The organism is Cohnella cellulosilytica (assembly GCF_042431195.1).
GTDB classification, from domain to species: Bacteria; Bacillota; Bacilli; order Paenibacillales; family Paenibacillaceae; genus Cohnella; species Cohnella cellulosilytica.
Window position 1 is genome coordinate 115,344 of sequence record NZ_JBHMDN010000021.1, and the last position, 57,671, is coordinate 173,014.

A 57,671-nucleotide genomic window follows, 5' to 3' on the forward strand; every position below is an offset into this window, starting at 1 on the left:
TCGACCAGGTAAGCGACGGCGGACAGGTCCCAGATGACGCGCGAATAGCCGAAGTGATCGGAGCTGCAGCCTTCGTAGCGCTCGGCCAGGAAATCTCCGATATCGCCTTTGCCCTTGACGTAACGCTCGATTTCCGGAAGCGTCGTGATCAGATGGGAAGCGACTCCGAGACAAGGAATCAGGGCGAGCGGCACGCCGCTGTCGAACATTACCCGCGAGGCGTGCACATCCTGCTCGAGATTGAATTCCCTCGTGTCTCTGTTCGCGAGATGATGCCCTCCCAGCCACACGACGACGATGTTGCGGATAATGTCGGGGTTGAGCAGAATCGCGGAAGCGACGTTCGTGATCGCTCCGATCGCCACGACATACAGTGGGTCGTCCTCGGACGAAGCCAGCGCCTTGGCGACCAAATCCCTCGCCGCCGGGCTGTCCACCGGGACGTCCGCGGCAGGCAAATAGCGGTCCGAGCCGGGGAAAACAAAGCCGTCCGAAGGGCGGCCGAGCCGGTCGAGAATCCGCAAAATTTCTTCATAGCTTTTCTCCATGCCGTCTTTCGGGCCGTCGGAAAGCGAGTTCCAGAAGGGAGCGGCATAGACGGCCTCCAGCCGGACCTTGTCCGGCGACAGGATGGCGTAGGAGAGCGCGAACTGGTCGTCGATCTCGTTATACGTATCGGTGTCGAGCACCATCCGCACGGGGCCGGAGGGCCGGCGCAGCCGTTTGAGCCGGGTTTCTTCGTCAAGATGAGGGTATGCCATGCGCGTTCGCTCCAATCGGAAGAGAGTAGAATTCCTCTTCATTATAAGAACGAATCCGGGACAAATCGACGGCGATTCGGTTGCGTTCTTATCGAATTCGGCTAAGCTTGCGAAAGTCGCGCGGGGCCGTTCCCGTCAGGCGCGCGAACAGCATGCTGAACTGCGGGGCGCTGCCGAAGCCGCACTCCGAGGCGATATCCGTCATCGGCCGGTCGGTATCGACGAGCAGCCGCTTGGCCTTGTCCACCCTTCTGCGCAGCAGGAATTGTGTCGGGGAATAGCCCGTCTCCCGCTTGAAAAAATGCCGGAAATGGTCGTAGCTGTACCCGAGATTTTGCGCGATTGCCTGGAGGTCGATATTTTCGGCCAAGTATTGGTTCATGTAGTTGACAGCGTATTTCACCTTTTCGCTGCGCCCCGTTTTCTCCGCGGTCCCGGTTGAGCGGGCCACCTCCGCGACGGCTTGGTACAGCAAGCCGTGCAGCGCGATATCGTAATGCCGCCGCTTGCCGGCCAGCTCCTCGGACATGGCGCGCAGCAGCGCCTCCAGCCGGCGGTTCCTATCGGCGTAAAGCCCGTGAGCGAATTCTCCGATCCCCAAGTCCCCGCTAAAGCTGAAAAAGAGAACCTCGGTATCCTCCAGTCGATACTCGTTGTGCTTCATATTCGGAAGGATGACGGCAAAGCTGCCGGGATAATAGTCGAACGACGCGTCGCCGATCTGCGTCGTGCCGGCGCCCTGCGCATAGTAGACGACTTCGAGATTCGGATGCGCATGGAAATCGATATGGGTGCCGGCGCCTCGGAAGGAGTGCGTAAAAAAGTCCAGCGAGCCGTGAAGCGTGCCGCGCCCGGCGGCATGATATCCTCTTTCCATCTGAGCGAATCCCCTTTGTCGAAATAAGTTCAACCCGCTGCGGGAGCCTGTCTTCACGTCTCGAGGATACAACGGAATCGCTGCGACTGCAATGCCGGGATGACAGGGTGTCGGGATACCGGAATGCCGGAATCGCCAGATTGTTAGCGTGCCGGTGTGTGCGAGATCGTCAGATTACGGAAAGCCGAGTGTCGGTGTGCCGGATTTCCGGGCCGTCGCGAATCCGGGATTGACAAAAAGCCCTGGAGTAACTAGAATGGTTACAACACTGGTTGTAACTGAATTGGTTATAACGAGCGAACCGAAAAAAACGGAGGAATGAACGATGAAAATGCTGGTTACCGGAGCGACGGGCAAGCTGGGGGCCAAGGTTGTCGAGATATTGCTGAAAACGGTGCCTACCGATCAATTGGCGGTTAGCGTGCGCAATCCCGAGAAGGCGGGTCATCTTCGCGACCGTGGTGTCGATGTCCGCCAAGGCGACTTCGATCTTCCGGAATCTTTGGACGCGGCATTCGCGGGCGTCGAGCGGATTTTAATCATTTCCGCGGACGGAGACACGGAGACGAGAATCCGCCAGCACACGAACGCGGTCGAAGCCGCCGCGCGCGCCCAAGCGGGCTTCATCGCTTATACGAGCCTGGCGAACGCGGCCGATAGCAAGCTGTTTCTTGCCCCTCCGCACCAAGCGACGGAGCAGGCGATTTTGAAGACGGGCATTCCGTATTCGTTCCTGCGCAATAACTGGTATCTGGAGAATGAAATCTCGGGCATTCAAGGCGCGCAAGCGGGAGCGCCTTGGGTGACATCGGCCGGAGCGGGCAAGGTAGGCTGGGCGCTGCAGCAGGAGTATGCGGAAGCGGCGGCGGCCGTTCTGTCCGGCAGCGGTCACGAGAACACGGTATACGAGCTGTCCGGCCCGCTGCTGACCCAGGAGCAATTCGCTGCCGAGCTGAGCGCCGTCCTTGGCAAGGATATCCCCGTCCGTCAGGTCGACGACGGCGCGTATGCCGACATCATGAAGAGCGCGGGCGTGCCGGAGTTTCTTCTTCCGTTCCTGCTGGGCATCCAGACCGGCATCCGGGAAGGCCAACTGGAGGTCGACAGCAGCGACTTTGAGAAGCTGCTCGGCCGTCCGCTGACTCCGATTCGCGACGCTTTGCGCCAGCTCGTTCAAGGACTTTCTTAATTCTAACGCCTTGCAGGCGATCTGAGTCTAGTGGATACTAAACCCCAAAAAAAGCGCATCTGTCCGGGCGGACGGATGCGTTTTTTGTTGCCATCGCAGTTATTCAGGGACCGCCGCGAGAGGCCTCACAGCATATTCCGTTTCGCTTTCCGCGGCCTCCTGTTTCTATTTCAATCGTTCAAATCCCCCGATTAAGTTCCGCGAGGCTCATCTCGGCGCACATCAGGATAAACGCGCCTGCGCCGTGCAGATCGTTCGCGCTCGTTGGGCGAGCGACGTAGTGAGCGTAGTCGCCGATACCGGTGCCGACGCAAATGCCGCCGATGACGACACGGCCGTTCTCGTCGAACGTCAGTGTGTCGATGACGCCGCGGTACCCCTTCCAGGCGTTCTCCATGTATTTCGCGTCCAGATAACCGAAGCGCACGGCTTTGGCAATGGCTTGGACGTACAGGCAGGAGCAGGAGGTTTCCAGCCAGTTGTCCGCCCGGTCGCCCTTGTCGACGACCTGATACCACAAGCCGGTCGCTTCGTCCTGGTAGCGGACAAGCGCAATCAGCAGCTCGCGGAGGATGACGACGAGCTCGGGCGCATCCTTATGGTCCTGCGGCATATGTTCCAGCATCTCGAGCAGGGCGACCGGGTACCAGCCGATGGCGCGGCCCCAGAATTCCGGCGCGAGGCCCGTCTCGGGATCGGCCCAGGACGCTTCCCTCGACTCGTCCCATCCGTGGTACATAAGACCGGTAACCGGGTCTTTCGTTCGCTTGGCCATCAGTATCGCCTGATAGGCCATCAAGTCGAAGTAGTCCCGCTCGCCGAACGTCTTGCCGAATTGGACGGCGATCGGTCCGCCCATGTACATGCTGTCGAGCCACATCTGATTCGGGTAATGCTCTTTGTGCCAGAATCCGCCGGACGGATTGGTTTTCCACTTTTTCAGCAGCGGGACGAGGTTGTACAGCGCCTGCCGATAGCGATCGTCTCCCGTCCGCTCGTACAAGCCGAACAGCAGCACCCCCGGCTGGATGTCGTCCAGCTCATCGGGATGGAAGCTGCGGATGGCGCCGTCCGGCTGCATATGGCTGTCCACCCAGCGTTTGATATAGGCGAAGTAAGCATCTTTGTTCGTCAGCCGCCACGTTTTCTCCATACCGGACAAGAACACACCTTGGTGATAATGGAACCGGTCCGGCGGCAGCGCCTCCGGCTCGAACCGGGCCATCAGCGCTTCGCACGCCCGTTCCGCCCAATCGAGCGGAGCCGCGGCCTTTTGAACCTGTTGTTGGGTCATCATCAATGCCCTCCCTCCTCTTTGGGCCCTATTGTAGCATCGTAAAACGTACATTAATTGCGGAAAATCCGAAATACTTCTTATATCTTGCGAAAACGGGAGCGGCGCCGCTAAAATGAAAAGAAAAGCGGGAGTCGCGAAAAGGCGGAGTGAGGATGGGGGAGCTGAATTACGGGAACTTCGAGGGGACATTCCAGGTCTCTCACCGACAGGCGCAAAGCCATCACATGCCGGCCAGTCATTTTCACAGTACATATGAGGTTTATTTCTTGATATCCGGCGAGCGGACGTTCTTCATCGAGGATCGGACAATCGTTATGCGGGAGGGCGATGTCGTCATTGTCGCGCCCGACATTTTGCATCGGACGACGAATGCGGCCAAGCCCGAGCACGAGCGGCTGATCGTCAACATTCATCCGGACTTGCTGGACAGCGGGGATAGGGTCGGCCGGGATGCGCTGCAGCCGCTGTATGAGACCGCGTACGTTGTCGTGCGGACTCCTCTGCATGAACGGGCGGCGATCGATGCGCTGGCGGACGGCATTCGGCAGGAAGTGCGGGAGCGCAGGCCGGGATTCGAGCTGTACGCCCGAACGCTGGCGCAACAGCTGATCGTTCGCTGCTGTCGGCGCATCGGAGAGCAGAGCGCGGAGCCGATGGCGGCCCCGAGTCCGATGCATGAGCGGATCTCGGAGGTCGTTCGTTATCTCAATGCCCACTACATGCAGGAATTGTCGCTGCAGCGGGTGGCGGAGCGATTCTATGTCAGCCCGTATTATTTGAGCCGATTCTTCAAGGAAGCGACGGGATTTACGTTTGTGGAGTATGTGAACAGCGTGCGGGTGAAGGAAGCGAAAAAGCTGCTGGAGCAGTCCGCGCTCAAGGCCGGGACGATTGCGAGGAAGGTCGGATTCGGCAGCGTGACGCATTTCGGACGCGTGTTCAAGGCCGTCACCGGCCATGCGCCGCTGCATTACCGGAAAGGAAAATAACCGGAAGCCTCCAAGGCCTGATGGAATCGGCCAAGATGCCCGAATTGGCGTGCGTAACGGTCTCCCGGACCGTTAAAGGCAGCCGGTCGCCCGAATTGGCGTGCGTAACGGTCAACCGGACCGTTAAAGGCAGCCGGCCACCCGAATTGGCGCGTGTAGCGGTCTCCCGGACCGTTAAAGACAGCCGACCACCCGAATTGGCGTGCGTAACGGTCTCCCGGACCGTTAAAGGCAGCCGGCCGCCCGAATTGGCAGGTGTAGCGGTCTCCCGGACCGTTAAAGACAGCCGGCCACCCGAATTGGCGCGTGTAGCGGTCTCCCAGACCGTTAAAGACAGCCGGCCGCCCGAATTGGCGTGCGTAAGGTCAGCCGGACCGTTAAAGGCAGCCGGCCGCCCGAATGGCGCATGTAGCGGTCAGCGAGACCGTTAAAGGCAGCCGACCGCCCGAATTGGCGTGCGTAACGGTCTCCCGGACCGTTAAAGGCGGCCGACCTCCCGAACTGGCGCATGTAGCGGTCTCCCGGACCGTTAAAGACAGCCGACCACCCGAATTGGCAGGTGTAGCGGTCAGCCAGACCGTTAAAGGCAGCCGACCACCCGAATTGGCGCGTGTAGCGGTCTCCCAGACCGTTAAAGACAGCCGACCGCCCGAATTGGCGCGTGTAGTGGTCTCCCGGACCGTTAAAGACAGCCGGCCGCCCGAACTGGCGTGTGAAGCGCCCTCCCGGACGGTCAGTCCGCACCCTCCTTCGCGACCGTGAACGACACCTTCGTTCCCTGACCGGCGCGGCTCTCGATGCGCAGGCCGCTGCTTCCAAATTGCTTTAATCTGCGATCCGTGTTGATCAGGCTGCTCCCGGCAACGCCGTCGGGATTTCTGACCAGCAGCCCCGGCAATCGATCTTCGCCGATTCCGACGCCGTCGTCGGACACTTCGATCTCGACGGAGCCTCCGAGGTCGGCGACCCGGATTCGGACCTCTCCGCCCGCGGTCCGTTTCAGAACTCCGTGCGTCACCGCGTTTTCCACAAGCGGCTGGATCGTCAGGGGCGGGATGTCGATCCGGACGTTGTCGTCTGCTTCCCAGACGATCCGGAGCCTGTCCTCGAAACGTTTTTTCTGGATCGCCAGATAGGAGCGGACCAGATTAAGCTCGCGCTCGAGCGGCATCGCCTGGTCGGAGTTGACCAGGTCGATCCCGAGCCGGTAATAATGGGTCAACTCTCCGATCAATTCGTCCATCTGGTCGATATCGATCTTGCTCAGTGCCGATACCGAGTTAAACGTATTGATCATGAAATGCGGCTTGATCCGAGCCTGAAGCAGGGCGGCTTCCATCCTCAAGCGGTCGTTCACCGCCCTTTTCAGATTGGTCAGCGATTGCACCCGCATGCGCAGCTCCGTGGCGTTCACCGGCTTGGCGACATAGTCGTTCGCGCCGGCCAGGAAGCCGGCTTCCTTGTCCTCATGCCGATCTCGCGCCGTCAGCAGGAGCACGGGAAGCTCCGCGACGGAGAAACGCTCCCGAATCCGCGCGGTCAGCTCGTAGCCGGACATAAGGGGCATCGTCACGTCCGACAGGACGAGGTCCCAGCTGCCGGTGTCGATTAGCCGAAGCGCTTCCTGGCCGTCGTTCGCGGTGACCACTTCGCAGCGCTCGTCCGAGAGGATCGTCTTGAGCACGTTCAGGTTCACGGGATCGTCGTCGACGGCCAACAGCCGGAACCGCTCCGGCGATCTGCGGGGCTCCGCCGGCTCCGAATAAGGATACGGCATACGGGGGTCGTCCGCCGGACCGTCCTTGGCAGCGGGAGCGGTTGTCGCAGCGACGGAGGACGGCCTCCGGACCGGATTTGCGGCGGGCGGGGTTTCCGGCTCCGCTAACGGCTCGGCGGCCGACTCCGCAAAGGGCCGCTCAACCGCCTCCGCAACCGTTCCGCGAGCGGAAAGCTGCAGAGTAAATGAAAACCTGGAGCCCTCGTTCGGTTTCGAACGAACCGACAGCTGGCTGCCGTGCAGCTCGACGAGCCTTCTGCTGATGCCGAGCCCGAGTCCGAAGCCGCCTCTGGAGTCCGCCGCATTTTCCAGCGCTTGCACATAGGGCTCGAAAATCCGGCCCAAATGTTCGGCCTTGATCCCGACGCCGTCGTCCGCGACGGTGAAGATCGCGCGGTTTTCCAGAAGCTTCGCTTCGACCGACACCTCGCCGGCATCGGAATATTTTATGGCGTTGTGCAGAAGATTAAACAGAATTTGGTTGAGCCGATTTTCGTCGGCCCGTACGAGCGGGAAATCGGCCGGAATCCGGTTGATCAACCGGATCGGTTTGCCCTCCGTCATGAAGCGCAGCGCATCGATGACGCTGGAGGCGGCCCCGTGGGCGGACACGTCCGCGAGGACCAGCCGAATCCGGTTTTCCTTCAAGCGCGCCATATCCAGCAGATCGTTCAAAATATAGGACATTCTGCGCCCGACCTTCGACAGAAGTCCGAGGTCCTCCGCGCTGACCCGCGAGATGCGCCCGCGTTCTCTCATCGCGATCGATTCCGATAGGTTGATCATGCCATGAAGCGGGTTGCGCAGCTCGTGCGCGACGGTGGCCAGAAAATCGTCCTTCTGCTTGTTCGCCGCTCTCAGCGAAGCGGAGAGACGATGGGCCGCCTCCGACAGCCGGAAAAACCGTTTGAACCAGAAGGCGGAGAAACAGATCATCGCGACGATCAGATCGAAGGGGTACGAGACCATCTCGATTCCGGCGGCGGTAAGGAAGATCAGCCACACGAGACTCGTAATCGACGCAATGGCCGCCAGCAGCAAAAATACGTTGTTGGTATCGATTCTGGCCGTCGACCGGTACAGGACAAACGGCAAAGTCAGGCACGGATAAAGCATCAGGACGAGATACAGAGGCTCCAGCGACATGACCACGGGCAGCGGCAGCAGCAGGACAAAAACGAGCGAGAAGCCGCAAGCCAGCAAATAGATGCGCGATACAAGGCCCAGCAGCCATCGCGGAAGCCTTGCGGAGAACAGCTGGTACAGGGAAAAGCCGCCGGCCAGCATCACTACGTAGACGAATTTATAGACAAATACCGGCGGCAAATCCACCCAAGTGAGCAGCAGTCTCTCCCCGTCCATCAGCGTGGCGATGATGATGCATAGAATCATCAAAGAGAAGTAGAGAAGCTTCTTGTCCCGCCCCCCGACCAGATACAGGATAAAGCCGTACAGAACGTGAATGGCGTAAGCGACGCAGGCCACCCAAGCCATGTCCCTGAAGAAGCCCAGATCGTGTCTCAGCACGCTCTCCTGGCCGAACTGGATCGACCTTGCGATCCCGCCTATGCGAAAATGATCGAAATTGGCGGCTTGAACGACAAGCTCGATCTCGCCGTTGTCCGACGCGGCGAAGAAAGCGGTATAGGGCGTGTCGCGGGGCTCGTATTCCGCTTTGTTCGCGGCAGGCTGGCCGGATTGGCCGAGAAGCTGCCCGTCGAGATAAACGGCGGATGAACTGTGGACGCTGGAAATCCGAACCCCGTAAGCGCGGCCCGGGTCGGCAGGAACCAGAATTTTTAACCGGTAGGTGCCGTAGCCGAATCGAAGATTGCCGAATGGCCGATCCTCGAACGTCCAATTCCCGGGAACCCGAATCGTTCGGGCGGAGGGGAGCGCATCCGACGAGGAGCGCCCGTCCCCGTACAGGAACGCGCCGGGATAGAACTCCCATTCTCCGTTCAGCGGCAGGGAATGGTCGCGGAGCTCCTGCCAATCGCGCAGGTCCAACACGCCCTTCGTCGCGACGGGAGGGGAATCGATCGAGTTAAAGTGCAGCCACAGGAGCCGGAACCCCGTGAGCACGGATAGGAATAGCAGGATCAGGATCAAAATTCGACTCTTTTTCATCATATTCATTTATTTCGACACAATTTGCAGTAATCCTGTCAGGCCGGAAGAATGTTACAATAGAGAGAATTTGTGGCGGGCAAGACGGCCATGACCATAAAAAGGAGGGCGAGAGATGAACGTACGAATCGACAAAAAAGGAAGCTCTGAGGTGGCGGTCGTAGAGAGCGGGGAGGTGCTGGTCGCAGAGGTTCAGGATGCTCTGGATCTGATGGCGACCGTGCAGTATCAAACCGGCTGCTTCAAAATATTGCTCCGCAAGGCGAACGTCTCCGAGACGTTCTTCGACTTGAGCACGCGGCTGGCCGGAGAGATTCTCCAGAAGTACGCCAACTACGGGGTTAAGCTGGCGATCGCGGGAGATTTCTCCGGCTATGCGAGCAAGAGTCTGCGCGATTTTATTTATGAGAGCAATCGCGGCAAGCAGTTTTTCTTCCTGCCGGACGAGGCCGGCGCGCTCGAAGCGCTGCACGGCATGAAGTAGCGGGCGAACGGCTTAAGATGAAAGAATGGTATAAGAAATCTCTTCGGCCTTCATGGCCGCTCAAGCCGGGCAGCAGCGCCAGCGTCGCCGCAAGCAGAGCGGCCGTTGGTTTTTTATCCTAATGGCGCAATCTTCTCTTGTTAACAACGACTACGCCATTAGACGTCCGCACATGTCGATAGGTTGCGGCTAGCCCAGCTGCACGGTAAACGAGGTTGTTTCTCCGGGAACGCTTCTGACGGCGATTTTCGCCCGATGCTGCTCCACGATCGACTTCGCGATGGCGAGGCCGAGCCCGTAACCTCCTTGCTTGCGCGAACGGGACGCGTCCGTGCGATAGAAGCGATCGAATATTTTGTTCAGATGCTCGGCCGGGATGCCCGGGCCGGTATTCGTTACCGTAAGCTGGATATGGCCGTGGTGCCGCCGCAGAGTTAAGCCGATCGTTCCGTCGGCGCGATTGTATTTGATCGCGTTGTCCAGCAGAATCATGACGACCTGCTTGATCTGCTCGGCGCTGCCCGTCGCGGTCAGACCGGGCTCGACCTCGTAGTCGAGTGCCAGCGAACGCTCGAAGATGACGGCCTCCATCGCGAGAACGACGCTCTCGACCGCTTCGCTGACGTTAAACGGCACGTGAAGCGTCTCGGCCCGCGAATCGTCCATCTGTGTCAAATACAGCAGGTCGTTCGTCAGCGTCTTCATGCGCTCGGTCTCCGACTTGATCCGGTGCAGCCACTTGGCTTGCTCGCCGATCGTCTCCGTCTCGTTCGCCAGCAGAACGTCCGCGTTCGTCTGGATGACGGCCAGAGGCGTCTTGAGCTCATGGGAGGCGTCGGCGATGAACCGCTTCTGCTTGTCGAACGCTTCCCGAACCGGAGCGATGGACCGGTTGGCGAAATAGCGGCTGGTCGCGTAGATAACGGCCAGCATGACGAGGGCGACGGCGGCGAACGTGTAGATCAGGTTGGTCAAAATTTTCTGCTGCGCGGTCACGTCCATATAGACGATCAGGTAGCCGTCCGATTCGGGCTGCGCGCTGTAGGCCCACCGGGTTCCGTCCAGCGTAAAGCGCCCGCCGCGCGGCGTCTTGGAGACGGCTTTGTCCGCGGCCGACTCGTAGAACTCGTCCTCCATCCCGAAGCGGGAATCCACGCCGAGCAGCCTCCCCTGCGCGTCCGTTCTAAGCGCGAAGGAGACGGAACGTTCGGGAGGGGAGAACTCCTGCGCGCCTCCTTCGAACATCGGCGGCACGCCTCCGGCCTCGTCCTGGAGCGGCTGATCCGGTGCCCCCTTCCAATCTCCGCCTCGTCCGGGTCCTTCGTTCGCCTTGCGGTAAAACTCCGAAACGCGGTGCAGCTCCATCTCGATGTCGCGTTTGACGTTCTGATAGGTAATGACATAGATCGAAGCGAAGGCCACAAACATGATGACGGTAATAATGACCAGATTCATCAGCAGAAACCGGTTGCGCAGTCTCGTAAACATCAGTCCGCCGCCTCCAATACGTAGCCGACGCCCCGAATCGTAGAGATGCGCACGGAAGCGTTCAGGAATGCCAGTTTTTTTCTCAGGAACGACACATAGACCTCGACGTTATTATGCTCCGCCTCCGAGTCGAAGCCCCACAGCTTCTCGATGATCTGCTCCTTGGACGTCACCGCCTGCTTCCTCGCAATCAGCAGCTCCAGCAGCTCGCTTTCCTTCAAAATCAGCTTCAGCTCCTTGCCCTTGCAGACCAGCTTCAGGGTGGAGGTGTTCAGCTCGATGTCCGCAAACCGCAGCGCGTCCTCCGGAACGACCTCGCCCTTGCGTCTGAGCGCCGCGCGGATGCGGGCGAGCAGCTCGCCCGTCGCGAACGGCTTGGCGATATAATCGTCCGCTCCGTAGTCCAGCCCCGCGATTTTATCGTCCGTCTCGCCCTTGGCGGTCAGCATGATGACCGGCGTGGCTACGCCCTGCGCGCGAATCGTCTTCAGCAGCGTAATCCCGTCCAGCTCCGGCAGCATGATGTCGAGCAGCAGCAGATCGTATATGCCGCTCAGCGCGTTGTCCAGCCCGGATTGGCCGTCGTGGACGGCGTCTACCGAATAGTTCATCTTCTTCAGGATTTGCGTCAGCGCCTCGGCCAGGTTCACTTCGTCTTCCACGATCAATATTCTCACGGGCGCCCCGCCCCTTTCCTTCGCGTGTTGCTTTTATTGTAGGAAGAAAACCTTTAACCAACCTTAATCCTAACATTCCCGAACGTCCCGGAGAAAAGATTTTACACCGCGTTAACAATTTAAGTTTCGCTAAAGGTTCCCGTTCTAAGCTACAGACAGGGCAGGACCGAACAAGAGACGACGAAGAAGGGAGAGCCGCATATGGCGATCGAAGTGTTCAACCGTTATGAAAACAAGTATCTCATGGATACGAAGGCCTTCTACGGCATCTACAATCGTCTGATGGAATATATGGAGCTCGACGCTTACAACCGCAACGATAGGTTCTACTCCATCAGCAATCTCTACTATGACACCGACCGTCACACGCTGATCCGCGACAGCCTCTCCAAGCCCAAGTATCGGGAAAAGCTGCGCATCCGGGCCTACGGCGTGCCGGAATCGGACGCCAAGGTGTACGTGGAGCTGAAGAAAAAGGTGTTCGGGCTCGTCAACAAGCGGCGGTCGGCGATGAGGTTGGACGAGGCGTACGGGTTCATCCGGACGGGCAGGCCGCCGGCCTGTCGCGAAGGCATGAACAAGCAGGTCGTGGCCGAGATCGAATATTTCCTGTCGCGGTACGAGCTGCGTCCGATGACGTATCTGGCTTACGACCGGATCGCCATGTTCTGCAAGGGCAATCGCGATTTGCGCATCACGTTCGACACGAATATCCGCTCCAGGCGTCGCGATCTGAAGCTGGAGTCCGGAGATTACGGCGAGCAGCTTCTGGACAAGGGTCAGTGGCTGATGGAGGTCAAGGCCGAGAAGACGGTGCCGGTGTGGCTCGCCAAGCTGCTGTCGGAGCTGGGCATGTACCGCACGAGCTTCAGCAAATACGGCAACGAATACAAGAAATCGATCCGGTACGCCGAACGGACGGAACCGGCAAGGGAGAGAATCGTGCTATGATCGAAAATTGGTTTGGTTCGCTGGCGTCCGACACGACGCTGACCCTGCCGCAAGCGCTGCTTACGTTCGGCATCGCGATCGTGCTGGGCGGGATCATCAGTTGGACCTACAGGAAGACGCAGACGGGCTATTCGCCCAGCTTCACGCTGACGATGATGGTGCTGCCGACGATCGTCGCGATCATCATTCTGTTGATCGGCAGCAACATCGCCCGGGCGTTCAGCCTGGCGGGAGCGTTCTCGATTATCCGGTTCCGCAGCGCGCCGGGAGACTCCAAGGATATTTCGTACGTTCTGTTCTCCATGGCGGCGGGGCTGGCTTGCGGAGTCGGCGCGTTCGGATATGCCGCTCTGTTCACGATCGGGCTGTGCGGGCTGATGTTCGTGCTGAAGGGGCTGCAATTCGGCGCCGTCAAGTCCCCGGTCAAGACGCTGAAGATCACGATTCCGGAAAATCTGGGGTACGAGGAAGCGTTCGATGAAGTATTCAGAAGGTTCAAGGTCGCTTACGAGTTGAAAAGGGTGCGCACGACCGAGCTGGGCAGTCTGTACGAGGTCATGTACGCGGTCCAGCTCCCGCCGGACGCCGACCAGAAGGCGCTGCTGGACGCGGTGCGCACGCGCAACGGCAATCTCGACATTACGCTGACGATGAGTCCCGTGACGCAGGAATATTGAATTCGCATCGCCATTATAACGAATAGAAAAGAGGGATTCGCATGAACCATCGCAATAAAACCAAGCTCATCGCCGTTGTTCTCCTGTCCGCGATGCTGGCGGCGGGCTGCAGCTCCGCTTCGGAAGGAGCGCCGGCATCCGCTTCTTCCTCCGCCGCCGCGGGGGCAAGCGCGGCGGCGACGTCAACCGCAGGCGTTCAGGCCGCCGGAGAGGGGGCGGTCGCTTCGGCGAAGTACGACGAGGACGATACGCGGACGGAGTGGAGCGCGGACAGCGCGACGACGATTGCGCTGAACGGTTCGTCGGCGACCGTAACCGGGTCGGGAGCCGAGGCCGCGGACGGGGTCGTAACGATCTCGGCCGCCGGAGATTACGTGCTGAGCGGCAAGCTGGAGGATGGCCGGATTGTCGTGAACGCTCCGGACAAGGTCGTGCATCTGGTGCTGAACGGAGCGGACGTGACGAGCAAGTCCGGCACGGCGATCCATCTGGTCGAGGCGGGCAAAGTCGTCGTGACCTTGCAGGAGGGCACGGAGAACGGCCTGACTGACGCGGCCGTCTATGCGGATACGTCCGACGACGCGCCTACGGCCGCTTTGTTCAGCAAAGCCGATCTGACGATCAACGGCACGGGCAAGCTGAGCGTGAACGGCAATTTCAATGACGGCATCACCTCCAAGGACGATCTGAAAATCGTGAGCGGCACCTTGATCGTGACGGCCGCGGACGACGGGCTGGTCGGCAAGGATCTGGTCGCGGTGAAGGACGGCGACCTCTCGATCGAAGCGGGCGGGGACGGCATCAAGTCGACGAACGACACCGACGAGGGCAAGGGAGAGATCGTCGTGGAGGGCGGCAGGTTCGATATTCGATCGGCGAACGATGCGCTGCAATCCGCGGCTTCGCTCTATATCGCCGACGGGACGTTCGGCCTTGTCGCCGGAGGCGGGCATGCCGCTTCGACGAAGACGCATGCCGAGGAGATGCCGGGCGGCGGCTTCGGCGGTCGGGGCCAATGGTCCGGCGAAGGGCAGGGCTTCGGCCAGCCTCCCGAAGGCATGGAGAGACCGGAGGGCGGCACCCCGCCGGACGGCGAAGCGGCAAGCGCCCGTACGCGGAACGCTCCGGCGTCGGATATTGCGGCGACGGAAAATCCGGAGGCCGCGAATACGGCGGGCACCGAGGAGACGGAATCGACCAGCGCCAAAGGGCTTAAGGCGGCCGGCCCTCTCGTCGTTGCGGGCGGGACGTTCGAGATCGACGCGGCCGACGACGCCGTCCACAGCAATACGAGCGTGCGGATTACGGGAGGTCGGCTAAGCTTGGCGACCGGAGACGATGCGATCCACGCCGACGCCGCTCTGGCCATCGAAGGCGGAACGATCGACATTACGAGCAGCTACGAAGGACTGGAGAGCGCGAGCATTGCCGTCTCCGGCGGCGAAATCCGCGTAATTGCCAGCGACGACGGCGTGAACGTATCGGACGGAAGCGGCGGCGAGCCGGGCGGCTTCGGAGGCGGAGGCCAGGCGGCGAACAACGGGCTCCTCCTGGATATTTCCGGCGGCTACTTGACGGTGGACGCGGGCGGCGACGGACTCGACTCCAATGGCTCGATCCGGATGAGCGGGGGCACAGTGCTCGTTAACGGACCTACGAACAGCGGCAACGGGGCGCTGGATTACGACGGGACGTTCGAGCATGTCGGAGGAACGCTGATCGCGGCGGGCAGCGCGGGTATGGCGCAGGCGCCGTCCGAGGACGGCTCGACGCAGCGCTCGATCATGATGACCTTCCCGCAGACGCAGGAAGCGGGCACGCTGGTGACGCTTAGAGACGCGAGCGGTCAGACGGTGGCGGCGTTCGCTCCGACGAAGACATTCCAGACTCTGCTGATCTCGACTCCGGCGCTGCAATCGGGAGAGAACTATACGTTGTCCGCGGGCGGAACGAACGACGGGAACGGCGTCGACGGCTTCTACGAGAGCGGGACGACGGCAGGCGGCACCGAGGTTGTCGGATTTACGCTCGGAGACGGCGCGGTGACCTATCTGAACGAATCCGGCGTTACGACCGGCAGCACGGGCATGGGCATGGGAGGCGGCCGGGGCGGCATGAGACCCGGATCGGGAACCGGCGGGGGAAGCCGCGGCGAGAGGACGCCTTGAGGGGGCGCATGAGAGCTTAATGGCTTCGGCGAGCGGGGCCGCGGAAGCCCCCGGCGCAGCCCGTCCGCCGTTCTAACCGCACGGCGTTAGCGGCAAATCATGAAGAAGGACCGGGAGCTTGTCCGGTCCTTCTTCTTATGGCCGGCGGTCGATGCTGAACGATACCGTGGTGCCGTGTCCGGGCTTGCTGCGGATTTCCAGGCTTCTCCCGTAGTTCTGCCTGAGCCGCAGGTTGGTGTTCCTTAAGCCGATTCCGGCCGAGCCCTCCCCGCGCAGCAAAGCGTCGATGCGCTCCTCGCTCATGCCGATGCCGTCGTCGGTAACGGCGATGTCGACCCGTTCTTCGCGTGCGGCGACTTCGATCGTGACCGTTCCTCCCGCGTTTTTCTTCAAAATCCCGTGCAGGACGGCATTTTCGACCAACGGCTGGATCAGCAGCGGCGGCAGCTTGACCGGAATCGTCTCGTCCGCCTTCCACACGACGGTCAAGCGCGAACCGAACCGTTCCTGCTCGACGTTCAGATAATAGCGAACCAGCTCCAGCTCGTTTTTCAGACTGATGTTGTCCGCCGAGTTCCGAATATTGAAGCTGGCCCGCAAGTAGTTGGAGAAGTCGTGAATAAGCGATCTCATCCGGCTGTTGTCAAGCTCGCTGAGGGCGGTTACCGCCGTTAACGTGTTCAGGATAAAATGCGGCTTGATCTGGGCCTGAAGCAGCGCGGCCTCGATGTTGAAGCGCTGGTTGACCAGCCTTCTAAGTCCGGTAAGCGCGCGGACCCGGGCTCTGAACTCGATGGCGTTCACCGGCTTGACCGCGTAATCGTTGGCCCCCGAGAGCAGGCCCGCTTCGATATCCTCCGGTCTGTTCTTGGCCGTCAGCAGCAGAATCGGCAGCTCGTAGACGTTAAAGCGCTCGCGAATAAGCAGCGTCAGCTCGTAACCGGACAGCACCGGCATCATGACGTCGGCGATGACCAGATCCCAGCGCCGGTCGTCCAGCTTCTCCAACGCCTCCCGTCCGCTGGTCGCTCCGACGATCTCGTAGCCGGGGCCCAGGATGTTCGCGAGCGCGACCAGGTTGACCGGATCGTCGTCCACCGCCAGAATGACCGTTTCCGCCGCGGGCTCCTCCGATCCTCCGCCGCTGCCGGAAGAGGGATGCCCGGTCCGCATCGGGGCTACCGCGGAAGCGGCCACTTCTTTCAGAGACGAATCGGCCGGTTCCCCGGGCTCCGCGAGAAGGGGGGAAGCCTGCTGCAGGCTGAACCGGAATACCGTACCCCGGCCGGGCTTCGATTCGACCTCGAGCGCACTTCCGTGCAGCTCGGTCAATTGCTTGCTGATGCCCAATCCGAGGCCGAAGCCGCCGCCGTTCTGCGAAGCCGGAGCGACCTGCTCGTAAGGCTCGAAGATCCGCCGCAAGGCGGACTCGTCCATGCCGATGCCGGTGTCGGCGACAACGACCGTCACCCGATCGCCCCGAGGCTCCGCCCGGACGGAGATCGTTCCTTCCGGCGTAAACTTGATCGCGTTGTGCAGCAGATTAAAGAGGATCTGCGTCAGCCGGTTCTCATCCGCTTCAACGTCGGGACAGTCCGGGCCGATCTCGTTGATCAGGACCGTCGGCTTCCCCTTCAGCATGAATTGCAGCATCTCCGCGACATTGCCGGCGACCCGCTGCAGGGACAGGCGCCGCAGGGCGAGCTGGATGCCGTTTTCTTTCAGGATCATGGAATCCAGCAGATCCCCGAGCATGTGGGACATTCGGCGTCCGATCGACAGAATCAGCTCGAGATCCCGTACCTCCTTGTCGTCCATGGCGTTCCTGTGCCGGTCGAGAACGCCCTGCGCGATGCTTAATATCCCGTGCAGCGGATTGCGAAGCTCGTGCGAGGTGTTGGCCAGAAACTCGTCCTTGCGCTTGTCCGCCTCCTGCAGCTCGGATTGAAGCTTGCGGGATTGCGCCATCGCCTGCAAATATTTTTTGAACCACGACATGGACAAGGCCAGAACCGCGATCAGCAGATCGATCGGATAGAACGGCAGCCGGATATCCAGATAGCGGTACGCGATTTCCCAGGCCGCGACATGAAACAGCGCCATCGACATGATGGCGAGATGAACGTCCTCGGAGTAGCGTCCGCTGTTCGAACGGATGAAGGCGATCAATGCGGTCAGGCACGAGACGGTAACCAGCAGAGTATAGACGAATTCCACCCGGAAAAGGAAGCTCAGCGGCAAAAGAACCGCCAGAGCAAGCAGGGCGAATACGAGGCGAATCGGCCTGCGGGCCCTGCCTCTCCAGAACGCCGGCATCGCGTCTCCGAGGCTTTGCAGCAAAGCATAGGCGGTCGTTGCCATCAGGAAGCCCTTAAGCCGGTAGTCCGTCGCATAATCGATAGGCAGCCAGACCAGCAGCAGCTTGTCTCCGTTCGTGGCCAGTAGCGCCGTAAGCGCGAGCAGGACATACGCCAAATACAGCAGACGCCGGTCCTTGAACCCCATCCCGTACAGCAGAGCTGCGTACAACGCGTGAAGGACGAAGATGACGAACACGATCTGCTGCATCGCTTCGGACAGCCGACGATCCGAAGCGGCCGCCCGCTCCGTGCCGAATTGGACCGAACGGGCGATCCCGAGACCTTCCCGGTAATCGTAATTGGCCACTTGCACCACGAGGTCGACGAACCCGCGCTCGTCCGGAACGACCGTTATTGAGTAGGGGACGTTCCTCGGCGTATAGTCGGATTTGTCTGCCGCCGGCATCCCCGAACGCCCGGCCAGTCGGCCGTTGACATACACGGCAGAGGCGGATCGAACGCTCGAAATGCGCACGGCGTAGACGTCGTCCCCGCCCGGATCGAGACGAAGGCGAAGCCGATAAGAGCCGTATCCGTAGGAGGAAGTCGGGGCGGAGTCGAGCGCCGGCTGCAATTCTTCGGGCACGTTGACGAGAAGGGGAGGTTCGACGGCCGCCCCGGCGGAAACGCTCTCCCCGGGGGTTTCGGCAAGCAGGACCCCCGGATAGAACAGCCATTCTCCGTCCAACGTGATCAGCTGGCCGGCCCGGGAATCCCATTGCCGCAAATCCAGCTCGCCGCCTTCGGCTCGAGCGTAAGATCCGGGCATGAAATAGGCGGTCCACAGCAGGCGAAGCGCCGCCAGCGCCAGGAAGGCGACGCCCGCGAATATCCACCACTGCCCGCGCGAGGTTCGCTTCAAAGAGAGAGTTGCGATTTTCAAGAGCTTCGACGTCCTTTGTCCACGATGCGGAAAATATAAAATCCGCCGGATTTCGCATTTCTACAAGTATACCATCATTGCCTGTCATTCGGAGTTTAATGCGAATTTCGAGAGTCAGCCTCATCCATGTCCCCGTATCGGTAAAAGGCGGACGGTTCGGACGGGAAGCGGCTGAAATCCGGCACAAGCTGTCCGAAATGTCTGTTGATGAAGGGGCGGGAATCGATTAAACTGGGCCTTATTGATAATAATAATCATTCTTATTACAGATGGGGGATTGGCAATGACATACAGATGGCGATTGCGGACTTGGGCAGGTTTGATGGCGGTAATGCTTCTGTGGATAGCGGGCTGCGGCGGAACGAACGCGGGGAGCGGCTCCTCCGCCCCGAGCGAGAAGCCGCCCGTGGCAACGGTTGCCGCGCCGCCCGCCGAATCGCCGTCGGGTTCCGGCGCCGAACCGATGGAAGATCCGGCAGCCGTTCGAATCTTTACGGATGCGATCGACAGGCAGGTTGAAGTTCCCGTTAAGCCCGAGCGGATCGTCTCCCTGGAATTTACGGGATATCTGCACGCGCTCGGGGTCAAGCCCGTCGCCACCTCGCCGCGGTTTTTCCTACCGCCGTTCGCCGAATTCATGGAGGGCGCGGAGGATCTCGGATATCCGGCGAACCTGGAGAAGCTGGCGGGCATCGAGCCGGACCTGATTATCGCTCCGGATTACGTGACGCAGGACCAAATGGACGCCTTCGAGAAAATTGCGCCCGTCGTGCTGTTGAAATGGTCCGAAACGAACAATTTGAACCGCTTGACGATGCTGGCGGATTTGCTGGACCGTCACGACGAGGAGCGGCAGTGGCTGGATTCGTACAAGCGGCTTGCGGAGCAAACGAGGGAGAAGCTGAGGGATTACGTGAAGCCGGGAGAGTCGGCCGCCGTCTTCTATGCCTGGAGCACATCGATCAACGTGCTGGCTCCCCAGGTCATCTCCACGCTGTACGACGATATCGGCTTCGAGCCTACGGAGAAAATGAAGCAGCGCCTGGCGGCGGAGCCTGACTTCGCTTCCGAGACGATATCCAAGGAGCTGCTGTCGGATTACGCGGCGGATCGCATGTTTTTTATCGCGGAGGGGGAATTGGGCAAGGAGCTTCTCGCCGACCTGAAGAAAAACGTTCTGTCCACGGTGCCGGCGTTCCGGGAGGATAAAGTATACGTGCTCGATCCCAACTGGTACAGCTTCGAGCCGACGCTGCTGGAATGGCAGCTTAACAATGCCGTAGAAGTGCTTGCCGAATAGCCGCCGACGATGGACAAGGAGGACCGCGTCATGGCCCATACGAAACTAGAAACAGATGCTTTATATCCCGTGTATCGCCTGACGGCGGCAAGGAAATGTTCGCTGGTCGCCGGCTCGGGCGGACACGGAACGGTACTGGAGCGATATCGCCTTGTCGTCGGCCTGGCCGGGAACGGCCGGCTGATCCTGGACGGGAAAATATACGGATTACGAGCAGGGACGGCCTTCGCGGCCGGCCCTCGTTCCCTTTTATTCGTCGATGCGGGGGAGGAGGAGACGCTAGAGCTGCTGGAGGCCGACTTCGAAGAGGTCGGCCTGCCGCCGAAAGAGGCGTCTTCTTTGGGCTTCCCTTGCCTGGGGTACCTCGAGCTTCCGGCCGAAGTCGACGCGGCGAAGGAGCTGGAGAACTTGAGCGGCGAGCCGACCGCAGGGGGGCCGATCGAGCGGTACGAGCGGCATCTGCGGTTCGAGCGCCTGCTGCTGGCGATCATGAAGCGAAATTATTGCCCCAAGGGCCGCATGCCCGGCATGCGCAAGCTGGTGGAGGCGACGCTCGACGAGATTCACGCTCGCTATTGCGAACCGTTGCGGGTCGACCGGCTGGCCCGCTCGTGCTGCATGAGCGTCCGTCATTATTCGAGGACGTTCGCCGAGCTGACGGGACAGAGCCCCGTCGAATACTTGACCGGGCTGCGCATCGCTCGTTCCGTGCGGACTCTGATCGCGTCCGGGGGCCGCTGGAAGGAAGCGGCCGCGAAATCCGGCTATGCGGACGCCGACTATTACGGCAAACGGTTCAAGGAGAAGATGGGCATGTCGCCGTCCGTCTACATGCGGAATTGGCGCAAATCGCCGCAGATCGTCGCTTTGCAGTGCGCGGGCGATTTGCTGGCACTGGGCGTCAAGCCGGTAGGGATGATGACGAACGGTCTCTGGGGACCGCTGGGAGGTTATAAGAACGGCGTTGCGATTCTGGACCGGGACGAACGGATTTCCGGAACGATTGCTTCGCTGCGGCCGGATTTGATTATCGCAGGCGACTATACGGACGGAGAGCTGCTGGAATCGCTCGCCAAGATTGCGCCTACGATTGAAGTGGAATGGGAAGGCATCGGACCGTTCCGGCATTTGCATATGCTGGGAGACCTGCTGGGCAAGCAGCGGGAGAAGCGGGAATGGCTGACCCGTTATGAACGGACGAGAGAAGAGCTGATGGAGAAGCTGCTCGCGCCGGATGAGCGCAGAAGGACGGCGGCCGTGTTTTACATGTGGAGGAACGAGATCCGATTGTTCGCTCCGCAGATCTTTCCGGCCTTCTACGATACGCTGGGATACGACGCGCCTCCTTCGTTCCGGGAATGGACGGAGCGGGAAAGACGGCAGGGCTGCATCGCCGTTCCGTTCGACCGGCTGCCCGAATATGCGGCGGACGCCATGTTCCTCATCGTGCAGGACGAGACGGCGCGCGAGGCGTTCCGGCGCATGGGACGCGTGTACCGGGACATCCTCCCGGCCATTCGGAACGATCGGTTTCACAGGCTGGAGCCGGACTGGCACGGCATAGACGCAACGTCGCTTTATTGGCAGTTGGGTCGTCTCGCCGAGCTCGGTCCCCTTCTTCGTTAAGAGCGGTCGCTTCAGGGCCGGAATGGGATATAATCAAGTAGAAATTCGGAATCTGAAGCAGAAGGGAGCGGTCGCCGCCATGAAACCTATTCGCAACTCGGCCAAAGCCGTCATTGTTCGGAACGATCGGTTGCTGCTGACCAAGAACGAGGATGGAGAAGGTTATTTTTATCTGTTCCCCGGCGGAGGCCAGGAGAAGGGAGAAGAGCTGAAGGACGCCGTCGTCAGAGAATGCAAGGAAGAGATCGGGCAGGAGGTGGAAGTGGAGGAGCTGCTGTTCGTGCGCGAGTACATCGGAGAACATCATCAATTCGCGGAATGGGACGCCGACGTTCACCAGGTCGAATTTTATTTTCGGTGCCGCCTGACCGATCCGGAGGCCGATATGGGCAACGGCGCTCATCCGGACGAGCATCAGGTGGGCGTCGAATGGGTCCTGCTCTCCCGGCTCGGCGAAATTCGGGTATACCCGGGCACGCTGGCGGAGAAGCTCCGCATCGGCGTCTGCGAGCCTTGTTACGTCGGAGACGTCGGTTAGGCCGCTCTATTTCGAGGTCCGCCTTCCCTGGCGTCTGCACAATCCGACGGCCAGAATCAGCACGGGGAAAAGAACGAGATGGACAAACGAATAATTGGCCCATACTTTCTGAATGATTTCCGCGACGTAGACCGAATCGATATACGTATTCCAGGCGACGATCAAAATCAAAGCCGCAAGAGGATAGATCAGGTGGCGGTAGCTCCGCAGCCCGAACAAGGTTTTCAGTCCCTGCAGCTGGGCGAACGTGAGAAGCATCGTTTTGACGAAAAAGCTGAGAATCCACAGGGCGATGAGCGCGCCCTCGATTCTCTGAATGAACTCGCCGAGAAAGATCGTCTTGGCCAGCGCGTAAGCCGGGAACGTACTGTTGGCGGCCTGCTGGACGCCCAGGACGAGCACGCTGAGCAGCACGACGATCGTCAGCAGCAGGCCGCCCAGTCCGGCCGCCCGGAAATAGCTCCTCTCGGCGCGTCTCCGCTCCTTCGTCAAGGGCAGAAACGCCATCAAGACGACCAGCTCCTGGAACATCGCCGTGTGAAAGCCCGCCCGGAGCACGGGTCCCCAACCGTTTTCGAGCACAGGCTGAATGTAGGTCCACTCCGTATGGGGCAGCAGAGCAAGGATCAGGCACAGGCTGAAAAACACGATCCACGGAAACAGCAGCTCCCCCACCCGGGCGAACACGGCGATTCCCAGGCGGGCGGCGAACACGACGGCAACCAGAAACAGCACTTGTATCGCTTCGATCGGCGTGTCGACCAGAATCTCGCTGGTCAGGAAAAAGCCGAGATTGCCCAGCAGCGTTCCGGCAAGGATCAGAAAATAAAACAGATACAAGCAGGTGGCGAGCTTGCCAAGCGGCTTGCCGAGCGCCGCCTCCATAATCTCGAACCAGGTCAGGTCCGGATATCGTCTGGAGATGGCGATGTAGAGCAGCACCATCAGCAGATTGATGGCGAGGCTGACGAGCGCCCCGATCCAGGCGTCTTCCCGCGCGGTCAGCGCCAGCGAGGAAGGGATGACCAGCACGGAGGTGCCGACCGTAAGTCCGAAGGTCCAAATAAAAAATTGCCGGGATTCCACGATCTCGCTCTTCAATTACCGATCACCGTCCAGTCGGGTTTAAGCTTACGGCAGCAGCTTGGCGAGCGGAGCGGAGGCCGCGCGGATCCAATCCAACGGACGCGGCATCGGAAGCCCGACCGACTCCGCCCCGGCGGCGGCCAACGACAGCGCCCAGATCAGATAGAACAGCGCGGTGTCCTTCCGGGAACGAAGGCTGCGCAGATAACCTTTCTCGTACAGGGGCAGGATCAACAGAAACAGGAAGAGCAGAATGCGCCAGTTGACGTTCATCGGGTGACCATGTCCTTCTTCAACGGCTGGACGATGGAACCGACGCGGCGCAATTTAACGTTTGCCTGAACGGTCACCGGAGTTTCCTTGAAATGCTCGTCCCAGTCGCGCTTGTATTTTTTCCATATTTTCGGGTGGCGGCGATGCAGCACTTCCCCCAATCCGAAGATGTCTACGTTGAATTGCTTTTGAACCTTGCCTACGTGACGATCGAACACCTGCACGATCCGCTCCTCCAATTTGCGCTCTATCGCCGGGATGGAATCCGGCTTGCCCATATCGATCGGGCATTGGACGGAATCCAGGTTGGCCTCCGCGCGAACCCGGACGTTAAAGCCCGTCAATTCCTCTCCTCGCAGAACAACCTCTATTTCCGATTCGACCCGCTGCAGCTGCATGCTGATCGTTCGCTTCTCGTCATCCGGGCATTTGAAGGTCGTATTCGTCGTGGATACGTCGTTGAGGAGGTAATTGACCGTCTTGCTTCCCTGCTCCTCCAGCCAGCCGACGAGCTTGTCCCGCTTGAAGACCGCCAGCCCCGAATGCCGGAGCAGCGTGTTCGGCTTGAGCGTATGCCAGATCGCGTCCGTGGTTCCCTTGGTCTTGTCGCCGATAACCTCCACGCCGGACAGCACGGGGTCGGAGCCCTCGAGATCGAGCCGGGCAACGAACTGCTGGAGCGTGACGCGTCCGGTCGCCGCCCACTTCTTGCTGGATACGAGAATGGAGGAGAACAGAGAATTGGCCGGGATGTTGTCGATGGGGGTGACGACCTTCAGCACGTCGGACGCTTCGCTGCGATGGGCCACCAGCATGGGGAAATCGGTCCGGAATTGATGGTTCCGGGCCACGAAATCCAAGACCTCCGTCAGTCCCCTGCGCGCCAAAGCCTCGCCGAATACCATCACGCGCAGATGGGACAGGTACAGCTGGCGCGGCACTTCGCCGAGCATGCGTTGAAGCGCTTCGGGAACCGACTCGCCGATGGCCTGATAGGTGACGACGGACATGACGTCGGAAGAGGTGTTCTTGCTCGCCTCCTTGAAGTTCACGATCTGCGCGGTGACTTTGTAGCCGCTTCGATGGAGGTCGACGCCCATCGCGACGACCACGGCGAGCTCGTTCAGCTCGCGCCTGCTCCAGCAGCCGGAGAGAAGCAGGGCCAGAGCCAGCAGCAGTGCCGACAACCTCCATGCGCGGCCGCACGGCCGGTGTTCCACGGACTTCAGCCTCCTTATCCGGTTCGTCTCCTTCCCGTCCCGGTTCCGTCCTAGTTCCGTCCGGAGCGGCCAAGCCGGACGAAGCGCGGAAGCCGGAGCAAAGTATCCTTCTGCCGGGACCATCTGAACGGCGCCAGGGACGACATATAGGGTACGCCCATCGATTCCAGGCTGCTGAGGTGCAGCGCCAGCAGAATCATGGAGATCATGATGCCGAAGAGGCCGAATACGGCGGCGACCGCCATAAGGGCGAACCTCAGCATTCGAATGGAGATGGCGACGTTAAACGCGGGCAGGGCGAAGTTCGCGATCGCCGTAAGCGACACGACGATGACCATGGCCGCGGAAATAAAGCCCGCTTCTACCGCGGCCTGGCCGATCACGAGCGTTCCCACGATGGACACCGACTGTCCGATCGACTTGGGCAGGCGAATGCCGGCCTCCCGCAGCACTTCGAACGTCACCTCCATAATCAGCGCCTCCACGAAAGCCGGGAACGGGATGCCTTCGCGCTGCCCGATCAGGCTGATCAGCAGAGGCGGCGGGATCATCTCCTGATGATAGGTCGTGATGGCCACGTATACCGAAGGGGTGAGCAAGGAGATCGCGAAGCAAAAATATCTCAACAGCCTGACCATGCTGGAGAAATCGCTGCGCTGGTAATAATCCTCGCTGGATTGGAAAAATTGCACAAACAGAGCGGGCACGACAAGGACAAACGGAGTTCCGTCCACCAGGATGGCGATGCGGCCCTCCAGGAGCGCCGACGCGATGACGTCGGGGCGCTCCGAATTGTACACCGTCGGAAACGGGCTGTAGCGCTTGTCCTGGATGAACTCCTCGATATAGCTGCTCTCCAGCACGCTTTCCAGCTTAATGCGGTCCAGGCGAGCGTACAGCTCCCGGAGCACCGCCGGGTCCGCTTTGCCCTCCATGTACATGACCGCCGTGAAGGTGCGGGTTTTCGTGCCCAGCCGGAGCCTGCGAATGCGAAGGGACGGGTGCTGGATGCGCCGCCGGACAAGGGCGATATTGTCGGCCAGATCCTCGGTGAAGCCTTCGCGCGGTCCCCTTACGACGGACTGGGAGGTGGCTTCCTGCACCTCTCTCTGCTTCAGGCTTTTCGTGGAGACGAGCAGGGCGGATCGGGAGCCGTCTATGTAAACCATCGTCGAGCCGGCCAACAGATCGGCGCAGACCTCTTCCAACGAATCGGCTTCGTTCAACTGGCCTTCCGTGACGACTTCGTTGCGGATCGTCTCGTACGTACGAGTCTTCGCGGGCTTGCGTTCGTCGGGCTTGGCTTCGAGAAGGGCTTCGATCACATGCCGCGGATCGGCCAAGCCCTCGATATAGACGATCAGGCCCGGAAGCCGTTGGAACGAGATGCTCCGGTACACGATATCCGGGCAGTCGCCCAGCACCCGCTGCAGGGACGCCTTGCAATCGTCGAGGGCGGCCGGAATGTCCGGACGCCGCGGTGGATGTTCGCTGTCGTTCATGGGGACGGACCTCCCGGGCGCGGAAACAAGCCGCAAGATTTGCTCTGGAATAATCTCTCCAAAATGGCGGGAATTATGTGGCCGCGGGAGACGGCCGGCGTCCCGCCAAAGCCGTCGCCCGCCATATATTGTGAATAAGCCACATAAAGTTTGCACTATATGATGAATGATTTGCATTATATTTGTACTATATAAAGATTTGTTTGCATTAAAGGGTTGAAGATCTTAAAATACTAAAATATCAAAGCAGAAATTTTGTTGATTTTCTACAAATTAGCGAAAAGCTTCAGGAGGAAATACATGGGCAAGATCAAAATAGGAATCGTCGGTTATGGCAATCTGGGCAAGGGGGTAGAGAAGGCGCTTGCGCAAAATCCGGACATGGAGCTGGTCGCGGTCTTTACCCGCCGCCAGCCGGAGCAGATCGCTTCGGGCGGCGTAAAGTTCGAGCACGTTTCGGCGGCGGAGAAATATAAAGGAGTTATCGACGTCATGATTCTGTGCGGAGGGTCCGCGACGGATCTGCCGGAGCAAACTCCGGTCTTCGCCCGTCAGTTCAACACGGTGGACAGCTTCGACACCCATGCGAAAATTCCGGAATTTTACGAGGAGGTCGACGCGGCCGCGAAGCAGGGCGGCCGTCTGAGCGTCATCTCGACGGGATGGGACCCGGGCCTGTTCTCGCTGAACCGGCTGCTGGGCGAGTCGATTCTGCCTCAAGGCACGGGCTATACGTTCTGGGGCAAGGGCGTCAGCCAAGGGCACTCCGACGCGATTCGCCGCGTGCCGGGCGTCAAAGCCGGCGTACAGTATACGGTGCCCGTACCGGCGGCGATCGAGCGGATTCGCGCCGGCGAGACGCCGGATCTGACGACCCGCGAGAAGCATCTTCGCCAATGCTTCGTCGTAGCGGAAGAGAACGCCGACCAAGAGGCGATCCGGGAGGCCATCGTCACGATGCCGAACTACTTCTCCGATTACGATACGACGGTGACTTTCATTACCGAGGAACAGCTGCGCGCCGAGCACCAGGGCATGCCTCACGGCGGCTTCGTGATCCGCAGCGGCGTGACCGGCGAGGGCACCAAGCAGATTATCGAGTTTGGCCTTAAGCTGGAGAGCAATCCGGAGTTTACCGCGAGCGTTCTGGTCGCTTACGCGAGAGCGGCGGTCCGGTTAAGCCGGGAAAATCAGACCGGAGCGAGAACGGTGCTGGACATTCCGTTCGCGTACCTGTCTCCGAAATCGGGCGAGGAGCTGCGCCGCGAGCTGCTGTAGGCGGGATCATCGCCGGATTTAATCGGATCACAAAAAATCTTTTATTGGAATTACAATGCGCATTTTATTAGAATTTGTAACTAAAGATGCGCATGAGTATAAACTTTAATTCAAAAACTGCAAACGGCGCGCAAGAAGCCGCCGTTTAGCTTAAAGGAGCGTATACTATTGACCACGGTTCTGGATAGGCAGCAAGCTGCGAAAGATTATGTGCATTCGGTTTACGAGACGGTCATTAACCGCAACCAGGGAGAGAAAGAATTCTTCCAAGCGGTCAAAGAAATCCTCGATTCCCTCGTTCCGGTTTTCGAAGTGAATCCGGATTACATCGAGCACCGCATTTTGGAACGCATCACCGAGCCTGAGCGTGTCGTCTACTTCCGGGTGCCTTGGCTGGACGACAAAGGCGTTCCGCAAGTCAACCGCGGCTTCCGGGTACAATTCAACAGCGCTCTCGGGCCATACAAGGGCGGCCTTCGCTTTCACCCGTCCGTTAACGCGAGCATCATCAAGTTCCTCGGCTTCGAGCAAATCTTCAAAAATTCCTTGACCGGCCAGCCGATCGGCGGCGGCAAGGGCGGCTCCGACTTCGATCCGAAGGGCAAATCGGACCAGGAGGTTATGCGCTTCACGCAAAGCTTCATGACCGAATTGTACCGCTACATCGGTCCGGACGTTGACGTTCCCGCCGGCGACATCGGCGTTGGCGCGCGCGAGATCGGCTACATGTTCGGGCAATACAAGCGGATCAGAAGCGGCCACGAAGCGGGCGTGCTGACGGGCAAAGGGCTGGGCTACGGCGGCAGCCTGGCGCGCAAGGAAGCGACGGGTTACGGCTGCGTCTACTTCGTGAACGAGATGCTGCAGGCGAAGGGCCTCAGCTTCGAAGGAAGCACGGTTGTCGTCTCCGGCTCGGGCAACGTTTCGATCTATGCGATCGAGAAAGCGCAGCAGTTCGGCGCGAAAATTGTAGCGTGCAGCGACTCCAACGGCTACATCTACGATCCGAACGGCATCGATCTGGATCTGGTGAAGCAGTTGAAGGAAGTCGAGCGCAAGCGGATCAGCGATTACGTGCTCACGCATCCTCACGCGAAGTATACGCCGGGCTGCGAAGGCATCTGGACGATTCCTTGCGATATCGCTCTGCCCTGCGCAACGCAGAACGAGATCGACGAGCAAGCGGCGAAGCTGCTCGTGGAGAACGGCGTCAAGGCGGTCGGCGAAGGCGCGAACATGCCTTCCACGCTGGACGCGATCGAAGTGTTCCTGAACAACGGCGTTCTGTTCGGACCGGCCAAAGCGGCCAACGCCGGCGGCGTTGCGGTATCCTCGCTGGAGATGTCCCAGAACAGCATGCGCTTGTCCTGGTCGTTCGAGGAAGTCGACAGCAAGCTTCATGACATCATGCGCAATATTTATCATAACAGCGTAGCGGCTGCCGAGAAGTACGGCCATCCGGGCAACCTGGTCGTCGGCGCCAACATCGCCGGCTTCGTACGGGTCGCCGACGCGATGATCGCGCAAGGCCTCGTATAAGACGCGTCCGGCCACACGAACTCATTTCACATTTATCGATAAAGCGGCGGAGGGATTTCCCAGCGCCGCTTTATCTTTTTTTATGATAAAATAAGCAAAGCATTCCAATCCGATGATCGGAAGAGACGTGATTGGCTTGAATCCATCGGAAGTATGGACGTATGTGTTCGCTTACTTGCTCCCGATTCTTTTTTTTGCCTACATGGGGACGGACGTGATCGTCCGAAATCCCGGCAAAGTCGAGCACAGGCTGATCGGACTCACCTCGATCGTCTATATTTTGCTGTTCGCGGAAGAGTACGTCCGGCATCAGCTCCCGCTCTCCGACAGTCCGGCGCTTGTCGCGCTATGGTTCTCGAACGTCGGAATCGCGATGCCCGGTCTGGGTCTTCATTTCTTGACGAAATTTTCCGGCCTGGACAAGCATATGCCCCGCTATCTCTATCCCGCTATTTTCTATCTCCCGCTTGTCGTCATCGTCGTTAACGTGCTCAGCAGGCGCGAGATTATTTCCTCGAGCGAATTTATCTCCATCGGGGCTTGGAAATACCCCGTCTACGATACCCCCTATTATGCCGCGCTAACGGTCAGCATTCTCATAAGCACGCTGTATTTGGTCTTCCTTAATAAAGGAAGCGCAAGAGCGGTCTCGGCGGAGCACCGGGCGATTTACCGTCTGCTCGTCGTCGGCGTGCTGATCTGCACGTGCTGGCACGTGGCGTTCGGTTATTTTCAATTCGAAGGGCTGCCTCCTTACTCCTATCTCTACGGCGGCGTAATCTGGTGCTTCACGCTTCGGCTGGCCATGATCCGATACGAATTTCTGGACTATGCGTCCAAGCGTTACGAGAAATTGTTCAATCTGAATCCGGCGGCGATTCTGCTCGTCGAGCAGTCGGGGAAAATCAAGGAGGCCAACCCGAGCGCCAGGAAGCTGATCGAACGCGTCGACACGAGCCGGCATTCGTTATTCCGGCTTGTCGGCCGGGAATTCAGACAGCTCATTAAACACCAAAGAACGATCAGAGCCTACGAAACGTCGTTCCACAACGGGGAAAGACTCCTTCACGTACTGATCGACGGGGATTACGTGTCCGTGGACAATGCGCCTCACCTCATCCTGATCGTCAGGGATATTACGGAGCAGAAGGAAGGGCAGGAGCAAATCCGCTTCCTGGCTTTCCACGATCCGCTGACCCGCTTGCCTAATCGCAGATACTTCTACGAGAAGCTGGAGGAGGCGATCCGCAGCGCGGAAAAGGACAAGCTGCGTCCGGCGGTCGTGCTGATCGATCTGGATCGTTTCAAGGAGACGAACGACAAGCACGGGCACGAGGCCGGAGACGAGGTGCTGAGGCATGTCGCCCGGATGATCGGCGAGACGGCGGAGCCGATCGGCATGGCGGCCAGGCTCGGAGGAGACGAGTTCGTCCTGTTCATTCGCCATGCGCCTTCTCCTGCCTTCGTCGAAGAGACGATCGCCCGTCTGGAGGAGAGAATACGCGAAGAGAAGCTGATCTACCGTGAGCACCATCTCCCGATATACATGAGTATAGGCGCCGGCTTCTATCCCGATGACGGGCGCGATGCTGACGCGCTGCTGATGAGCGCCGACAAGGCGATGTATCGGGTCAAGAGAGCGAGGAAGACGGAGTCCGCGGGACGCTAACGATCAGAAATCGAAAGCAAGCGCTACTGAAGCTTGGGGGCGATCGGGGCCGCATGCCCGCTGTCGCGAACTTCCTGGAAGAGCGGGTCCTGCGGCGGCGAGGGCGGAAGATGCTTGGCGAGCAGCGCCTCCAGATCGCGCACGGTGACCGGACGCGCCTGCGGCTTTAATTCCACGGCAAGCTGACCGTTGGCTTCGATCGTCGCCGTCTGGACGTCCCGCACGTCTTGTACGCCCTGCTGCCGCAATTGCATCTCCAGCTTATCGACGGTCAGCCGCATTTTGCGCAGCTCCGACTGCACGTATCGGCCGTTGTCGATGATGATTTTGGCGTGTCCGTTGAGCAGCCGTTCGATCCATTGGAACTTCATCTCCAAGTATTCGATCAGCAGCAAAGTAAGAATAAACACGCTCGCCGATCCGATGGCGATCGACAGATGATGATTGGCGATCGGCTGCACGATCGTCGTGCCGATCGAAATCATGATGACGGTCGTAGCCACGCTCATTTGCGAGATCGACTTGCGGCCCGCGATGCGCAGCAGCACCATGCCGACCAAGACGAGCAGCGCCGAATGCCAGGTCCATTGCCAGTCCATGCGTTTCCCTCCCATATTCCGCGTTTTCGTCTCCTTAGCATGGGAAGCGCGAAGTCCGCTTATGCGCGAATATCCGCCTGGTCGAAGGAGACCACGACATCGACTGCAAAATCGACGGCTTCGGAGCGATGAAGCTGAAGTCGGAATTCGTGAAGAAAGCATAGTCGATAGCGCCAGAAGGGCCATTCCCCGTCGCCGTTAATCCGACGTTAGGGAATGGCCCTTGCCCGTTACCGGGTTTCGCTTATTTCTTCAAGTTGTCCCACGTGCTCTGGAACGCTTCGAGCATTTTTTCCTTGGTCAACTGGCCGCCTACGTAGCCCTGCATGTCGTCGCCGAACTTTTTGCTGGACGCTTCGCCTTGCGGGAACTTGAACCAGTTCCTGGAAAGCACTTTGCCTTCTTGGTTGTACTTCATAATATCGCTGGCCAGCGCGCCGAGATCCTCTTCCGTCGCGGAGATCGTCGTAAGCGCCGGGATGAACTTGAACTCTTTGGTAATGTAGTTCTTGCCCGTCTCCGAGGTGACCATCCAGTTCAGGAACGCTTTCGCTTCTTCCTTCACCGCGGAGTTTTTGTTGACGACCCAGTTGTTCGGAACGCCGACGAACAGCTTGTCGTTCGCCGCGGCGTCTTCCGTGATCGGCATCGGCAGGAAGCCGATGTTGATGTCCGGATTCGTCTTCGAAATTTGCACCTGCGTCCAGTTGCCCTGCTGCGTCATGGCCGCTTTGCCGGTTGCGAATTCGGTTACCTGCGTGTTGTAGTCGGTCTGCAGCGGGTTTTTGCCGCCGTATTTCACCGTCAGGTCGAACAGCTTCGTCCAGTTCTCGAACACTTCGTTGCCCGGGATTTTCTGGCTGCCGTCGTTCAGGCCGGCGATAAAGGCGTTCGGATCGGGCTGATAAGCGAACGGCAGGTTGACGAAGTGGTTGCCGAGCACCCACCATTCCCCGTAGCCGTTAATAAACGGCGTAATGCCTTTGTCCTGCAGCTGCTTGGCCGCGTCCTCGAGCTGGGACAGCGTCTTCGGCAGTTCCGTGATGCCGGCTTGCTCGAACAGGTCCTTGTTGTAGATGAAGCCGTAGCCTTCCACGCCGATCGGCATGCCGTACAGCTTGCCGTCGTGGGTCATCGGCTCGTCGGTGCCCTTCACCAGATCCTTCACCCAAGGCTGATCGGACAGGTCCTCGAGGTTTTCCAGCCACAGGTCCAGATCGGAGAAGCCGCCGTTGTTGAAAATGTCGGGCTTGTCGCCGGAGTTGAACTTCGCTTTCAGCGCGGCGCCGTAGTCGGCTCCGCCTCCGACGGTCTCGATCTGCACCTTCACGCCGGTTTCCTTTTCGTATTCGTTAACGAGGTTCTGCAGCTGCTCGGCGATTTCCACCTTGAACTGGAACATTTTGATCGTGACGTTCTTCTTGGGCGATTCGCCGGCCGGAGAGGATGCCCCCGGAGAGTTCGCGGCATTGTTGCCGTTGTTGGAGCTGCCGCATCCGGACAGAACGGCCGTAAGAGCGAGAGCGGCGGACATAAGCACCATGGAGCTTTTTTTCATTTCTTGTGATCCTCCCTTATAATGTATCCTCTGTAACTATTTTAATTTTATTGTACTAACATGAAGTGAAACACCGAGAAAATTGAACGATTAGGGGGAACTTATTGTCATAGGAGCGGCGACGAAAAATTAACGGTCCTTTATTTCGGCGCAGTCTCCAGAGTTACCCTTTCACCGACCCGGCGGTGATTCCCTCGATAATGTGCTTCTGCATGCCCAGGAAGAAGGCGATGATCGGCAGCACGCCAAGCGTCAACGCGGCCAAGGCCAGGTCCCACTGCTTCGTATATTGGCCGAAGAACGAGTAGGTGGCAAGCGGAATCGTCCGCGTCTCCGGTCCGCTGATAATGAGCAGGGGGAGCAGGAAGTCGTTCCAGATCCACAGGCTGTTCAGCAGGATGATGGTGACGGTGATCGGCTTGAGCAGCGGGAAAATAATGCGCCAGAACAGGCCGAACACGGAGCAGCCGTCGACGATGGCGGCCTCTTCGATCTCCACGGGAATCGACTTGACGAAGCCGTGGTAGAGGAACAGGTTGAGCGATACGCCAAAGCCGAAGTAACAGATGACGACGCCCCAGATCTCGTTCAGGAAGCCGATCGAGCCGGCCAGCTTCACGAGGGGAATCATGATCGATTCGAACGGGATGATCATCGCCGAGACGAACAGCAGGAACAAAATCTGATTGACCCGATTGTTGTGGCGTACCATTCGATATGCGGCCATCGCGCTGATGACGACCAGGCCGACGTTGCTGGCCACGGTGATGATCAGCGAGTTCAGGAACACCTTCGGGAAGTTCATGATTTTCCACACTTGCTCGTAGTTGTGGAAGTTGAGGCTCTTCGGCAGGCTTGTGGTGTCCACGAGAATGTCGGCAAACGGCTTAAACGAGTTCGTCAGCACGAAGTAAAACGGGACCAGAAACACGATCGCCAGCAAGATGCCCAGCACTTCGAGCGAGAACAGCCGGGAGCTGTAGCGTTTCGTCTCTTCCATCAGGATTCCACCTCCCGTTTCTTCGTCACGGTAACCTGGATGATCGTGATCAAGGCGACGATAAGGAAGAAGATAACCGCCTTGGCGCTGCCGAGGCCAAGTGCGTTGTTGCGGAACGCTTCCTGATAGATGTTCAGCGACACGGATTCCGTGGAGTTGAACGGTCCGCCCTTCGTCAGCGACATAATCAGGTCGAACACCTTAAAGCCCCACGACAGCGTCAGGAACAGGCAGACGGTAATGGACGGCATAATGAGCGGCAGGGTGATCTTGTAGAGCATCTGCAGCCGGGTCGCGCCGTCGATTCTGGCCGCCTCGATCAAATCCTTGGGAACGTTGGTCAGTCCGGCGATGTAGATGACCATCACATAGCCGGCGCCTTTCCACACTGTAACGATGATGAGCCCCCAGAACGCGGTCGGCGCGTCTCCGAGCCAAGGAAGATTAAAGAACGCCAGGCCGGTCAGCTCGCCGACGGAGGCGAACCCTTTTACGAAAATAAAGCTCCAGATAAACCCGAGCAGCAGCCCCCCGATAACGTTCGGCATAAAGAAGATCGTCCGCAAAATGTTGCGCAGCTTCAGCGCTTGCGTGAGCAGCAGCGCCAGCAGGAAGCCGACGACGTTGGTCAGCACGACGCTGACGATGGCGTACCGGAACGTGAACAGGAACGACTTGTAGTAATCGGGGTCGTTGAACATAATTTTTTTGTAATTTTCGATCCCGATCCATGTTACTGTTGTACTAACCCCGTTCCATTCGGTGAAGGAATAATAGAGACTCATGATAAACGGGATGACGAGGATCAGTGTAAAGAATAGGACGGCCGGTCCGATGAACAGCAGTTGGTGCATCCATCTTCGACGGGCGTTTTCCATGGCGGTTTCCCCCCTGAACGCATAGTTCTTCGCAATAATATCCCAAGTATAGGGCTTTGAATCCGGGGCTCCCACTGACTCTGATGATCAAAGAGGTGGAAATTATTGATCTTTACCAGTATCCGAACGAAGATGATGCTGTTCCTGCTGGCCGCGACGCTGATTCCGATTCTGGCCTCGATTCTGATTACGTACAGCCTGACGACGTCCAAGGTGACGAGAGAGACGCTGAGGAGCAACGCCGACTTGCTGTTCCAGGGCAAGACCAATCTGCTCAATTACATGAACGCGGCGCAGGAGTCGATGTTTATTTTCTATAACGACAGCAGGCTGTTCACGATTTTGGAGGACGGGATCAAGGACTACAAGGACGACCAGGAAATCTATCGCGGCCTGATGCTGCTCAGCTACACGGCCAAGGATTTCGAGCAGGCGCATCTGTATCTTCGCGAGAGCGACCTGCACTACGTCATTATCAGCAACCGGTCGAAACGGAGCTTTAAGGGGGAAGGGGACCGCTACATCCCTTCCGGCCTGGCCCGCGGCAACGCCTACGTCCAGCCGCCTCATCCGGTGGACAAGTTTGGACGGGCGGACATTCCGACGACCAACGCCGACCAAGTGCTCACCATTCACGGCTCGTTGTACTACTTGGCGGCGAAGAAGGAGCTCGGCACGCTGTCGATCGACATTCGGCTGGACGGCATTCGCGCCATTGCCGAGCAGCTGTACACCGCCGGGCGGGAGGAGCTGTACATTATAGACGAGAACGGACGGACGATCTACAGCTCGCTGGACCGCCGCGGAGGCGAGCCGCTTCGGGCCGACTGGGTCGATCGGGTGGCGGGAGCGTCCGAGTCCAGCGGCAACTTCTCTCTGAATCAGGATGGCTTCTCGGGGGAAATTGTATACGATAAAATGGCAACGCCTTTCCTGAACTGGACGTTGGCGAAGCGGATTCCGAACGAAACGCTGCACCGGACCGCCCGCGAGGTCGCGCTGATCAACAGCGGGATCGCCGCGCTGTTCCTGGTGCTGACGATGCTGGCGACCGTGCTGATCACGTTCCGGCTGACCGCGCCGATCAAGAAGCTGATTCGCAACATGAACCAGATTCAGAGCGGCAACCTGCAGGTGACGATCGACGTGAACCGCAAGGACGAATTCGGCATTCTGGCCCGCAGGTTCCAGCTGGCGATGGACACGATTAATCAGATGATTATTCGCGAATACGAGCTTGAGCTGGCTCGCAAGACGAACGAGCTGAACGTGCTGCAGGTGCAGACGAATCCGCATTTTATCAACAATGCGCTGCAGTCGATCGGGACGCTGTCGCTGCAGAAGCGGCAGCCGGAAATTTACAATCTGATCTTCTCCCTGGGCAAAATGATGCGTTACAGCATGAACACGGGCGAGCCGATCGTTTCGTTGGAGCGGGAGCTGGACTATGTCAAAGCGTATGTGTCGCTTCAGCGTCAACGCTTCGGCGAGCAGATCCGGTATACGGTCAACGTGGAGGAACCGCTGCTGAGCCGCCCGATTCCGAAGATGATCGTCCAGCCGTTCGTCGAAAATTATTTCAAGCACGGATTCGATGCCGGCGCGCGCGATTCGGAAATTTCGATCTTCGGAACGACGACCCCCGACGGCCGATGGATGAGGCTGGAGGTCAGAGACAACGGCAAAGGCATGGACGCCGCCGGGCTGAAGGCGCTGCAGGAGAGGCTCTTTCACCCGAAGGGCGCATGGGGGGCGGGCGATTCGGGCATCGGCCTGCCGAATATCCTGTCGCGCTTGAGGCTGTATTATCACGAGTCGGCCAGGCTGGAGGTCAGCTCCGCCAAGCCGGGCGGCTTCAGCGTCGTGCTGCGGATTCCGATCGAGGGAGAGGAGGGAAACAATGAGAGCGCTGATCGTTGACGACGAACGTCATGTCCGGGAAGCCATTCGGCTGCTGGTCGATTGGAACGCCCATGGCGTGGAAGAGGTGCTGGAGGCGCAGGACGTGGCTTCCGCGATCGAGCGGATCGGGCAGGAGCAGCCGCAAGTCGTGTTCACGGACATGATTATGCCGGAGAAGCCGGGCACCGATCTGCTTGCCTGGATTCGGGAGCATGCGCCGTTAACCAAGGTGATCGTGATCAGCGGCCATGACGACTTCGACTTTGTGCGCAAGACGGTACTGTACGGGGGGATGGACTATATTCTCAAGCCGATCGATCCCGAGCAGCTGAACCAGGCGGTCGCCAAGGCGGTCGAGAGCCGCAAGCAGGAGGACGAAGGCACGAAGCAGGAGCAGCGCAAGGCGATCGAGATCAATCAGCTGCGTCCGGTGTACTGGGACAAAATATTGACGAATCTCGTGGAGGACCCGTCTTATTATTCGGCGATCGCCGATACGCTGCGCACCGAATTCGGGCTGTCGGAGGACGAGCGGCTCTGCCGCGCGGCGGTGCTGGCGACGGATACGATCGATCCGGCGATCCGCAGCAAGTTCGCCGGGAGCGAGGACCTGCTCTATTTCTCGCTGCTGAACATCTGCAACGAGATTGTCCGCAAGCACCGGCACGGCGTCGCTTTCCGGCACGAGCACGGGGCGATCGTTATTCTGCTGTGGAAGCAGACCGGCAGCGCCCCCGCGCTGCTGGACACGGTGAACGACGGCATCCGGCGGACGTTCGGCAGTACGCTGGAATTCTGTCTCGGCGGCGAGCGGCCGCTGCCCGGCGGCATTCGCCAATCGTATCACGAAGCCAACATCGTGCTGCGGCAGCGCAATATGCGCGCGGCCAGACCGCCCATCCGCTGCTTTGATCCGGAAGAAAATCCGCGCCTGTCGGCGATCCACCTGTCCGAATTCGAGGATCGGATGAGAACGGCTTTGCGCAGCGGGCAGGAGCAGCCGATTAAGGACATCGTGCGCTTGTGGATGAACCAGGTCGAGCGGATGAGCTACATCAACACGGAGCAGCTGGAGCTGTGGAATCATGAATACAGCGTTATCCGCGCCCGCTGGCTGAAGGAGCTGTTCGGGGACCTCCCCGCGGTGCCGAGCGCGTCCGCGGAATCCGCGTTCGCCTCCGTCCCTGTGGACCTGCATGGGTGTCTGGAGCTGCCCAAGCTGGCGGAAAGACTCGAGCGGGATTTGCTGCGGCTGTCCCGCCAATGGATGGAGCATCAGCGGCAGGACGAGCACGTCATCTTCGAAATCGTCAAATATATCGATTCCCATTACGCCGAGGAGGTGACGCTTCAGGACCTGGCCGAGCGCTTCTTCCTCAGCCGGGAGTACATCTCGCGCAAGTTCAAGCAGCAGTTCCGCGAGAACCTGTCGGACTACATCGAACGCGTGCGCATGGAGCAGGCCAAGCTGCTGCTCATGAATCCGCAATACCGCATCGCGCAAGTCGCCGAGCTGGTCGGGTACAAGGACGAGAAATATTTCAGCAAAGTGTTCAAAAAGCTGGAGGGGCTGTCCCCGAACGAGTACCGTAAGCGGGAGAGGTGAGCCGCAGGGTTGGTCTGGCGAGCGGGCCAGTCCGGCATGCAGGCGGAGGTGCTAGCGCGGTTAACGGTCCGCGGGGCCGTTAATGTGTGCGAAAACGAAGGTGCGGCGGGATTAGCGGTCTGCGGGGCCGTTAATGTGTGCGAAAACGAAGGTGCGGCGGGATTAACGGTCCGCGGGGCCGTTAATGTGTGCGAAATGGATGATTCGGGGTAGCGTCAAGAGGTTTGTGTAAAAAAGAATTTAGGTATTGGTGTAGGGTATATCCATTGGAACAATGGATAGGATTGGCTTTCAAGGTTCAGGGGGGATCCCCCCTGAAAAGTTTTCCCATTCATATCCAATTGTCGCGTGTTTGAATGGCACTGCGTCTTCCGTCTGGCAGCTCTTTAGTCCTGTGGATATTTTTCTTCAAACAGCTCCTTGAGCGCGCGCTGGACATCGGGATCTGCAAAGCCGCGCAGCGCACGGTCATTCCAGCGTTCGTTGTACGCGATCGCTTCCAGATACACGATCTTTTCCGCCGCGTCCATGTTCGTCAAACTGTTCATCGGTTTCAAACGCTTGCGAATTTCCTTATTGGTTCGCTCAATCGGATTGGACGTGTAGATGGCGTAATGGATCATCTTCGGATAATCTAGAAACCGCAGCAGGACAGGTAATTCTTCTTCCCACGAGGCGATCTCCTTCGGGTAGATTTTCCCCCACGTGGTCTGTACCGTTTTGAAGTTAGCCAATGCCGCTTCGCGACTTTCTACGTGATAGACCGTCTTCATGCTGGCCACAAATGCCCGTTTATCCTTGTCGCGAATGCGGGGCATCGTGTTGCGCATTTTATGCGTGACGCAGCGCTGGACGCCGGCTTGCGGATACGTTTCTTTAAAGGCTTCCTCTAGTCCCGTCAGGCCGTCGAAGACGCCCAACAGCACTTCTTTCGTCCCGCGATTGTAGATGTCCCGCAGCACGTCCCGCCAGCCGTTGGCGCTCTCCTTGCCGCCTACGCTGAAGCTGAGGATTTCGCGATGGCCGGCCTCGTCTACACCCATGGCAAGGTAGATGACTTCGCTTGCAACCGTGTCTCGCTTGAGCTTGACGTAAAGGCCGTCCAGATACAGAACCGAATAGCGTTTCGGCAACGGGCGGCTTTGCCACGCGGCCACATCTTCCAGCACGGTGCCGGTGATGTTGCTGACGGTCGTTGGCGAGTACTTGGCACCGAACATTTTTTCGATGAACGCGCCGATGTCCCTTGTGCTCATGCCACCCTTGTACATGTGGATGACGGTGTCTTCCAACCAGGCTTCCCGTCGCTGATACGGCGCGAACAGTTCCGTTTGAAACTGACTTTGCCGGTCTCTTGGCACTTGCAAATCGGGGATCACGCCGTGACGAGTTTCCCAGCTTCTCGCATAGTACCCGTTACGACTGTTGGACTCATCCGCTTGTTCCACCTGCAGATAGTTTTTGATCTCCTCCTTCAGCAACGTTTCGATTTTTTCTTTCAGAAAGCTTTGCATGGTATTTTCAAGTAGCTCCGCGAACGGGTTTTGTTGTATAGTTGTCATTGAGTAGGGTTCCTCCTTGGTGACTTCGACAATCCCAAGATTACCCTACTTTTTTGTTGTCCGATAGACTAGACCCGTTCTTACACAACTTATTTTACGCCATCTGATTCGGTGGGATTAGTGGTCTGCGAGACCGCTAATGTGTGCGAAATGGATGATGCGGCGGGATTAGTGGTCTGCGAGGTCGTTAATGTGTGCGAAATGTAAGGTGCGGCGGGATTAGCGGTCTGCGGGGCCGCTAATGTGTGTGAAATGGATGATGCGGCGGATTAAGGGTCTGTGAGACCGCTAATGTGTACGAAATGGAAGGTGCGGCAGGATTAGTGGTCTGCGAGACCGCTAATGTGTGCGAAATGGAAGGTGCGGCGGGATTAGCGGTCCGACAGGCCGTTAACGCGAGAGGAAACAGCCATGCGGCAGGCAGATGCCGACCGACGGCTGTTTCCTCTTATTGCTTTAAGCTTACCCTTCCATCCGCGCGATTTCCTTGTGGACGATCGGAGCGACCCGCGTGCCGAGCAGCTCGATGGCGCGCAGAAGATCGCGGTGCGGCAATGCGCCGAAATCGACATGCAGGAAGAAGCGGGTGAGGCCCAGGTTTTTGCGCAGCAGGACGATTTTCTCCGCCACGTATTCGGCATCGCCGACGTAGAGAGCGCCCCGCAGACTGCTCGCCGCGTCGAAAGCGGCGCGGTCGTAATGCGGCCATCCGCGCTCGCGGCCGATCGTGTTCATCTGCGCCTGCACGTGCGGGTAAAACTGCTCCGCCGCCTGCTCGTTCGTATCGCTGATAAAGCCGTGCGAGTGCGTCGCGATCTGCAGCTTGGCCGGATCGTGTCCGGCTTGAACGGCGGCTTTCTTATAGAGCTCGACGAGCGGAGCGAACCGCTCCGGCATTCCGCCGATGATGGCGAACACGACGGGAAGGCCCAAGGTGCCCGCGCGAACGGCCGACTCCGGATTGCCGCCCGTGGCGATCCACACCGGCAGCGGCTCCTGCACGGAGCGAGGGTACACGCCGAGGTTTTGGATCGCGGGACGGTGGCCGCCGCGCCAGGTCACCTTCTCGGTCTCGCGGATTTTCAGCAGCAGCTCCAGCTTCTCCTCGAACAACTCGTCGTAATGGTCCAAGCTATATCCGAATAGAGGGAAAGATTCGATAAACGAACCCCGTCCCGCCATAATTTCCGCCCGTCCGTCGGACAGTCCGTCCAGCGTGGAGAACGACTCGTATACGCGCACCGGATCGTCCGAAGACAGCACCGTTACCGCGCTGGTCAGCCGAATGTGCTTGGTTCTGGACGCGGCTGCCGCGAGCACGACGGCCGGCGCGGTCCCGGCGTAATCGGCGCGATGATGCTCCCCGATGCCGTACACGTCCAGTCCGACCTGGTCGGCCAGCACGATTTCCTCCACGGCGTTCCTCAGACGCTCCGCATGGCTTACCGGCTTGCCCGCCGGCGAATGCGGCGAAGCCTCCAGGAAGGTACTGATCCCTATTTCCATCTTCTTTGCCAAATCGGCCATATCCGATTCGCCTCCTTTATGGATTCCATTATACTATATAATTTAAAGTTTCTCAATTATAGTTAGTTACAAAGAAGAAACTTAGTCGTTAGTTCAATATTTGGTGATGATCGGGATGGAACGGTGGCGGCCCGAATACCGGCTTAACTTGCAAGATAGGGGAATTGATGTAAAATGGATTTACTACAAGCTGGTTCACCTGCGGCATATAACCTTATTATAAGGAGATACTGCGGACAGGAGGTGGTTCGGCTGAATGAGGAGAGGGACGACCAGATGGCAGTGAACAAGGAACAGCAGCCCCAGACCGCGACGGCCCCGGACAAAGCTGCCATGGAGGCGGCCCAAGCGGTTATGAAGCAGTATGAGAAGACGTTCGAGAAGTTGGCGAAAAACTAATGATAGTCAAATTGACGAAACAACAGATCATCCAATTTCACGACAGTCTGCTCAGTCGGCATGGCGGTTTACAGGGTATACGGGAGCCGGGATACTTGGACCTCATCATCGAAAAGCCGTATACGGCTTACTTTGGAGAGGAGCAGTATCCCGGTATTTTTATGAAAGCTGCCGTTTACTGGCACGGTTTGGCGACTGCTCATTGCTTTAGTGACGGAAACAAGAGAACGGCAACAATGACGGCTCTCGTTTTTTTGAGCTTAAATGGCTGCATTTTGACTGCTACGGACGACGAATTGTTCGGGACCGTCTTGCAGATTGCAACGGGGCGGATGCAATTAAAGGACTTGGCTTCCTGGATCGAGTTGAATTCGGAATTCAAATAAGCGTCGCGGAAGCAAGTTGTTCTATTATTCCCGATCCAGTCCACCTGCGTTCAATCGCAGGCCCAAATTGTCAAGGGAGTCCGCTCGTGCTAAGGTAGAGAAGAAAAAAGCTTGTTTCTAAATCCGCATTGCGATATGGAGGCGAAAGTGACGATGAAAGCGCTGTTTATCGGCGGGACGGGAACGATCAGCTCCGCAATCACGAAGCAGTTGGCCGAGCAAGGCTGCGAACTGTATGTATTGAACAGAGGCAACCGGAGCGAGAGGCTGCCGGAGGGCGTAAGAACGATTCAGGCCGACATCAACGACGAAGAACGCGTAGCCGGTCTGATCGCGGACATGCAGTTCGATGTTGTGGCGGACTTTATCGCGTTCGTGCCGAGTCAATTGGAGAGAGACTATCGGCTGTTCCGGGACAAGACGAAGCAATTCATGTTCATCAGCTCCGCGTCGGCTTACCAGACCCCGTTGTCCGACTACCGGATTACCGAGGGAACGCCATTATCGAATCCTTGCTGGGAGTACTCCCGGAACAAGATCGCCTGCGAGGAATACCTGATCAAGCAGTATCGGGACAACGGATTTCCGATTACCATCGTCCGACCGAGCCACACCTACGACGAACGCTCCATTCCGCTCGGCGTGCACGGCCGAAAAGGAACGTGGCAGGTCGCCAAGCGTATGCTGGAAAATAAACCGGTCATTATTCACGGAGACGGCACCTCGCTGTGGACGATGACCCACAACTCCGACTTTGCCAAAGGGTTTATCGGGTTGATGGGCAATATCCACGCGATCGGCGAAGCGGTGCATATCACCTCGGACGAGAGCGTCACCTGGAACCAGATTTACGAGATTATCGCCGATGCGCTCGGCGTCAAGCTGAACGCGGTCCATGTCTCTTCGTCGTTCCTCGATGCGTGCAGCACCGAGGACTATCGCGGGGGCTTGCTGGGAGACAAGGCGAACACGGTCGTCTTCGACAATTCGAAGCTGAAGCGCCTCGTTCCGGAGTTCGTGGCGACGACACGGCTGGATCAGGGGCTGAAACGGACCGTCGCGCATATTCTCGCCCATCCGGAGCTGCAGACGGAGGATCCGGAATTCGACGCCTGGTGCGACAAGGTCATCGGGGCGCTGGACGATGCGGCCAAGGCGATCAGGGGTTAGCGTCCCCTAACGGCCGCTTGCGCGAATATGATATACTCGGGATATGACACACGATATGGATAAGCAGTCCGTTCAGCCGGAGACGGCTATGAAAATATGCGTGCAGTGCCGGAAGCTCAAGCCTCTCTCGGAGTTCTCGAGCCGCAGCGGCGGCCGTGCGGGACGAAGAAGGCGGCGGGGAACGTGCAGAGCCTGCCGGCAGTCGACGAACAAGCTCGAGTCTGCCGAGGAGGTCATCGAGGCGGTCGCAGCGGCGGCGGAGGAGGAAGCGACCTCGAAGCCGAAGCGCCGCCGCAGAGGGCGAAGACGCAAGGCGCCGAAGCACGAAGCGGTCGTCGAGACAAGCGAAGCGGTCGTTGTGCCGGCGGAGGAGGAGCCGGCGGCGAAGCCGAAGCGTCGCCGCAGGAGGAGAAGGCGCAAGGCGGCCAAGCCGTCCGCCCCGCAGGTTTCCGCGGCGGCGGCTCTTCCGGCAGCGGCGCCGGCGGCAGAGCCGGCCGGAGGAGAGAAGCGGGCGGCCCCGCAGGCGGCCCCCCGGAAAGCGGCGAGGAAATCTCCCGTCTCCAAGCCCGAAGCACCGAAGATCGCCGTAGGCGCGCCCAAGCTCGATCCGCACGACGCGGACGCCCTTCGCGCGACCCGCCAAGGCTTCGTCCGCATGCGAGGCAAAACCGACAGCGGCCGTCCCTACTATCAAGAGATCGAGCCGGAGTTCGCCAAGACGCTCGTTCGCGAGCATGCCGCGTACGTCGTTAACCGTCATACAATTCGCCGCATTCACAGCAACCGGGAGTTTCGCCGTCTCATTCTGACGCGCGACAACTATACCTGTCATTTTTGCGGCCAATACGGAGACACCATCGATCATCTGCTGCCGCGGGCCAAGGGCGGGCATACGACCCCGGTCAACTGCGTCTGCGCGTGCAACGAATGCAATCAGTCGAAGGCCGACCGCGATCTGGACGAGTTTACCGAATCCATGTCCGGCCGCCGCCGGCTCGAGCCGACCGTATAGCGATTTTTTTGCTCCATCCAAGCGCCTTCGGGCGCTTTTTTGGCGTTGGCGGCTATCTCGGTCGCCGTCTCGTCCAGCGTTGTCGACAGGCAATCCGGGGCCGGCCATCGGGTACAATCACGCGCCCGGCCGAAGCATAAGGAACGGCGAACCGACGGAATGGTCATGCTAAGAGAAATGACTTGGGAGCGCATGAAGGAGGAGACCCCCGCAGCGGCTGCCGGTCGGTTCTCGAGAATGCCGAGGCTTGCGAAAACTCGCTAAGGTTTCGTTATCGATGTTAAATCCCCGTTATATCTTGTCGGGGGGCCGGACCTTTATCATGAAATTGTAAACCACATCTCTTCTAGGGGGTTCACCTATGAAAAAGAAGTATATCGGGGCCGGGACCGCGCTTATTGTAACCGCTAGCATACTGGCGGGGTGCGGCGGCAACTCTTCGCCGGAGGCTTCGTCGCCCGCGGCGAGCCAAGCTCCCGCATCCGCATCCGCGTCGGCTTCGACCGGAAACGACAAGCCGTTCGCGGGACAGACGATTACGCTGGTAACGGCCAACCATCCTTGGTCGGAAGCGATTACGCCGCTGCTGCCGGAATTCGAGGCGGCCACGGGCATTAAGGTGAAGGTAGAAAACTATTTCGAGGACCAACTGACGCAGAAGCTGACCGTGCAATTCACGGCAGGCTCGGAGACGCCGGACGTCTTCATGTACCGTCCGCTCCAGGACGGCCAGCTGTTCTTCAAGAACGGCTGGGTGGCGCCGCTTGACGATTATGCGCACAAGGACGCCGATTACGACTTCGCGGACATCTCCGCGTCGGCGGTCAACACGACGACGATCGACGGCAAGCTGGCCGGCATCCCGATCATCACGGAGCGGGGCGTGCTCTACTATCGGAAGGATTTGCTGGAGCAGGCGAACATCCCGGTGCCGAAAACGATGGAGGAGCTGGTCGAGGCGGCCAAGAAGCTGCACGACCCGGGCGCCGAAATGTACGGCTTCGTGGCCCGCGGTCAGCGTTCTCCGCTCGTCACGCAGCTTGCTTCCTACATCTTCTCCGAAGGGGGAGACTTCATTACGGACGGCAAGGCGTCCATCAACACGCCGGAAGCGGTCAAGGCCATGACGACCTACGGCAATTTGCTGAAGGATTCCGGGCCTCCGGGGGTTCTGAACATGTCCTGGCCGCAAGCGTTCGGCATTTTCGCGCAGGGCAAGGTGGCGTTCCTGACCGATGCGGACTCGCTGTACACGAACGCGACCGATCCGGAGAAATCGACGGTCAGCGACAAGGTCGGCTTCGCCTTGTTCCCGGCGGGAGCCGCCGGCTCCAGACCGGTTAACGTCACGGCCTGGGCGCTGTCGATCAACGAAAGATCGAAGAACAAGGACGCGGCCTGGGAGCTCATCCAGTGGGCAACCAGCAAGGAAAACGTGCTGAAGGCGCAGCAGAAGGGCAACCCGGGAGCCCGGACGTCCGTCTGGGACAATCCAGAAGCGACGAAGTCGTTCCCGGAGGAGCTGGTGCCGATCATCAAGGAATCGATGCAGAACGGCGTCGGCCACGACCGTCCGGTCGTCGTCAGCGTCGGCGAAGCCCGCGACGCCGTAGGCGAAGTCGTCATGAAGGTCATCACCGGAGATAAGGACGTACAGGGCGCGGCCGACAAGGCCAACGCCAACCTGCAGGCCATCATCGACAAAGACAGCAAGAAGTAATCCGCGACGAACCGGCAGGTACCGCCCCGCCGATTCCGGGCCGCCCGCCGAGGGCGGACGGTCCGGAAAAGGCTTTTGGAAAGGATGATACGCATTGGGGTATAATTGGATCAATCGCAACTTGAAATGGATGTACATCCTGCCCGCGCTTGTTTTCGTGCTCGTCATGATGCTTTTCCCGATCGCCTATACGCTGTGGATCAGCTTTTACGAGTGGAGCATGTCCGCCGTTACGCCGCCCGCTTTCGTGGGCCTCGACAACTATATTTCCATGTTCAAGGACGAACGGTTCCTGGACTCCGTGTATAATACGTTTTATTTCACTATCGTCGCATTGGTTGCCGAAATGGTGCTGGGCCTGGCGATCGCCGTACTGTTCAACCGTTCCTTCAAGGGGAAAAATATCGCGAAGACGCTGTTTTTGCTCCCGATGGTCGCTACTCCGGTAGCGATGGGTCTCGTCTGGATGCTCATCTACGAGCCGACGATCGGCGCCGCGAACACGATTCTGAAATCGATCGGCCTCGAGCCGCAGCTATATCTCGCATCCATGACGCAAGTCATTCCTTCTCTGATCGTCGTCGACGTGTGGCAGTGGACGCCGATGGTCGCGCTTATTCTGATGGCGGGCCTGTCGACGCTGCCGACCGATCCGTACGAATCGGCGGACGTGGACGGAGCTTCCGCCTGGCAGAAGTTCGTGCACATCACCCTGCCGCTGCTGAAGCCGACGATCCTCATCGCGCTGATGCTGCGCCTGATCGACGTGCTCAAGACGTTCGACATCATCTATGCCACGACGCAGGGCGGGCCGAACTTCAAATCGGAGACGCTCAACATCTACGGTTACGTGCTCGGCTTCCAATACTTCAAGCTCGGGTCGGCTTCCGCGCTGCTGGTCATTTTCTTCCTGATCGTCATGGCGCTTACGCTGCTGCTGATCTGGACGAAGAAACGATTGGAGGCGGAATAGGATGCTGAACAAGAAAAAGACGAAAAACGCCGTCTTGACCGGACTCACGGTGCTTGTCCTGCTCGTGTTCGTCTTCCCGTTCGTCTGGATGCTGCTCGCCTCGTTCAAGACGCAGGCGCAGATCATGTCCAGCTCCCAGACGTTCGTGTTCGAGCCGACGACGGACAATTACGTGAACGTATTCCGGCAATACGACTTCCTGAGGTATATCGTCAACAGCATGATCGTCGCCGTCGTATCGACGCTGCTGTCGCTGCTGCTCGGCCTGCCGGCCGCCTACTCGATCGCCAAGTACAAGCTGCAGGGTCTTGGTCTCGTCATTCTGGTCGCGAGAATCGTGCCGGGCATCTCGTTCCTGATTCCATGGTATATTATATTTTCGAAAATGCATTTGGTAGACTCCTACGCGGCGCTCGTGCTAAGCCATATGCTGGTCGGACTGCCGTTTATCGTCTGGATCATGATCTCGTTCTTCGAGAAGCTTCCGCACGAGGTGGAGGAGGCCGGCGCCATCGACGGCTGCTCGCCGCATCAAGTATTCCGCCGCATCGTGCTGCCGATGTCGGGAGCGGGCATCATTACGTCGTCGCTGCTGAGCTTTATTTTCTCATGGAACAACTTCATGTTCTCGATCATCCTGGCCGGCGACAAGACGAAGACATTACCAATTGCCGTATTCAACTTTATGTCTTACGCTGAGATCAACTGGGGCGGGTTGATGGCGGCCGCGTGCATCATCACCCTTCCGGTTCTCATCATCGCGTTGATCGCGCAGCGTTACGTCGTCAGCGGCCTCTCCGCGGGAGCCGTCAAAGGGTAACCGGGGCGCACGGGAAAGGAGAGCGGATGTTCAAGAACAACACTTTTCGCAAAATCGTTCTTCTGCTCTTCCTGCTGCTGCTCCCGATTCTGGTTCTGTACGGCGTCTCCACGAACACCAGTACGGAGGTCGTGCGCAGACAGATCGAGACGTCCAACCTGAATCAATTGACGTTCCTTATGAACCAGTTGGATACGAATATCGAGCAGCTGTCCATGTTTCCGGTGCTGCTGAGCTACGATCCTTATATTCGCGAGTTTCTCGACCGGCGCCCGCCCGAGCAGTTCGACGCCTCCAACGCGGAGTACCGGATCATCGAGAAGCTGAGCCTGCAAAGCGTGTCCAACGCGTGGAAGAACGACTTGACCGTCCTTCTTCCCGGCGAGCGGCGCGCGATTTCGTCCAATATCTTTTTGCTGGAAAGCGAGCAGGATATGACCGGGCCGGTCTATACGCGCTGGACGTATATATCGGAGGATTCGCGCGGCAAAACCGAGCGCTATTTCGTGCACGAGATCGGAGAGCCCGCCAAGGCGGAACGCAAGGAAGCGGCCCAGGCCGTATTCCGCGTCCGCTTCACGACGGGCAACATGACCGCGATGCTGGATGCGTACAAGAACGGGAAAAACAACGATCCGTTCCTGTACGTGCCCGGCGAACGCCCCGTGCTGAACGGCACTTCGTCCGCGGAAAAAACGCAGCAACTGATCGGCCTGCTGGAGGACGAGCTGGAGAAGGAGCCGGAAACCGGACAGCGCCTGGTCAGACTCGGAGGCGAGCAGCATCTCGTCAGCTACGCGAAGTCGAAGCAGCTGGGCTGGTACCTCGTCGACTATACGCCTTATCAGAGCGTTATAACGCCGATTACGGAGCAGAGGAACTTCTTCTACGTCATTATCGGGCTGCTGCTCGTTCTGGCCGTGGCCGCATCGTTCCTGCTCTACCGGAACGTTCAGCGTCCGCTCGGGAAATTGATCGGCAGCGTGCAGCGGATCAAGCGGGGAGATTACTCGGCGCGCATCGACTATCAGGCCAAAAACGAGTTCGATTATCTCATCTTCCAATTCAACGAGATGTCCGACCAGATCCAGCTGCTGATCGAGGACGTCTACGCGGAGAAGCTGAGGTCCCGGGAAGCGACGCTGAAGCAGCTTCAGTCGCAGATCAATCCGCATTTTCTGTACAATTCGCTGTTCTTCATCATTAACTCGGCGGAGATGAACGATCGGCGGTCGGTCGTGCAGATGTCCCAGAACCTGGCGGAATATTACCGCTATGCGACACGGGTCGAGAATCAATCCGTGACGCTGGAGGAAGAGCTGGAGCTCGTCCGCAGCTACTTGATGATTCAGAATCTGCGGATGGGCAGAGTGCAGTTCGAGATCGACGTGCCGGAGAAAATGCTGGATCTGGAGCTGCCGAGACTGATTCTGCAGCCGATCGTGGAGAACGCGATCGTGCACGGAGCGGAGAAGTCGCCGGAAGGCGGCATGATTACGATTACGGGCAAGCAGGACGACCGGTACAATATGATTTTCGTGCAGGACGACGGGCCGGGTATGGACCCGCAGCGGCTTCGCGACCTGCAGGCCGAGCTGGCGCAGCCGATGTCGGAGGAGGTCGGCTGCGGCACATGGAACGTGCACCGCCGCCTGCAGTACCGGTTCGGCGGACAATCGGGGCTTGCGTTCGAGCAGCTGCCGATGGGCGGCCTGTGCGTCACGATCAAGTGGACGCGCGGCGTGGAGACGGGAGACTAGCCATCCAGAAGAGGGGGCGGAACGATGCAACTGTTGATCGTGGACGACGAGGCGCACGTGGTCGATCGGTTGGCGACGACGATCGGCTGGGACAGGATCGGGATCACGCAAGTGTACCGCGCTTATTCGGGCTATGAAGCGCTTGAGCTGCTGCGGCAAATGGCCGTCGACATCGTCATTACGGACATTCAAATGCCGGGCATGACGGGACTCGATCTCATCGCCCGCATCCGGCGCGACTGGAGCAAGACGAAGTGCGTGCTGCTCTCCGGTTATTCGGATTTTCAATACGCGAAGGAAGCGATCCAGAATCAGGTCGAGGACTATCTGCTCAAGCCGGTGAAGGAGCAGGAACTGCTGGACACCGTATCCCGCTTGCAGGAGAAGCTGTACGGCGAGTGGGAGCACGTTCTGTCCGTTCGGAATTTGACCCGCACGCTGAGCGAGAACCTGCCGCTGCTCAAGGGCAACCTGCTGCTGGAGCTGCTTCAGGGAGCGGTCTGGAACGAAGAGGCTTTGCAGGAGAAAATGGCGACCTTGGCCCTGCCGGATCTCTACGGCCAATCGTGCTTTCTGATGCTTGTCCGGCTGGAAGACACGTTCGTCGACTACGATTTTCGCAGCCGCTCGTTGATCGAGTACGCGATCGGCAATATGGCCGAGGAGCTGTTCGGCGGGAAGTTCCGGCTCTGGCACGCGAAGGACGCGCACGACTATTTGATTTTCCTGGCTTCGGCGGACGAGCGGATCGAGCCGGGGCAGCGTGCCGGGCTGTTCGAGCAGACCGCCTCGCAGCTTCAGGCCGCCGTGAAGAGCTTTCTGAAGGGCAGCATCTCCGTTGTCGTCAGCGAGCCCGGCTTGTTCCCGGGCGACGTGCCGGACCGGTACGACGGCTGCGTCTCGGCCGCCCGCAAGCGGGTCGGCAACGAGCAGGGCTTGTTTTTGCGAGCGTCCGGGGAAGCGGCGGCGGTCGAGGTCGAATCGATTCGCTGCCTGTACGAGCCGCCCACGCTCCTCCATCTGCTGGAGGCGGGCCGCTGGGACGCCATGGAGGAGAAGCTGGAGCGCGTATTCGACGAGTTGAAGAGCAAATCTTCCCATCCCCATTCGCAGGAGCATCTGCTGGAGGTCTATTTCGCGGTGTCCTCCGCGTTCTCGTATATTTCACACAAGAACGGACAGCCGCTGTCCGATCTGATCGGCGAGGATTACGGCAAGCTGGCCGACGGCATTCCTTTTCGTTCCGTGGCGCATCTGCGGGAATGGTCGCTGCGCGTGCTGCGCCGCCTGATGGAGGACATGGACCGCGAAATGAAGGACAGCCGTTCGGAGCTGATCCGCGCGATCCATCAGTTCATCGACGATAATCTGGCGCAGGACGTGACCCTGCAGAGCATCGCCGACCACGTCCACATGCATCCCGTCTATATTTCGAAAATTTACAAGCTGGAGACCGGCTGCAATATCAGCGACTACATTCAGCAATTGCGCATGGAGAAGGCGGTCTACCTGCTCGCGAACAGCCAGGAGAAAACTTACGAAATCGCCGCCAAGGTGGGTTACCAGCGCCCTCACTCGTTTAACTATGCGTTCAAGAAACACCATGGCGTCACCCCGCAGATGTACCGGGATCAACAGAAGAAGGGGGCGATCTGCCCGTGAAGCTGACTTTCAGATGGTACGGCGATTCCGACCCGGTGCCGCTGGCGTACATTCGGCAAATTCCGGGGATGAAGGGGATCGTCTCGGCGGTATACGACGTGCCCGCGGGAGAGGCATGGCCGCTCGAAACGATTCTGAAATTGAAGAGGAGCATCGAAGACGCGGGGCTAGAGTTGGCCGTCATCGAGAGTGTTCCCGTGCATGAGGACATCAAGCTGGGACTGCCGTCCCGGGACCGTTACATCGCCAATTACAAGACGACGCTGCGCAATCTCGGGAAGGCCGGCGTGCCGGTCGTCTGCTATAACTTTATGCCCGTGTTCGACTGGACGCGCTCGAAGCTCGACCACGAGCTGGCGGACGGCTCGACGGCGCTGATCTACGAGGAAGAGGTCGTCGAGCGGATGAATCCGTTAACGGGCGAGCTCAGCTTGCCCGGCTGGGACAGCAGCTACGAGGTCGGCGAGCTTCGGAGGCTGTTCTCGCAATACGAGAGCATGGACGAGAAGAAGCTGTGGGACAATCTGGGTGATTTCGTCCGGGAGATTATGCCGGTCGCGGAGGAAGCGGGGATCAAGATGGCGATCCATCCGGACGACCCGCCTTGGCCGATCTTCGGCCTGCCGCGCATTATAACGGGCAGGGCAAGCCTGGAGCGGGTGATCGGCCTGTACGACAGTCCGGTGAACGGGCTGTGCCTGTGCAGCGGCTCGCTCGGAGCCGGCGCCGACAACGACGTGCCGGAGCTGATGCGCGAATTCGGCCGCAGAGGGCGCGTCAACTTCGTTCATGCGCGCAACGTGAAGCTGACCGGTCCGAAGTCGTTCGAGGAGTCGGCGCATCTGTCCTCCTCGGGCTCGATCGACATGTATGAGGTCATTCGGGCGATGAGCGACTTCGACTACGAAGGGCCGATCCGCTCGGATCATGGCCGCATGATCTGGGGCGAGACGGGCAAGCCGGGCTACGGCCTGTACGATCGGGCGCTCGGCGCCTCGTATTTGAACGGGCTGTGGGAAGCGGTGCGCAAGGAGCGTCTGAGGCGGGAGAAGTAGGCGGTTGAACCGCAGGCTGGCTGAACAGGGAGAACCTCGATGCGGTTCGGCAGGAGTGGACGTTGGGGGCGGATAAGCGCAAGGTCTGTCCTCCGCGAAGGCCTTGTGCTATACTTCCTCTACATCTAATCGATTAGACGGAGGCGGCGGATGAGTACGATCAAAGATATCGCCAAGAATGCGGGCGTGTCCGTTGCGACTGTGTCCTATGTGCTGAACAACAACCGCTACGTAAGCCCAGAGAAGAAGGAGCGGGTGCTCGCCGCGATCCGCGAGCTGAATTACGCGCCCAACGCCGCGGCTCGCGGCTTGCGGGCGGGCGAGAGCCGGACGATCGGCCTGATCGTCTCGGACCTCTCGAACCCCTTCTACCCGGATCTCGCCAAGGCCTGCGAGGATGCGGCGCAGAAGCACGGCTACGCCGTTCATATGATCAATACGAACGACCGGCCGGAGCGCATGGAGCAGGCCGCGGCGCAGGCCCGCGAAGGGAAAGTCGACGGGCTGATCGTCGCCTCGGCTTTGGAGGCCGACCGGGAGCTGCTGCAGTCGCTGAGAGAACGGGGCTTTCCTCTCGTATTGGCTCATCGCCGGCTCGACGGGCTGGACGCGGATCTGGTCGAATCGGACAATTTCGAGGCCGGCTTGTTGGCCGCGCGGCACATGCTTCGCCTGGGCCACCGCCGCATCTCGTTCCTGGCCGGCGTCGCCGGCTCGCCGATCAGCAGGCTTCGGGAGGCGGGGTATCGGCAGGCGATGGCGGAGGCGGGCATCGACGTGCTGCCGGCGTGGGTGCAGTCCGGGGAAGCGAAATATGCGGCAAGCTACGAGAGAATGCTCGGCTATGCGGATCTGCCGTCCGGGGAGCGGCCGACTGCGGTCATCAACATGAGCGACATCGGCGCGATGGGCGTGCTGGACGCGGCGGCGGACCGGGGGCTGCGGGTTCCGGAGGATGTCGCGGTAATGGGCTTCGACGATTTGTTTCTCGCGGCTTTTCGCTCCGTGCGGCTGACGACGGTCCGCATTCCGCGCTCCGAGCTCGGACGGCGGGCGACCGAGCTGCTGCTGGATCGCATCGCCGATGCGAAGCTTGACCGGCGGCACGAGGTGCTGCCGGTGGAGCTGGTCGTGCGCGGCACCTGCGGCGGGGAGCGGGGCTAATCGGTCTTGGCGGGCGAAGATCGTCCGACTCCTGCTCCGGTCGGCCTCCGTTTCGCTCGCAGGATCGAAGCTGAGCGGCTCTGACATCGGGCGCTGAGAGTTCTTTTTTCACACCATTATCTAATCGGTTAGCTAATCGATTAGATAGCAACGAATAAGGAGGGGATTCCAAATGAACGGGATCGTTTTTCGTTCCGATAAAGAATTGGATTTGATCGGAGTCGGACGGTTGTGCATCGATCTGAACGCGAACGAGATCAACCGGCCGCTCGAGGAGACGCAGACGTTCACGAAATACGTGGGCGGTTCTCCGGCGAATATTACGATCGCGGCTTCGCGGCTCGGGCTGCGGGCCGGGTTTATCGGCCGCGTGGCCGACGATGCTTTCGGCCGGTTTATCGTGAGCTATTTGCGCAAGGAAGGGATCCATACGGAGGGCGTCGCAACCGATCGGCCGGGCAGCGTCACCGGGCTGGCTTTTACCGAGATCAAGTCGCCGACTGAATGCAGCATCCTGATGTACCGGGATAACGCGGCCGATCTCAATCTGGAGCCGGGCGACGTGGACGAGGCGTACGTGCGGAGGGCAAAAGCGGTCATGGTCAGCGGCACGGCGCTGGCGAGAAGCCCGTCCCGCGAAGCGGCGTTCCGCACGATCGAGCTGGCCCGCAAGCACGGAGCCGTCCTGCTGTTCGACATCGATTACCGGCCGTACACCTGGGCTTCAAGAGACGAGATTTACGCGTACTGCCGCATGGCGGCGGCGCAGTGCGACGTCATCCTCGGCGGACGGGAGGAGTTCGACTTGCTGGAGGGAACCGAGGGAACGGAGGATTTCGCGACGGCCAAACAATGGTTCGGGCATGAGGCCAAGCTGGTTGTCGTCAAGCACGGCGGAGACGGCTCGATCGCTTTTGCCAAGGACGGCGGAGTTTATCGGGCGGGCGTATTTCCGGCGCAAGTCGTCAAGACGTTCGGAGCGGGCGACTCCTTCGCCGGAGCGTTCATCTACGGATTGATGCAGGGTTGGGACATCGACCGCTGTCTGGAGTACGGCAGCGCGTCCGCCTCGATTGTCGTATCGAGCCACAGCTGCTCCGACGCGATGCCGACGAACGACAGGATTGAAGCGGTTATTGCCAAGCGGGCGTGAGCCAAAACATTTTCAGGAGGGGAATCAACAATGAGCGAACCAAGGGTGCTGCGCAACTTTATCGGCGGCGAATGGGTGGAATCGGCATCGGACCGGACGGAGGCGGTGCCGAATCCGGCGACGGGAGAGACGCTGGCTTATGTGCCGCTGTCGACGGCGGAGGACGTGCGGGCGGCCGTTCGGGCGGCAGCCGAAGCGTCGCGAAGATGGCGCAAGGAGCCTGTGCCGAAACGGGCGCGCATTCTGTTCAAGTACCAGCAAATTTTGGTCGCGCACTGGGAAGAGCTGGCCAGGCTGATCACGACGGAGAACGGCAAGAGCTACGGCGAGGCCTACGGGGAGGTGCTGAGGGGCATCGAATGCGTCGAGTTCGCGGCCGGAGCCCCTACGCTGATGATGGGCAGCACACTGCCGGACATCGCCACGGGCATCGAATCCTCCATGTATCGTTACCCGCTCGGCGTCGTCGGAGGCATAACGCCGTTTAATTTTCCGATGATGGTGCCGTGCTGGATGTTCCCGCTCGCGATTGCTTGCGGCAATGCGTTCGTGCTCAAGCCGTCCGAGAGAACGCCGCTGCTCGCCAATCGGCTGGCGGAGCTGCTGACGGAAGCGGGGCTGCCCGCCGGCGTATTCAACATCGTGCACGGCGCGCATGACGTCGTCAACGAGATGCTGGCGAACGAAGGCATTCACGCGATCTCGTTCGTCGGCTCGCAGCCCGTCGCCGAATACGTGTACAAGACGGGAGCGGCCAATGGTAAACGCGTGCAGGCGCTCGCCGGCGCCAAAAACCACTCGATCGTCCTGCCGGACGCCAACCTGGAGCTGGCCGTCAAAGAAATTACGAACGCCGCGTTCGGCTCCGCCGGCGAGCGGTGCATGGCCTGCTCCGTCGTCGTCGCCGTCGGCGATATCGCGGACAAGTTGGTCGAAGCGCTCCGGCGCACGGCCTCGGGCTTGCCGATCGGCAACGGAATGGAGCCCAACGTGTTTCTCGGGCCGGTCATCCGCGAATCGCACAAAGCCCGCACGCTGGGCTACATCGAGAGCGGGAAGTCGGAAGGGGCCGAACTGGTGCTGGATGGCCGGGAGGCGGAAGCGGCGCGGGGCGAGGGTTATTTTGTCGGACCGACGATTTTCGACAGGGTGAAGCCGGACATGCAAATCTGGCGGGACGAAATTTTCGCCCCGGTGCTGTCCGTCGTGCGCGTCGACACGCTGCAGGAAGCGATCGCGCTCGCGAACCGCTCCGAATTCGCCAACGGCGCCTGCCTCTATACCGACAGCTCGAGTGCGATCCGCGAGTTCCGCGATACGATCGACGCGGGGATGCTGGGCGTTAACGTGGGCGTTCCCGCACCGATGGCGTTTTTCCCGTTTTCGGGCTACAAGAAGTCGTTCTACGGCGATCTTCATGCGAACGGGCGCGACGGCGTAGAGTTTTACACGCGGAAAAAGATGGTTGTGCTTCGGTAATCCATACTAGAGAGGCGATGAAACGTAATGGCAAACTTGAGCTTGTTCGATCTTACCGGGAAAAAAGCGATCGTCACCGGGGCAAGCCGCGGGCTTGGACGGGGCATTGCGACGGCGTTGGCGACGGCGGGCGCAGAGGTGGCGATTCTCGACATCTCGGACACGGCGGCTCAGACCGCCTCCGAGCTGCAAGCGGATGGGCTGGCCGTTCACGCGGTGAAGGGCAATCTGATGGACCGCGCCGATCTGGAGCGCGGCTTCGGGGAGGCCGTTGCCGTGCTGGGCGGAACGGTCGACATTCTCGTCAACAATGCGGGCATGCACGATCGCAGAGCCTGCCTCGACCTGCCGGTCGAGAGCTGGGACCAAGTGCTGGAGCTGAATATTACCGCGGTATACCAGCTTTGCAGGCTGGCCGGCGCGATCATGGTGGAGCAGGGCAGCGGCAAAATCATCAACATGGCGTCTATGCTCAGCTTTCTGGGCGGCTTCAACGCTTCCGCTTACGCGGTGAGCAAAGCGGGCATCGCCCAATTGACGAAGTCGCTGTCCAACGAATGGGCCGGGCGAGGAGTTCAAGTAAACGCGATCGCTCCGGGCTATATGGCGACGGAGATGAACACGGATTTGCTGCAGGACGACGTGCGTCTGCCGCAGGTCAACTCGCGCATTCCGGCCGGACGCTGGGGCGGTCCGGACGACCTGGCGGGGGCCAGCGTTTTCCTCGCCTCCGCCGCCTCCGACTACGTGACCGGCGTTATTCTTCCTGTCGATGGAGGTTATTTGGCGAGATGATGGGTCCGATCGTATGGGCGGATCAGTCGGTCAAATCATGCTGACGCCAAGTGATGAAGGACAGCAGGAAAAAATTGTGCTATCATTTCAATATCAATCTATTATCCGGTCGTGAAGCACACGCCGCTCGCATTCCCGTTAGGGACTGCCGGGCGGCTTTTTGTTTTTCGGGCCGGCGACAAGGAGGGGCTGTCATTTGGAGATTGACCACGACCGGTTGTTCAAGACGCTGCTGTGCACTTTTTTCAAGGAGTTTATCGAATTGTTTTTCCCGGAGGTGGCGGAGTCGCTCGATTTCGAGCATGTCGTTTTTCTTTCCGAAGAGATCGTGACCGATTTGACGGGAGGCAGGAAAGGGCGCGTCGACCTGCTCATCGAGACGAGGCTGAAGGGGGAGGAGGCGGTCGTTCTCGTCCATCTGGAGCCGCAATCGTACTCGGAGAAGGATTCCGCCGAGCGCATGTTCATTTATGCGGCGCGCCTGTACGAGAAGTACCGCAAGCCCATCGTGCCGATCGCGGTGTTCAGTCACCGGTCGAAGGCGATCGAGCCGGATTCGTTCCGCTGGGAGCTGCCCTTCAAGGAAGTGCTGCGGTTTAATTACTACGCGCTGCAGCTTAACAAGCAGGACTGGCGGACGTTCGCGCGCTCGGACAACCCGGTGGCGGCCGCGCTGCTCAGCAGCATGGGGTATAGACGGAGGGAATGCAAAGCGGTGTATATGGCCTTTCTGCGCATGATATTCCAAAGTG

Annotated in this window: 47 protein-coding genes and 1 pseudogene (2 of these 48 cut by a window edge); 30 read left to right on the top strand and 18 right to left on the bottom strand. The window is 59.4% G+C overall.

The features are described 5' to 3' along the window. Together ACFFT4_RS17100 and ACFFT4_RS17105 are read right to left on the bottom strand one after the other, a co-directional pair. A protein-coding gene (locus ACFFT4_RS17100) for a nucleoside hydrolase (RefSeq protein WP_378049653.1) crosses the window boundary here: on the bottom strand, window positions 1-761 show its 5' portion. The gene continues 166 nt to the left of window position 1, outside the view; the window shows 761 of its 927 coding nt (coding positions 1-761); it begins with the start codon at window positions 759-761; its stop codon lies off the left edge, out of view. Between the two features lie 88 nt (window positions 762-849). Continuing rightward, window positions 850-1,638, bottom strand: a complete 789-nt coding sequence (locus ACFFT4_RS17105; protein ID WP_378049654.1) for an AraC family transcriptional regulator — start codon at window positions 1,636-1,638, stop codon at window positions 850-852. Window positions 1,639-1,963: 325 nt separating this feature from the next. On the opposite strand from ACFFT4_RS17105, the gene ACFFT4_RS17110 reads away from it, so the two are divergent. Next, a complete protein-coding gene (locus ACFFT4_RS17110) occupies window positions 1,964-2,827 on the top strand; it encodes an SDR family oxidoreductase (protein ID WP_378049656.1) in 864 nt (287 codons plus the stop codon). Between the two features lie 178 nt (window positions 2,828-3,005). On the opposite strand, the gene ACFFT4_RS17115 is transcribed toward ACFFT4_RS17110, so the two are convergent. Next, window positions 3,006-4,121, bottom strand: a complete 1,116-nt coding sequence (locus ACFFT4_RS17115; protein ID WP_378049789.1) for a glycoside hydrolase family 88/105 protein — start codon at window positions 4,119-4,121, stop codon at window positions 3,006-3,008. Between the two features lie 155 nt (window positions 4,122-4,276). On the opposite strand from ACFFT4_RS17115, the gene ACFFT4_RS17120 reads away from it, so the two are divergent. Next, a complete protein-coding gene (locus ACFFT4_RS17120) occupies window positions 4,277-5,113 on the top strand; it encodes a helix-turn-helix domain-containing protein (RefSeq protein WP_378049657.1) in 837 nt (278 codons plus the stop codon). A 327-nt stretch (window positions 5,114-5,440) separates the two neighbouring features. Here ACFFT4_RS17120 and ACFFT4_RS17125 read toward each other — a convergent pair whose 3' ends face one another. After that, complete coding sequence (locus tag ACFFT4_RS17125) at window positions 5,441-5,857, bottom strand: hypothetical protein (RefSeq protein WP_378049658.1); 417 nt, start codon at window positions 5,855-5,857, stop codon at window positions 5,441-5,443. Then, window positions 5,847-9,002 carry an ATP-binding protein gene (locus tag ACFFT4_RS17130; RefSeq protein WP_378049660.1) on the bottom strand — a complete coding sequence of 1,052 codons (3,156 nt, stop codon included), beginning with the start codon at window positions 9,000-9,002 and terminating at the stop codon, window positions 5,847-5,849. Before ACFFT4_RS17130 ends, ACFFT4_RS17125 begins: the two co-directional genes overlap by 11 nt. Before the next feature lie 133 nt (window positions 9,003-9,135). On the opposite strand from ACFFT4_RS17130, the gene ACFFT4_RS17135 reads away from it, so the two are divergent. After that, window positions 9,136-9,504, top strand: coding sequence for a DUF4180 domain-containing protein (locus ACFFT4_RS17135; protein ID WP_378049662.1), 369 nt, complete (start codon window positions 9,136-9,138; stop codon window positions 9,502-9,504). A gap of 189 nt (window positions 9,505-9,693) precedes the next feature. On the opposite strand, the gene ACFFT4_RS17140 is transcribed toward ACFFT4_RS17135, so the two are convergent. Both ACFFT4_RS17140 and ACFFT4_RS17145 read right to left on the bottom strand, forming a co-directional pair. After that, window positions 9,694-10,992: a sensor histidine kinase gene (locus ACFFT4_RS17140; protein ID WP_378049663.1), complete on the bottom strand. Its 1,299-nt coding sequence runs from the start codon at window positions 10,990-10,992 to the stop codon at window positions 9,694-9,696. Further along, window positions 10,992-11,669 carry a response regulator transcription factor gene (locus ACFFT4_RS17145; RefSeq protein WP_378049665.1) on the bottom strand — a complete coding sequence of 226 codons (678 nt, stop codon included), beginning with the start codon at window positions 11,667-11,669 and terminating at the stop codon, window positions 10,992-10,994. Before ACFFT4_RS17145 ends, ACFFT4_RS17140 begins: the two co-directional genes overlap by 1 nt. 201 nt (window positions 11,670-11,870) lie before the next feature. Here ACFFT4_RS17145 and ACFFT4_RS17150 point away from each other — a divergent pair, with 201 nt between their 5' ends. The 3 genes from ACFFT4_RS17150 to ACFFT4_RS17160 are packed head-to-tail and all read left to right on the top strand — an operon-like array spanning window position 11,871 to window position 15,465. Next, window positions 11,871-12,620 carry a polyphosphate polymerase domain-containing protein gene (locus ACFFT4_RS17150; protein ID WP_378049667.1) on the top strand — a complete coding sequence of 250 codons (750 nt, stop codon included), beginning with the start codon at window positions 11,871-11,873 and terminating at the stop codon, window positions 12,618-12,620. After that, window positions 12,617-13,297 (top strand): DUF4956 domain-containing protein, encoded by a 681-nt coding sequence (locus ACFFT4_RS17155; RefSeq protein WP_378049668.1) that lies wholly within the window; start codon window positions 12,617-12,619, stop codon window positions 13,295-13,297. Before ACFFT4_RS17150 ends, ACFFT4_RS17155 begins: the two co-directional genes overlap by 4 nt. 41 nt (window positions 13,298-13,338) lie before the next feature. After that, window positions 13,339-15,465 (top strand): carbohydrate-binding domain-containing protein, encoded by a 2,127-nt coding sequence (locus tag ACFFT4_RS17160; RefSeq protein WP_378049670.1) that lies wholly within the window; start codon window positions 13,339-13,341, stop codon window positions 15,463-15,465. Window positions 15,466-15,600: 135 nt separating this feature from the next. On the opposite strand, the gene ACFFT4_RS17165 is transcribed toward ACFFT4_RS17160, so the two are convergent. Then, window positions 15,601-18,708 carry an ATP-binding protein gene (locus ACFFT4_RS17165; RefSeq protein WP_378049672.1) on the bottom strand — a complete coding sequence of 1,036 codons (3,108 nt, stop codon included), beginning with the start codon at window positions 18,706-18,708 and terminating at the stop codon, window positions 15,601-15,603. 283 nt (window positions 18,709-18,991) lie between these two features. Here ACFFT4_RS17165 and ACFFT4_RS17170 point away from each other — a divergent pair, with 283 nt between their 5' ends. The 3 genes from ACFFT4_RS17170 to ACFFT4_RS17180 all read left to right on the top strand — a co-directional run bounded on the left by ACFFT4_RS17170 (window position 18,992) and on the right by ACFFT4_RS17180 (window position 22,172). Further along, a complete protein-coding gene (locus tag ACFFT4_RS17170) occupies window positions 18,992-20,008 on the top strand; it encodes an ABC transporter substrate-binding protein (RefSeq protein WP_378049674.1) in 1,017 nt (338 codons plus the stop codon). A 30-nt stretch (window positions 20,009-20,038) separates the two neighbouring features. Continuing rightward, window positions 20,039-21,634: a helix-turn-helix domain-containing protein gene (locus tag ACFFT4_RS17175; RefSeq protein ID WP_378049676.1), complete on the top strand. Its 1,596-nt coding sequence runs from the start codon at window positions 20,039-20,041 to the stop codon at window positions 21,632-21,634. 79 nt (window positions 21,635-21,713) lie between these two features. Next, window positions 21,714-22,172, top strand: coding sequence for an NUDIX domain-containing protein (locus ACFFT4_RS17180; RefSeq protein ID WP_378049678.1), 459 nt, complete (start codon window positions 21,714-21,716; stop codon window positions 22,170-22,172). 6 nt (window positions 22,173-22,178) lie between these two features. On the opposite strand, the gene ACFFT4_RS17185 is transcribed toward ACFFT4_RS17180, so the two are convergent. Genes ACFFT4_RS17185 through ACFFT4_RS17200 form a run of 4 tightly spaced genes read right to left on the bottom strand, consistent with a single transcriptional unit; the run spans window position 22,179 to window position 26,253 of the window. After that, window positions 22,179-23,273: a GerAB/ArcD/ProY family transporter gene (locus ACFFT4_RS17185; protein WP_378049680.1), complete on the bottom strand. Its 1,095-nt coding sequence runs from the start codon at window positions 23,271-23,273 to the stop codon at window positions 22,179-22,181. A 30-nt stretch (window positions 23,274-23,303) separates the two neighbouring features. Next, window positions 23,304-23,531: a hypothetical protein gene (locus tag ACFFT4_RS17190; protein ID WP_378049681.1), complete on the bottom strand. Its 228-nt coding sequence runs from the start codon at window positions 23,529-23,531 to the stop codon at window positions 23,304-23,306. Continuing rightward, complete coding sequence (locus tag ACFFT4_RS17195; RefSeq protein WP_378049683.1) at window positions 23,528-24,751, bottom strand: Ger(x)C family spore germination protein; 1,224 nt, start codon at window positions 24,749-24,751, stop codon at window positions 23,528-23,530. Before ACFFT4_RS17195 ends, ACFFT4_RS17190 begins: the two co-directional genes overlap by 4 nt. Window positions 24,752-24,801: 50 nt before the next feature. Further along, window positions 24,802-26,253: a spore germination protein gene (locus ACFFT4_RS17200; protein ID WP_378049685.1), complete on the bottom strand. Its 1,452-nt coding sequence runs from the start codon at window positions 26,251-26,253 to the stop codon at window positions 24,802-24,804. A 300-nt stretch (window positions 26,254-26,553) separates the two neighbouring features. Here ACFFT4_RS17200 and ACFFT4_RS17205 point away from each other — a divergent pair, with 300 nt between their 5' ends. The 3 genes from ACFFT4_RS17205 (at window position 26,554) to ACFFT4_RS17215 (ending at window position 30,739) form a co-directional block, all read left to right on the top strand. Continuing rightward, window positions 26,554-27,531, top strand: a complete 978-nt coding sequence (locus tag ACFFT4_RS17205; protein WP_378049687.1) for a diaminopimelate dehydrogenase — start codon at window positions 26,554-26,556, stop codon at window positions 27,529-27,531. Between the two features lie 168 nt (window positions 27,532-27,699). Beyond that, a complete protein-coding gene (gene gdhA, locus ACFFT4_RS17210) occupies window positions 27,700-29,070 on the top strand; it encodes an NADP-specific glutamate dehydrogenase (protein ID WP_378049688.1) in 1,371 nt (456 codons plus the stop codon). Window positions 29,071-29,206: 136 nt separating this feature from the next. Next, complete coding sequence (locus ACFFT4_RS17215) at window positions 29,207-30,739, top strand: diguanylate cyclase domain-containing protein (protein WP_378049690.1); 1,533 nt, start codon at window positions 29,207-29,209, stop codon at window positions 30,737-30,739. A 23-nt stretch (window positions 30,740-30,762) separates the two neighbouring features. Here ACFFT4_RS17215 and ACFFT4_RS17220 read toward each other — a convergent pair whose 3' ends face one another. Continuing rightward, complete coding sequence (locus tag ACFFT4_RS17220; RefSeq protein WP_378049691.1) at window positions 30,763-31,338, bottom strand: DUF421 domain-containing protein; 576 nt, start codon at window positions 31,336-31,338, stop codon at window positions 30,763-30,765. A gap of 68 nt (window positions 31,339-31,406) precedes the next feature. On the opposite strand from ACFFT4_RS17220, the pseudogene ACFFT4_RS17225 reads away from it, so the two are divergent. Further along, window positions 31,407-31,502, top strand: a pseudogene (locus ACFFT4_RS17225) (PhnA domain-containing protein); the annotation flags it as partial. Between the two features lie 80 nt (window positions 31,503-31,582). Here the strand turns inward: ACFFT4_RS17225 and ACFFT4_RS17230 are convergent. The 3 genes from ACFFT4_RS17230 to ACFFT4_RS17240 all read right to left on the bottom strand — a co-directional run bounded on the left by ACFFT4_RS17230 (window position 31,583) and on the right by ACFFT4_RS17240 (window position 34,774). After that, window positions 31,583-32,896 (bottom strand): ABC transporter substrate-binding protein, encoded by a 1,314-nt coding sequence (locus ACFFT4_RS17230; protein ID WP_378049693.1) that lies wholly within the window; start codon window positions 32,894-32,896, stop codon window positions 31,583-31,585. A 163-nt stretch (window positions 32,897-33,059) separates the two neighbouring features. Next, a complete protein-coding gene (locus ACFFT4_RS17235; RefSeq protein WP_378049695.1) occupies window positions 33,060-33,896 on the bottom strand; it encodes a carbohydrate ABC transporter permease in 837 nt (278 codons plus the stop codon). Then, entirely contained in the window at window positions 33,896-34,774 is an 879-nt protein-coding gene (locus ACFFT4_RS17240; RefSeq protein ID WP_378049696.1) for a carbohydrate ABC transporter permease, read from the bottom strand. The genes ACFFT4_RS17235 and ACFFT4_RS17240 overlap by 1 nt, the downstream gene beginning before the upstream one ends. A 105-nt stretch (window positions 34,775-34,879) precedes the next feature. Here ACFFT4_RS17240 and ACFFT4_RS17245 point away from each other — a divergent pair, with 105 nt between their 5' ends. Both ACFFT4_RS17245 and ACFFT4_RS17250 read left to right on the top strand, forming a co-directional pair. Next, window positions 34,880-36,694: a cache domain-containing sensor histidine kinase gene (locus ACFFT4_RS17245; RefSeq protein WP_378049698.1), complete on the top strand. Its 1,815-nt coding sequence runs from the start codon at window positions 34,880-34,882 to the stop codon at window positions 36,692-36,694. Next, window positions 36,675-38,282 (top strand): response regulator, encoded by a 1,608-nt coding sequence (locus ACFFT4_RS17250; RefSeq protein WP_378049700.1) that lies wholly within the window; start codon window positions 36,675-36,677, stop codon window positions 38,280-38,282. The genes ACFFT4_RS17245 and ACFFT4_RS17250 overlap by 20 nt, the downstream gene beginning before the upstream one ends. A 386-nt stretch (window positions 38,283-38,668) precedes the next feature. On the opposite strand, the gene ACFFT4_RS17255 is transcribed toward ACFFT4_RS17250, so the two are convergent. After that, entirely contained in the window at window positions 38,669-39,844 is a 1,176-nt protein-coding gene (locus tag ACFFT4_RS17255; RefSeq protein WP_378049702.1) for an IS256 family transposase, read from the bottom strand. Window positions 39,845-40,306: 462 nt separating this feature from the next. After that, the gene (locus ACFFT4_RS17260) at window positions 40,307-41,371 is read right to left on the bottom strand and encodes an LLM class flavin-dependent oxidoreductase (RefSeq protein ID WP_378049704.1); all 1,065 of its coding nucleotides are present in this window, start codon (window positions 41,369-41,371) and stop codon (window positions 40,307-40,309) included. Between the two features lie 276 nt (window positions 41,372-41,647). Here ACFFT4_RS17260 and ACFFT4_RS17265 point away from each other — a divergent pair, with 276 nt between their 5' ends. From ACFFT4_RS17265 to ACFFT4_RS17335, 15 genes are all read left to right on the top strand, one after another. Further along, window positions 41,648-41,770, top strand: coding sequence for a hypothetical protein (locus ACFFT4_RS17265; RefSeq protein WP_378049706.1), 123 nt, complete (start codon window positions 41,648-41,650; stop codon window positions 41,768-41,770). Beyond that, window positions 41,770-42,156: a type II toxin-antitoxin system death-on-curing family toxin gene (locus ACFFT4_RS17270; RefSeq protein ID WP_378049708.1), complete on the top strand. Its 387-nt coding sequence runs from the start codon at window positions 41,770-41,772 to the stop codon at window positions 42,154-42,156. Before ACFFT4_RS17265 ends, ACFFT4_RS17270 begins: the two co-directional genes overlap by 1 nt. Before the next feature lie 153 nt (window positions 42,157-42,309). Next, complete coding sequence (locus ACFFT4_RS17275; protein WP_378049709.1) at window positions 42,310-43,326, top strand: SDR family oxidoreductase; 1,017 nt, start codon at window positions 42,310-42,312, stop codon at window positions 43,324-43,326. A 55-nt stretch (window positions 43,327-43,381) separates the two neighbouring features. After that, window positions 43,382-44,338 (top strand): HNH endonuclease, encoded by a 957-nt coding sequence (locus tag ACFFT4_RS17280; RefSeq protein WP_378049711.1) that lies wholly within the window; start codon window positions 43,382-43,384, stop codon window positions 44,336-44,338. 361 nt (window positions 44,339-44,699) lie between these two features. Beyond that, window positions 44,700-46,058 carry an ABC transporter substrate-binding protein gene (locus tag ACFFT4_RS17285; protein WP_378049713.1) on the top strand — a complete coding sequence of 453 codons (1,359 nt, stop codon included), beginning with the start codon at window positions 44,700-44,702 and terminating at the stop codon, window positions 46,056-46,058. A gap of 94 nt (window positions 46,059-46,152) precedes the next feature. Then, window positions 46,153-47,031, top strand: a complete 879-nt coding sequence (locus tag ACFFT4_RS17290; protein WP_378049715.1) for a carbohydrate ABC transporter permease — start codon at window positions 46,153-46,155, stop codon at window positions 47,029-47,031. Between the two features lies 1 nt (window position 47,032). Next, window positions 47,033-47,851, top strand: a complete 819-nt coding sequence (locus tag ACFFT4_RS17295) for a carbohydrate ABC transporter permease (RefSeq protein ID WP_378049716.1) — start codon at window positions 47,033-47,035, stop codon at window positions 47,849-47,851. Window positions 47,852-47,877: 26 nt separating this feature from the next. Further along, window positions 47,878-49,611 (top strand): sensor histidine kinase, encoded by a 1,734-nt coding sequence (locus tag ACFFT4_RS17300; RefSeq protein ID WP_378049718.1) that lies wholly within the window; start codon window positions 47,878-47,880, stop codon window positions 49,609-49,611. A gap of 24 nt (window positions 49,612-49,635) precedes the next feature. Next, window positions 49,636-51,273: a response regulator transcription factor gene (locus ACFFT4_RS17305; protein WP_378049720.1), complete on the top strand. Its 1,638-nt coding sequence runs from the start codon at window positions 49,636-49,638 to the stop codon at window positions 51,271-51,273. Further along, window positions 51,270-52,328: a mannonate dehydratase gene (gene uxuA, locus ACFFT4_RS17310; protein WP_378049722.1), complete on the top strand. Its 1,059-nt coding sequence runs from the start codon at window positions 51,270-51,272 to the stop codon at window positions 52,326-52,328. The genes ACFFT4_RS17305 and uxuA overlap by 4 nt, the downstream gene beginning before the upstream one ends. Window positions 52,329-52,478: 150 nt before the next feature. After that, window positions 52,479-53,492 carry a LacI family DNA-binding transcriptional regulator gene (locus ACFFT4_RS17315; protein WP_378049723.1) on the top strand — a complete coding sequence of 338 codons (1,014 nt, stop codon included), beginning with the start codon at window positions 52,479-52,481 and terminating at the stop codon, window positions 53,490-53,492. A gap of 172 nt (window positions 53,493-53,664) precedes the next feature. Next, window positions 53,665-54,645 (top strand): 5-dehydro-2-deoxygluconokinase, encoded by a 981-nt coding sequence (gene iolC / locus ACFFT4_RS17320; protein WP_378049725.1) that lies wholly within the window; start codon window positions 53,665-53,667, stop codon window positions 54,643-54,645. A gap of 30 nt (window positions 54,646-54,675) precedes the next feature. Beyond that, a complete protein-coding gene (locus tag ACFFT4_RS17325) occupies window positions 54,676-56,124 on the top strand; it encodes a CoA-acylating methylmalonate-semialdehyde dehydrogenase (RefSeq protein ID WP_378049727.1) in 1,449 nt (482 codons plus the stop codon). Between the two features lie 27 nt (window positions 56,125-56,151). After that, the gene (locus ACFFT4_RS17330; RefSeq protein ID WP_378049728.1) at window positions 56,152-56,919 is read left to right on the top strand and encodes an SDR family oxidoreductase; all 768 of its coding nucleotides are present in this window, start codon (window positions 56,152-56,154) and stop codon (window positions 56,917-56,919) included. Window positions 56,920-57,115: 196 nt separating this feature from the next. Further along, window positions 57,116-57,671 carry the 5' portion of an Rpn family recombination-promoting nuclease/putative transposase gene (locus ACFFT4_RS17335; RefSeq protein ID WP_378049730.1) on the top strand. 326 nt of this gene lie beyond the right edge of the window, so 556 of the gene's 882 nt are visible here — the first part of the coding sequence; the start codon lies at window positions 57,116-57,118; the stop codon falls past the right edge of the window.

What these genes read in the sequence shown, in the direction of transcription:
- ACFFT4_RS17105 (WP_378049654.1), bottom strand. Translation starts at nt 1,638, where the DNA reads ATGGAAAGAGGATATCATGCCGCCGGGCGCGGCACGCTTCACGGCTCG.
- ACFFT4_RS17110 (WP_378049656.1), top strand. Translation starts at nt 1,964, where the DNA reads ATGAAAATGCTGGTTACCGGAGCGACGGGCAAGCTGGGGGCCAAGGTT.
- ACFFT4_RS17115 (WP_378049789.1), bottom strand. Translation starts at nt 4,121, where the DNA reads ATGACCCAACAACAGGTTCAAAAGGCCGCGGCTCCGCTCGATTGGGCG.
- ACFFT4_RS17120 (WP_378049657.1), top strand. Translation starts at nt 4,277, where the DNA reads ATGGGGGAGCTGAATTACGGGAACTTCGAGGGGACATTCCAGGTCTCT.
- ACFFT4_RS17135 (WP_378049662.1), top strand. Translation starts at nt 9,136, where the DNA reads ATGAACGTACGAATCGACAAAAAAGGAAGCTCTGAGGTGGCGGTCGTA.
- ACFFT4_RS17140 (WP_378049663.1), bottom strand. Translation starts at nt 10,992, where the DNA reads ATGTTTACGAGACTGCGCAACCGGTTTCTGCTGATGAATCTGGTCATT.
- ACFFT4_RS17150 (WP_378049667.1), top strand. Translation starts at nt 11,871, where the DNA reads ATGGCGATCGAAGTGTTCAACCGTTATGAAAACAAGTATCTCATGGAT.
- ACFFT4_RS17155 (WP_378049668.1), top strand. Translation starts at nt 12,617, where the DNA reads ATGATCGAAAATTGGTTTGGTTCGCTGGCGTCCGACACGACGCTGACC.
- ACFFT4_RS17160 (WP_378049670.1), top strand. Translation starts at nt 13,339, where the DNA reads ATGAACCATCGCAATAAAACCAAGCTCATCGCCGTTGTTCTCCTGTCC.
- ACFFT4_RS17170 (WP_378049674.1), top strand. Translation starts at nt 18,992, where the DNA reads ATGACATACAGATGGCGATTGCGGACTTGGGCAGGTTTGATGGCGGTA.
- ACFFT4_RS17175 (WP_378049676.1), top strand. Translation starts at nt 20,039, where the DNA reads ATGGCCCATACGAAACTAGAAACAGATGCTTTATATCCCGTGTATCGC.
- ACFFT4_RS17180 (WP_378049678.1), top strand. Translation starts at nt 21,714, where the DNA reads ATGAAACCTATTCGCAACTCGGCCAAAGCCGTCATTGTTCGGAACGAT.
- ACFFT4_RS17190 (WP_378049681.1), bottom strand. Translation starts at nt 23,531, where the DNA reads ATGAACGTCAACTGGCGCATTCTGCTCTTCCTGTTTCTGTTGATCCTG.
- ACFFT4_RS17200 (WP_378049685.1), bottom strand. Translation starts at nt 26,253, where the DNA reads ATGAACGACAGCGAACATCCACCGCGGCGTCCGGACATTCCGGCCGCC.
- ACFFT4_RS17205 (WP_378049687.1), top strand. Translation starts at nt 26,554, where the DNA reads ATGGGCAAGATCAAAATAGGAATCGTCGGTTATGGCAATCTGGGCAAG.
- ACFFT4_RS17220 (WP_378049691.1), bottom strand. Translation starts at nt 31,338, where the DNA reads ATGGACTGGCAATGGACCTGGCATTCGGCGCTGCTCGTCTTGGTCGGC.
- ACFFT4_RS17230 (WP_378049693.1), bottom strand. Translation starts at nt 32,896, where the DNA reads ATGAAAAAAAGCTCCATGGTGCTTATGTCCGCCGCTCTCGCTCTTACG.
- ACFFT4_RS17235 (WP_378049695.1), bottom strand. Translation starts at nt 33,896, where the DNA reads ATGGAAGAGACGAAACGCTACAGCTCCCGGCTGTTCTCGCTCGAAGTG.
- ACFFT4_RS17240 (WP_378049696.1), bottom strand. Translation starts at nt 34,774, where the DNA reads ATGGAAAACGCCCGTCGAAGATGGATGCACCAACTGCTGTTCATCGGA.
- ACFFT4_RS17250 (WP_378049700.1), top strand. Translation starts at nt 36,675, where the DNA reads ATGAGAGCGCTGATCGTTGACGACGAACGTCATGTCCGGGAAGCCATT.
- ACFFT4_RS17255 (WP_378049702.1), bottom strand. Translation starts at nt 39,844, where the DNA reads ATGACAACTATACAACAAAACCCGTTCGCGGAGCTACTTGAAAATACC.
- ACFFT4_RS17260 (WP_378049704.1), bottom strand. Translation starts at nt 41,371, where the DNA reads ATGGCCGATTTGGCAAAGAAGATGGAAATAGGGATCAGTACCTTCCTG.
- ACFFT4_RS17265 (WP_378049706.1), top strand. Translation starts at nt 41,648, where the DNA reads ATGGCAGTGAACAAGGAACAGCAGCCCCAGACCGCGACGGCCCCGGAC.
- ACFFT4_RS17270 (WP_378049708.1), top strand. Translation starts at nt 41,770, where the DNA reads ATGATAGTCAAATTGACGAAACAACAGATCATCCAATTTCACGACAGT.
- ACFFT4_RS17275 (WP_378049709.1), top strand. Translation starts at nt 42,310, where the DNA reads ATGAAAGCGCTGTTTATCGGCGGGACGGGAACGATCAGCTCCGCAATC.
- ACFFT4_RS17280 (WP_378049711.1), top strand. Translation starts at nt 43,382, where the DNA reads ATGGATAAGCAGTCCGTTCAGCCGGAGACGGCTATGAAAATATGCGTG.
- ACFFT4_RS17285 (WP_378049713.1), top strand. Translation starts at nt 44,700, where the DNA reads ATGAAAAAGAAGTATATCGGGGCCGGGACCGCGCTTATTGTAACCGCT.
- ACFFT4_RS17295 (WP_378049716.1), top strand. Translation starts at nt 47,033, where the DNA reads ATGCTGAACAAGAAAAAGACGAAAAACGCCGTCTTGACCGGACTCACG.
- ACFFT4_RS17300 (WP_378049718.1), top strand. Translation starts at nt 47,878, where the DNA reads ATGTTCAAGAACAACACTTTTCGCAAAATCGTTCTTCTGCTCTTCCTG.
- ACFFT4_RS17305 (WP_378049720.1), top strand. Translation starts at nt 49,636, where the DNA reads ATGCAACTGTTGATCGTGGACGACGAGGCGCACGTGGTCGATCGGTTG.
- ACFFT4_RS17315 (WP_378049723.1), top strand. Translation starts at nt 52,479, where the DNA reads ATGAGTACGATCAAAGATATCGCCAAGAATGCGGGCGTGTCCGTTGCG.
- iolC (WP_378049725.1), top strand. Translation starts at nt 53,665, where the DNA reads ATGAACGGGATCGTTTTTCGTTCCGATAAAGAATTGGATTTGATCGGA.
- ACFFT4_RS17325 (WP_378049727.1), top strand. Translation starts at nt 54,676, where the DNA reads ATGAGCGAACCAAGGGTGCTGCGCAACTTTATCGGCGGCGAATGGGTG.
- ACFFT4_RS17330 (WP_378049728.1), top strand. Translation starts at nt 56,152, where the DNA reads ATGGCAAACTTGAGCTTGTTCGATCTTACCGGGAAAAAAGCGATCGTC.